Below are 46,142 nucleotides of genomic sequence, written 5' to 3' on the forward strand. Positions count from 1 at the left end.
CGTGCTCGTCAGCCCGTTGGAGCCGGAATCGATGACGCAGGCATGGGCGGCGTTGCCGGGCCGGGTGCGCGAGCGGCTGACGCGTGTGGTGGCGCAGTTCGAATCGCAAATTCAGGAATGCAGAAACCTGAATCAGCGCAATGCGGCGCTGTTGATGTCGCAGTTTGAAATCGCGCAGCGCGCACTGTACGGCGAGGTCGATACCTATGTGGGTCGGTGACGCGTCGAATTGGCTGCCGACCGGCGCGATACGGGCCGAAAGCGATGCGCCGTATTCTCGCGCGTCCGGATTGGCCGTCGGCGCGTTTCGCGCGGCGTTCGCACAACTGCGGCGCGAGATCGAGACGATCGTTTCCGAGGGTTTTCCTCGCATCGGGGACGACGCATGGCGCGGGGCGCCGCCGCTGCGGCATCCGGGCAGCGAGGCGGCTCGACCGGCGGCGGACGTGGCGCCGGCCCGTCCGGCCACCAGCCCGCGTGCGTTTCTCGACGACATCTTGCCGTTCGCTCGCGAGGCGGCGGCCGCGCTGGGTGTGTCGGTGGATCTGGTCGCCGGGCACGCGGCGCTCGAATCGGGCTGGGGGCGGCATCCGGTGACGATGCGCGACGGGGCGGACAGCCACAACCTGTTCGGCCTGAAGGCGGGTGCGGGATGGGCAGGCAGCGTTGTCGACGTGCCGACGACCGAATTCGTCGACGGCACGCCACTGAAAACGGTGGAGCGGTTTCGCGCATATCCGGATTATCGCGCGGCGTTCGCGGACTATGTCGCGATGCTCAAGGGGAATCCGCGGTTTCGCGACGTCGTCGGCGCGGGACGCGATGCGGCCGTGTTTGCGGCGGCGCTGGCGCGGGGCGGCTATGCGACCGATCCCGCTTATGCGTCGAAGCTGCGCCGGGTGGTCGCCGACGTGGCGGCGTTGCGCGCCGGCCGCGACGGCGGGCTCACCGGGACACGTCGGACGTCGGCAGATCGATCGGCTGCGCGCTTGCCTCGCCGGTAACGCGAGCCTGAATCTCGCGTGCGGCGCTGCCGTTGCCGACGCGCAGGCGCACGATGTCGCCCTGTGCGCCAGGCTGCATCGCCACGCCGGTATTGACGACCTGAGCCGATCCGATGCGCGCGACGATGCGCACGGTCTGGCCACGCCGGATCAGCGCCGGCGCCTGCAGGGCGCGACGCGACAGGGTCTGCCCTTGGCGCAGGGCGCGGCGGTTGAGCTTGCCGATCGCATCGTCGGCGCGCGTCACCGTGTCGGTGAGCGACGACAACGTCCGCACGGCCGAATCGAGATCGTCGTGCGTGAGCGGTTGACCCGCTGCGATGTTCCGCGACGCGACGGGGATCGTCGCGGTGATGGTTGCCCGAGCGATGAATTTCGCGGTTTGGCCGGTGCTCGGGCAGTGCGCGGTGAGCACGATGCGGCTCAGCCGGACCGGCTCGCCGACCGAGATGTCGAACGGCGTGGCGCAGCCGGGCGCAGGGCGGCGCGGCGGCGGTATGACGACCGCGATGGCTGCGTCGTCCAGCCCCGCACGTTGCGCGCGCGCGGTCAGTTCCGCGAGCGCCGCGTCGTGCGCCCGGGCTTGCAGCGCGGGCGAAGGCGGGGCGGCGTGCGTGCAGGACATCGGCAGCAGGAGAAGGGCAATCGGGAAACGAATCGTGCGCATGATGTGAAATGGAATACGTTCTAGCTGCGACATAAAGACGAGACGGGCCCGGTTCGGAATCGATGAGCGAAGTGTAAATGAAGGAGAACGAAATGGCATTTGATCTGGCGAACGGGCTCGGGCCGCATCCGGTCGCGTTGAGATTGCGGGCGGCGCGCACGGAGATCATCGCGTCGAATCTGGCGAACCTCGATACGCCGGGCTATCAGTCGCGAGACCTGGATTTTCGGCGAAGCATCGCCGATGCGGCCGGCAACGCGTATCCGGGCGTGCCGCTCGCAGGCGCCGCGACGCTCGGCTATCGCGTGCCGTTCCAGGCGTCGCAGGACGGCAACACGGTCGAGCTCGGCGTCGAGCAGGCGGCATTCGCACAGAACGACGTGGATTTTCAGACGAGCATCGCGTTTCTCAACCTGCGGATTCGCGGTCTGCATGTCGCGATCACGGGCAACACGTAATGAAACGCGGTGTTTTGCATCTTTCCGAGGAGGTGTCATGAGTTTCAGGGAAATCGCGCAGATCGCCGGCTCCGCCATGTCGGCGCAGACCGTGCGTCTCAACACGATTGCCAGCAATCTGGCCAACGCCAATGCGGCGTCCGCCACCGAGGCCGATGCGTATCGCGCGCGCAGGCCCGTCTTCGCATCGGTGTTTCGCATCGATGAGGATGGCGAATCGATGGGCGCGCGCGTGCAGGTGCTCGATGTCGTGACGAGCACGGAGCCGCTGCGCAAGGTTCATCAGCCGGGTCATCCGCTCGCCGATGCGCAAGGCAACGTGCTGTATCCGAACGTCAACGCGGTGGAGGAAATGACCGACATGCTGTCCGCGTCGCGCGCGTATTCGACCAACGTCGAGGTGCTCGCGCGCGTGAACGGCATGCAGCGCGAGCTGCTCAGGCTCGGCCAGTAACGAACCCTTATCGCTATGAGGACAACATGTCGAACCCAATCCAGCTTTCACCGGCAAGCATGCCGTTCAACGCCGATACGACGCGCGCGCCATCGGGGACGGTGAGCGGCGGGACGTCGACGGACATCTTCGCGAAGATGCTGAGCGCGCAGATCCAGAACCAGGACCCGCTCGACCCGATGGATTCCGCGCAGTTCGTGTCGCAGATCATGCAGGCGCAACAGACGGCATCGCTCAATACGGTCGTGAATCTGGTGGAGAACAGCATGGGATTGGTCGGGAAATTGATCACCGTGGCGCTTGGAACGCACGTCGGCTCGCAGGTGATGGCGCAAGCCGATTCGGTCGATGTGAGCGACCGCGTGGTCAACGGGCGCATCGCGCTCGATCGCGACGCATCGGATGTGACCGTCGTGCTCACCGGCGCATCCGGCAGCGTCAAGCACATCGCGCTCGGTGCGCGCCCGAAGGGCGACGCGCCGTTCCGCATCGACCCGACCCAGCTCGGCCTGGCCGCCGGCCGTTATCGGATTCGCGTCGAGACCGGCGACGGCACGCCGCCGCCGGCCAATATCGAAGGCACGCTCGAGAACGTGCGTCTCGGTGCCGACGGCAAGGTGATCCTGCGCGTGGCCGGCGTCGGCGACGTCGACACCGCGGCGATCGTCAGTTTTCAGGGCCGCTGACCCACTCACCCATCACGCAAGGAATACACATGAGTTTCAACATCGCTTTATCGGGCATCAATGCCATCAACAATCAGCTGACGACGATCAGCCATAACATCGCCAACACCGGCACCTACGGTTTCAAGTCCGGCCGCGCGAACTTCGCGACGATGATCTCGGGCACGCAGGCGAACGGCGCGTACATCGGCTCCGTCACCCAGAGCATCGGCGTGGGCGGCGGCGTGTTCGCGACCGGGCGCGGGCTCGACGCCGCGATCGACGGTAACGGCTTCTTCGTCACGAAGGACCCAGACGGATCGACGCTCTTTACGCGCGTCGGCATCTTCCAGCGTGATGCGGACGGCTATCTCGTCGACGCGTTCGGCCGCCGTGCGCAAGGTTATGCGGCAGGCGGCACGTATGGCGACCTGCAGATTCCGGTCGGCGTGGCGCCCGCGAAGGCAAGCGATCGCCTCGACTACGCCGGTAACCTGTCGGCGGACTGGGAGGCGCCTGTGCAAGCGGTGTTCGACAAGGATGACGACACATCCTTCAATCACACGGTGTCGTCGGCCGTCTACGACTCGCTCGGACGGCAGCATATCGTTACGCAGTACTTCGTGAAGGCGCCATCGCCGTCGACGGACGTCACAGTGCATTACGCGATGAACGGCGAACGCATCGACGGTTCGGCGACGCTGAGCTTCGATACGCACGGCCGGCTGACGTCGCCGACCACGCCGACACCGCTGAACCTCGGCACGCCGGAGGGCGCGGCGCCACTGACCCTTGCCATCCATTACGCGGGCGCGACGCAGGTCGCGGGTGAAGCGTCGACGATGGTCAATCGCGACAACGGCCACGCGGCCGGCGTGCCGGGCGAGCCGACGCTCGACTCGCGCGGCAACGTCGTCGTCCAGTACAGCAACGGCCAGAAGCGCACGCTGGGCACGATTGCGCTTGCAACCTTCCCGAGCCCGGACGGACTGGAGGCGGCAGGCGACACCGCGTGGCGAGCGTCCTCCGCGTCGGGCAACGCGTTGCTCGGCACCGCCGGCGCCGGTGCGCTCGGCAAGCTGGTGACCAGTTCGCTCGAACTGTCGAACGCGGACGTGACGAAGGAGCTGGTCGACATGATGACCGCGCAGCGCAACTATCAGGCGAATTCGAAAGTGCTGTCGACGGAGAATCAGATGATGCAGGCGTTGATGCAGGCGCTTTGATCATGGACGCATTGATCTATACGGCAATGAGCGGTGCCGACCGCGCGTGGCATGGGCTCGAGGTGCATGCCAACAACCTGGCGAACGCGCAGACCGACGGGTTCCGCGCGGAACTGGAGATGGCGCAATCGCGCGCGGTGCGCGGCTACGGCTACGACTCCCGCCATCTGGCGAAGCCCGAGTCCGGCGCCGTGAGCGGTCGCGTGGGCGTGCTGGCGGAAACCGGCCGGGAGCTGGACGCGGCGATTCAGGGGGACGGCTACTTCACCGTCGCCGACGCGAACGGCGTGCGCTACACCCGTGCCGGCAATTTCGAAATCGATGCGGACGGGGCGCTGACCGTCAACGGCCGCGCGGTGATCGGCGAGGGCGGCCCGATCGTGCTGCCGGAGTTCACGAGCCTGCGGATCGGGGAAGACGGCACGATTTCCGTGACCGCACCCGGCGACGCCGATGTGCAGGCCGTCGATCGCCTTGCGCTCGTCGATGCACCGGCAGCCGACCTGGTCAAGGACCCGGCGGGGCTGCTCGTCGCGCGCGACGGTCAGCCGCTGCCGCCGGCCGAGGACGTGCGCGTGATGGGCGGGCATCTGGAGCGGAGCAACGTGTCGCCGGTCGCCGAGATGATCGCGACGATGTCGTTGAACCGCGCGTTCGAGGTGCAGATGCGGATGTTCGGCGCCGCGGGCGAGATGGCGGACGCCGGCAACCGGTTGATCCGGGGTTGATCGCGACGTCGACGCATAACCGATTGGAGAGAACGATGAATCAGGCAATGTGGATCAGCAAGACCGGGCTGCAGGCGCAGGATGCGAAGCTGCAGGCGATCGCCAACAATCTCGCGAACGTGAACACGGTGGGGTTCAAGCGCGACCGCGTGATGTTCGAGGATCTGTTTTACCGGATCGAGCGCCAGCCCGGCGCGCAGCTCGACCAGGACAACGCGTCGCCGTCGGGCATCCAGATGGGCAGCGGCACGCGGCTCGTCGGCACGCAGAAGATCTTCACCGACGGCAGCGTGCAGACGACCGGGCAGTCGCTGGACGTCGCGGTGACGGGAAAGGGTTTCATCCAGGTGCTGCAGGCCAACGGCGAGACGGGCTATACGCGCGCGGGACAACTGAGCGTGAACGCGGAAGGGCAGCTGGTTAACGCGCAGGGCCTGCCGCTGCAGCCGGAGATCAGCATTCCCGACAATGCGATGAACATCGTGATCGGCGAGAACGGCGTGGTCGCCGTGACGGTGCCGGGTTCGGCAACGCCGAATGAAGCGGGGCAGATCATGCTCGCGAACTTCGTCAACCCGGCCGGCCTGCTCGCGCTCGGCGACAACCTGTACATGGAGACCGTCGCGAGCGGCCCGCCGAACGAGGGCGAGCCCGGCACCGACGTGTTCGGCAAGATCAAGCAGGGGGCACTCGAAGGAGCGAACGTGCAGGTCGTCGAGGAAATGGTCGACATGATCGCCGCGCAGCGGACGTACGAGATGAACACGAAAGTGTTGAGCGCGGCCGACAACATGTTACAGCAACTGTCGCAGGCCGCGCGATGAAGCAACGCCTGCTCCTTTTGCCACCGGTCGCGCTGCTCGGCGCGTGCGCGCTGCTCGACCCTCCGCGCCCGGACTTTGCCGAGGACGATCTGCCGTCGGCCACATGGGCGCTTACCGCCCCGCGCGCCGGAGGCGTGTTCAATGCGGCGACCGCCTGGTCGCTGGCCGCCGACGGCCGGGCTTACCGGCCCGGCGATACGCTCACGGTCACGCTCGACGAGACCACGCAGGCCAGCAAGCGCGCCGATACGCGCTTCGGCAAGAGCAACGACGTATCAGTGGAGCCGGGCAGGCTGTTCGGCAGTCCGATCGATCTCGATACATCGATCGGCGCGAACCGCAAGTTCGACGGCAGCGGCAGCAGCTCGCAGCAAAACTCGCTGCGCGGCGAAATTACCGTGATCGTCACCGACGTGCTCGCGGGCGGCCTGCTTCAGGTGCGCGGCGAAAAGGTGCTGTCGCTGAATCAGGGCGAGGAGGTGATGCGCCTGACCGGCTATGTCCGGCAGGCCGACATCGACACGAACAACCGCGTGTCGTCGCGTCGAATCGCGAATGCGCGCATCCAGTATGTCGGCAAGGGCGCGCTGTCCGAATCGAATTCGGCCGGCTGGTTGACGCGGTTCCTCAACAGTCCATGGATGCCGTTCTGATGGGAAGCCCTATGCGAACACTTCGTTCGACCATCCTGGCCGGCCCGAGCGTGCTCGCGGCGACGGTGGCGGCGACGGTTGCGCTGCTCGGCGCGCCGTCCTCGTGCGGCGCGGCGACGATCGGTGCGCTGGTCAACATCGAGGGCGTTCGCGACAACCAGCTCGTCGGCTACGGCCTCGTCGTCGGCCTGAACGGCACTGGTGACGGCCAGCAGATCCGTTACACCGGCCAGTCCGTCGCGAACGTCCTCAAGCAATTCGGCGTGACGTTGCCGGAAGGCATCCGCCTGCGCTCGCGCAATGTCGCGGCCGTCATGGTCAGCGCCAGTTTTCCGCCGGGCTACAGGCCGGGCCAGAAGATTGACGTGACCGTGTCGTCGATGGGCGACGCGAAGAGCCTGCGGGGCGGGACGCTGCTGCTGACGCCGTTGCGCGCGGCAGACGGCGCGGTCTATGCGCTCGCGCAAGGCAATCTTGTCGTGCCGGGTGTGAGCGCGGAGGGCCGCGGCGGGTCGAGCGTGACGATCAACACCACCGCGGCGGCCCGCATCCCGCGCGGCGCGACCATCGAGCAGGAAATCCGGACCGGCCTCGACACGAAGCCGGTGGTCACGCTCAGCCTGAAACGCCCCAATTTCCAGACCGCCGCCAACATCGTCGCCGCGATCAATCGCGTTGTCGGCCATGACGTCGCGACGAGCCGCGACGGCACGAGTGTCGACGTCGGCGCGCCGGTCGATCCGACCGCGCGCGTCGAGTTCGTCGCGAAACTGAGCGCGATCAGCGTCACGCCGCAGAAGGCGCCGCCTCGCGTCGTCTTCAATTCGCGCACCGGCACGGTGGTGATCAGCCAGGGCATGACGGTGTCGCCCGCGGCGGTGTCGCACGGTGCGCTGAAGGTGACGATCTCCGAAGGCGCGCTCGTCAGCCAGCCGAATCCGTTCGGCGGCGGCGAGACCGCCGTCGTGCCGCTGTCGCAAGTCGATGTGCAGCGAGGCGGCAACCGAATGTTTCGCTGGCCAGCGGGCACGAGCCTGCAGGCGATCGTGGACACGATCAATGCAACGGGCGCGGGGCCGGACGACCTGATGGCGATCCTGCAGGCGCTCGATGAGGCCGGGGCGTTGAACGGCGAAATGGTCGTCATCTGAGGAGGGCGCGCGAATGTCGAATCCATCCATGGCCATGTCGTTCCGCGTGGTGCCGCCGGGCTGGCCGGTCGGCACGCCGGCAATGCCGCCCCCGCGTGCCACCGGCGGCCACGATGCCAGGACGCTTGACGCGGCCGAGCAGTTCGAGGCGCTCTTCGTCGCGCAGATCCTGCGGGCGATGCGCAACGCCATTCGCGAGATCAACCCGGCGGGCAGTATCTTCCGCGACCGCGCCGGCAGCGACATGACGGACCTGGCGGACGGACAGGTCGCCCGGTTGCTCGCGTCGCGTCATGCGTTCGGCATCGCGGATTTCATCTTGCGGCAACTGCCCCCGGACGCCGGTACGGCCGCCTCGGCGCAGGCGTGATGCCGGTTGGCCGCGCGGATTTAAGTCGATGCGCGTGTCGGTCGCCGGATACGGCAGGGGGCCGCTTGCGCGGCTGTTTCCGCTCGCCGCCCGTCGTGGGCCGGGCGAGCATCGATCGATGAGGGAGGTAGACGATGAATATGATCGACATCGGCATGTCGGGCATCCTGGCCGCGAACCGGTCGCTCCATGCGACCAGCAGTAATGTCGCGAACATTGCGACACCCGGCTATTCACGGCGCGGCGTGCTTCTGTCGGGCAACGCGCACGGTGGCGTCGACGCGTCGGCCGCGATGCGCATCAACGAGGGCTACCGGACACAGCAGATGTGGCAGGCGGCGAATGCGTCCGGGCGTGCACAGGCCGCCCAATCGCATCTTGACCAACTTGAAGGAATGGTGGGCGGCAACCCGGCAATCGGCGATATCCAGCACCGCGATCTCGGGCTCGGCGCGTTCTTCGGGGCACTACGCGGTGCGACCGGCGAACCGGGCGATCCGGTGCTGCGCAACGCCGTGCTCGACACCGCAAGCGGAATGACGCGGCAGTTCAACGGCATGCGCGCGGCGTTCGAGGACCAGTTGCGCAGCATCGAACGACAGCGCGACGTGACGGTCGACCAGGTCAACGGGCTTGCCACGCAGATCGCCGACTTGAACGGGAGAATCGCGGTTGGCCTCGCGAGCGGCGGCGACGTCGCGGCGCTGATGGACCGACGCGACGTTGCGGTCGACCAGATGGCGGGGCTCGCCGGCGTGCGCGTCGTGCAGCAGCGGGACGGCACGGTCGACGTGTCGATGGCGTTCGGCCAACCGCTCGTGGTCGGCAAGCAGGCGGGTCGAATCGACATCCGGCGAGACGGACACGGTAGACAGGCACTGGTGATTTCATTCGGACAACAGAAGATGCCGCTGCGGTCGACACACGTCGGCGGGGCGCTGCGCGGACTCGCCGAGGTCGAGACTGACGTGCTGCGTCCGCAGCTCGATGCGCTCCGGACGCTCGCGGTCGAGACCGCGAAGCGAGTCAATGCGCAGTTGGCGCAGGGTTACGACATGCACGGCAATCCCGGCAAACCGTTGCTGTCCTTCGACGAAGCGAGCGGTCGACTCGGCGTCGTGCCCGACACGCAACCCGAGGCGTTGGCCTTTTCGGCCGACCCGGATCATCCCGGCGACAATCGCAACCTGCTCGCGCTGAGCGGCTTGGGTTCCACGCGGATCGAGATGCCGGGCCACGGCACGGTGTCGATCGAGAATGCGTTTGCATCGATCGTGGGCAAGGTTGGCTCGGCCAGCCAGCAAAACAAGCTGGTGGCCGAAACCGCGCAGGCGGTGCGTACGCAGGCGGAGAACGACTGGCTGTCGCTGAGCGGTGTCGACAACGACGAGGAAGCGATGAATCTCGTCCGTTTCAAGGATATGTACAACGCGAACTTGAAGGTGATCGCAGTCGCCAATGCGCTGTTCGAAACCACGCTGAATGCCATCTGACCCACGGAGCGCCGACATGCGAGTGACCAGCCAATTCCACCACGACGTCATGAAGCAGGTGACGCAGCGCACCAACGCGCAGCTTTCCGATACATTGATTCGGATGACGACAGAACAGCGCATCCTGCGAGCCTCCGACGATCCGATCGGTGCCGTGCGCCTTGCGTTGCTGGCCGAATCCGGCGATCGCCTCGCCCGGTATCGCGCCAATATCACGACGTTCGAGTTCCGCCTCAAGCGCGGCGAGCAGGCGCTCTCCGAGATCGTCGCGCAGTTTGGCGAAGCGCAGCGGAAGTTGCTGATGGCGCTGGACGGCGCGCGTGCGCCGGGCGATCTCGCGGCAATCGCGGGTGTGCTCGAATCGGTGCGGGACATGCTGGTGCATTCATCCAATACGCGCGACGGCGCCGGCCACTATCTGTTTTCGGGGACGGCGATCACGACGGCGCCGATCGCTTTCGATCCGGTCGCGCCGGCCGGCAGCCGCTATGCATATGGCGGCAATGCCGGGAAGCAGGCGGCGATCGTCGGCGACGGCGTCACCGAGGTGCTGAACGACGATCTCGCGGAGATGGCCGACGCACTCAACGCGCTCGATCGCGCGATCGAGCGGATGCGTGCGCCGGGCGCCAATGCGAACGATTCGACGCTGCGCGACGCACTTGTGCAGGCGATCGACGTGATCGACAGGACGTCGGTGTCGGTCGAATCGAAGATCGGCCGGCTCGGTAACGCGCAGAACATGCTCACGCTGCTTGACGATCTGCATGCGTCGTCCCAGGTCGTCACCACGGAGGCGGCCCAGGATGCAGGCAAGATCGACCGCATCGAGGTCTACGACGCGTACATGAGCTATCGCACCGCGCTGGAGGCGACGCAGAAGGTTTATGCGCAGGTATCGCAGTTGTCGCTCTTCAACGTGCTCTGACGGCGAAGCGGCTCAATGGAAATCAATATTCGCTCCTCGGCGGACAGCGCACTCACCGGAACCGGCGCCGTGCGGCACGACACACCGCGCGCGGCGGTTTCCGGCAGAATCCGGTCGCGCGACGCGACGTCACATGACATGACGAGTGACGCGCGCGTCACGATACGCGTCGCGGCCGAGCGGCGCGACCGGATCACGACGCATCGGCAGATCAACGAGCAGGCTTCCGGGATGCAACAGGTGCTCGATTACCTGGCCGGCTTCAGCAGTCATTTGAATGCGCTGAAGCAGGCAATCGGGTCCAGCCTCGTCGGCGGCGGTAGTGAGGACGCCGCCCGCACGCAGTTGGCGCGCACGGTGAGCGCCTGGCATCGGCGGGCCGGCGCGACCGGCGGCCGATTGAGCGATGCGCTGGACATCGGAGGCGAGGGGAAGGCGAGGCGCGCATTCACGGTGGAAGGACTGAACGCGCAAGATGCGCGTCGGGCTGCCGGAGAAGTCATCACGTTTCACCTTGCCGGCACTGGTGCGAGTCCTGCGACGGCTTATCTCGCGCCGGATCTTTCGACGCGTCAAATGGTGTACCAGCTCAAGGTTGCTCTTGTGACGCTGCGTGTCGCCTGTGACGAGGATCCGCATGGCCGGATCCGCTTTTCGGTCGAGGAGTCGCGCTGGCCGAGCGTCATGAGTGGACTTCGTGTGAAAGGCGGTGGCGTCCGGTTTCCGGACGGCGAACCGCTGCGCCCGACGCTGACCGATGTGCCTGAACGGATCGACCCGGCCGGCTGGCGAGTGGATGATCCGCTGACGCTGCGTGCGACGTTGCGCGCGGTGGTGCAGACACAGGAACGGGTCGAGCAGGCAACGACGCGCGCGGAGCAGATGCTGCGTGCTGCGCGACGGACGCTGGAGTTGATTCCCGCGGTGGCCGATGCAGATTGGGCGCGGGCAGTATCCGGGCAGATGGCGACACGGATAGGTTCTGTGCGCGACTACGAGGATGCGATGGCGCTCGCGCCGGCGACTGCGGGCGTCGAACGTACGCGTGTGCACACATTGCTGGCATTGCGTTGACGGCGACGCATCCGTCGATGCGCGTGTGTCAGATGGAGGGGGAGAAGTCGGTCGGAAGCGAACGAACCAGGCGCAGGATGTGAATCATGGCGCGAAGCCGGACGGATGATGGAGGGGGCCGCGAGCGCAACGTGGGGCCGAGAGGTGAGCGGACTTGCGCGCGCGTTTGAGGAGTGTTGCGGGCGCTACGATCATCGCGTCGGCATGCCACTGTGTGATGCGCGCGATTCACGGCAGATCCTGCGCGAGATATGTCTTGCAGCGTCCCTGGACCGTGTGGATCGTGCCGGGACAGACGGTGAGCCACTTGTTGCCGCCGCGCGTGATCTGATAAAGGCGCTCGCCGGGCTGCAACTTGACGCCGATCGAAGACAGGAGCGCGAGACTTGCGGCCTTTGCGGGCGCCGGGTGCTGCGCTTCCTGCTTCAATGCGCTGAGCAACCCCGAGAAATGCTTGTTGAGAAGGGTTATCTTCCAGGTGTTGCAGCCGATCCAGACAACGGCACCAATGAGGAGCGCGCGCTCGATTAGCCGGGCGGCACGTTGGCGTTTGGGTACATGTCGAGGCGGGACGGTGTGGTGAGCGGGGTCGTCGAACGACGAGGTAACATCGGCGCACTTCTCGTCGTTGTCATGGGGCTTGGCGGTCTGCGGTGGCTCGGTCGCCGGCACCGCATCGTCGAGTGGCTGCGCGGTGCCGATGAACCGCAGACCGTGACGTGGCAGCGTTTTGATCAGCGTGCCGCTGATGCCATGTTCCTCGAGCCGGGCGCGCACCGCGCGGACGAGTTGATGGTAACTGCTGTCCGTCACGACCAACCCCTTGTCGCCCCACAATTGCTGCATTACCGCTGCCTTGGTGGCGAGCCCCTTGAGTACCATCACCAGTAAGTCGGCTTCATTCGCAGTCAACTCGGTCGTGCGGTCAGCGAGCGTCAGAGTCATGTGATGGCAATTGAAGATAACGCGGTCTTCTATCAGATATTTATCCATCGATGTTCCGGCTACATGTGGTCGCGACAACGTTAGCGTCTGAATTCACAGCGACGGGCGATGAGTCGACCCGTCGTCCGACCGGAACGAAGACCTTTGTGAGATGCTTCCGGTGGCCGAGCTTGCTGCTCGTTGCGTGTGGACCGGGACGGTGTGATGTCAGGCGCGGTGTGCGGGTTCGATGCGAACAATATTGCGATAGATCGCCGCCAATGACTATGAGAAATGTCTGAAAAAATAACGACAAATTGCTTAGTCGATGGATGAGGTGACCGTGACTCGCAAAATCTCTCGGCGTGGCGTCCTATAGCGCTGTAAATCGTGGACGGCCGCTGCTCCCGTTGCGCTGTCGGTCAAGAACATCCACAAGTCGTTCGGCGATCATCACGTGCTGAAAGGCATTTCGCTCGATGCGCACGAGGGTGACGTCATCTCGATCCTCGGCGCGAGCGGGTCGGGCAAGAGCACGTTCCTGCGCTGCCTGAACCTGCTCGAGACACCTGACGACGGCTCCGTCGCGCTCGCCGGGGAAACGCTCGCGATGAAGCGCGCGCGCGACGGCAAGCTGCATCCGAGCGACTATCGCTGATGCGCGAGATGCGAGCGATCGCGTTCGTCACCGACCTGATCCAGCAGGGCACGATCGACCGCGGCGAGATGAAGGAAATGCCGATCCATTCGATTCGCGCCGACGACGCAATGTGCGCGTTGTGCGTATCGAGCAAGTACAACGCGGATTGGGCGTTTCTCAGCGAACTGCACGACCACGGGCGCCTCGAAGCCGATGCATGGCTCGCGCATCACTACGGAAACATCGGGCAGCGGTCGAGCACCGACATCCGCAGGGAATTTCTGTGACCGCATCGCGGTAATGTTGGCATGGGGCGATCATGTGCAGACGCCCTGGGTCAACGAGCGAACGTGAGCCAGATGCAGGAGCGGTTCGCTGCGTTGTGGCCGTGCAGCGGCGGGACAGATGGCGAAGGTGTCTTTTTCAAGAAGCATTTCGTTGCCGGATCAAATAAAACCGATAATGAGGCGAGTCGAGAAATTTCCCCGCTTGAATTTTCTGAATTAACGGAAATGGGGAATCGGTGTGTCTGACCGGCAACTCCTTGCATTCAATCCAGATGGTCCTCATTGCAAAGCAGTCTGACAAGTCGACGAAGTTCCGGGCGCTCGGCTTTCATTCTTGGCACAAATGCGCAATATGGATGGCCGAGTTGAATCGAATGCGTCGAGAGCGCGATGAGCCGCCCGGTTTCCAGATCAGCCTGAGCCAGCAGCTTCTGAGCCAGGGCAATTCCGAGCCCCGACCGCGCCATCGTGATGGCGAGGCTTGAGAGGCCAACCCGTCTGCCATTCGACGGATCGAGATGGCGCTCATTGTCGATTCGCGCGAACCAGTCGTTCCAGGTCGGGTGTGATGCGTAATTTGGCCCCCAGTTCGTATGGATGAACAGGCTTTCGTGGATGTCGTTCAGGCTGAAGTTGCCATTTCCATGTCGATGCCAGAACTCGGGTGCGCAGACCGGGATGACTTCATCATGAACCAGCGGAATCGTCTGGATCGACGGGTAGTGATAATCGCCGTAACTTACCCGTATATCAACGTTCTGGCGTAACAGATCGACGGGGTCTTCCTCCACTCGAATATCAATTGCAATTTGCGGATAAATTTCGAACAGTTGCGTCAATTTCGGTACGAGCCAGGTTTCTGTCAGTGAAGACGGCACGCTAACGACCAGATGCGCCTGCAACTCGCCTTCCAGAATGCGCTCGGTCATTGTCGCGATGTCCCTGAGCGCCCGAGACGTTTGTGGGAAGATCGCCCGCCCCGCATCAGTGAGCGAAATGCGATTGCCATTCCGCACAAACAGTTGCTTGCCGAGGTATGCCTCGAGATTGCGAACCTGCTGGCTGACGGCGGCTGATGAGACGCCTAGATCGGCGGCGGCCAGCGCAAAGCTGCCGGTTCTGGCGGCAACTTCAAAGGCCTTGACGGCATTAAGTGGCGGCAACTCACGCATCGCACATTCTCCAAAAGTTTTTCTTTTGAAAGACCAACATTTTCTACTGTTGAAGTCAATTTTTTGTTTCGATAGCTTACGCCTTGTTGAGAAAATTTGCGCAATCTCAACACTTGGTGCCCGCACAGCCGAACCTGCATGGGTGGCGCAATGACGGGCAGATCGAATGATCCGATGAATCGGACAGCAGGAGACAAGCGATGCAAGCACGGAAGCGGCCGGCGAAATTCCTGGCATTGGTGTCGGCGATGGCCTTCAGCCTTGTTCCACACCTTTCTCACGCGAAGGACTGGAAGGAGGTCACGATTGCGCTCGAGGGTGCGTATGAACCGTGGAATGTCACCCGTCCGGACGGGACGCTCGACGGATTCGAGCCCGAACTCGCCGCCAACCTGTGCGCGCGGGCCCAGATCAAGTGCAAGCTGATCGCCCAGGACTGGGACGGCATGATGGCGGCACTCAAGGTGGGCAAATTCGATGTGATCATGGACGGGCTCGCCATCACCGAAGAGCGAAAAAAGGAAATCGCATTCTCCGTACCTTATGCCAATACGCCGGCAACCTTTGCCGTAGCGAAGAACGGCCCCCTTCGCAATCTGCCCGGCACCGGAACGGAGATCGAACTTCCGGGTAGCTCGGCTTCGGACAAGCAGCTTCTCGAGCCGTTGCGCCGCGCACTGAAAGGCAAGGTGATCGGCATTCAAACCGGTACGTCCTTCACCCCCTTCATTTACGGCAATTTCGGCGATGTCGCCACGATTCGTGAATACAAGACTGCGGCCGAGCACGATCTGGATTTGAATAGCGGCCGGATCGACGTGGCATTCGACGATGCCACGTACTTCTCGTCTGCTTTCTCCAAGTCCGAGAACAAGAATCTCCAGTTCGCCGGGCCGCGAATGAAGGGGCGAGCGTTCGGGCCTGGTGAGGCACTCGGGTTTCGACTGTCGGACGGCGATCTGAAGAACAAATTCGATGGCGCAATCAAGGCGGCACTCGCAGACGGAACGGTCAAGCGGCTAAGCGAGAAATGGTTCAAGATGAATGTCGCGCCATGACCGGCTCCCCTGCATCATCGGCATGACTAAATGGTACCGGGAAAGGCGGATCGGTTCGACTCGCCTCGCCCCGGAGACCGTCCGAAACCCGCATTGACCGGGAGGAGACGTTGATGTTGTCGGTATTCGAGTTATTGGGCTGGGGATCCGGCGGATGGGGCGGGACGCTTCTCCGGGCGACGGCGACCACCGTCGAAGTGACTTTCGCCGCACTTGCCGTCGGCGCGGTGGTGGGGGCGGCCGTGGCATGGTCGAGGCTTTCTCGCTACCCGTTGGCACGCGCCTTCGGAGACGCGTACACGACGGTGTTCCGCGGCGTCCCCGAGTTGCTCATCATCTACCTGATCTATTTCGGCGGCTCGTCGATCGCGACTCAAATCGGGAAGTACCTGGGCGCGGACGGTTTTTTCGGACTACCGCCTTTTCTGTCCGGGGCGCTGGCAGTCGGTGTCATTTCCGGTTCGTATCAGGCCGAAGTCTATCGCGGCGCGTATCTGGCCGTTTCACGCGGAGAGATCGAGGCCGCGATGTCGATGGGCATGTCACGCAGCAAGCTGCTGTTCCGGATCGTCGCCCCCCAGGTATTCCGCTTTTCATTGCCGGGATTGGGCAACGTATGGCAGATGACGTTGAAGGACTCGGCGCTGATCTCGATCACGGGTCTCGTCGAATTGATGCGTGCCAGCCAGATCGGCGCCGGATCGACGCACCAGTACTTCATGTTCTTCATCGCCGGGGGAGCCCTGTACCTTGTCCTGACGGCGCTTTCCGGAAAAATATTCAATCGTCTCGAAGACCGCATGGGAAGAAGTTCCCGGCGAATCGCATAAGGGCCCTGCCATGGATTTCGATTTCTTGCTGGACACCCTGTCGCGGTTGCTCGCCGCGCTGCCCGTCACGCTCGCGCTGTTTCTGCTGGCGATCGCCTTCGGCGGAGTGATTGCATTGGGTTTGACGTGGATGCGATTCTCCGGCGTCAAGTATCTGGAGAAATTCTCGAGCGGGTATGTCTTGGTGTTTCGGGGCACGCCGTTGCTGATCCAACTGTTCCTGCTTTACTACGGAATGGGCCAGTTCGACTTCGTTCGCGACAGCGTCTTCTGGCCGATCATCCGCGAGCCGTTCGGATGCGCCGTGCTGTCGCTGGGATTGTGTACGGCCGGTTACACGACCGAAATCTTCCGTGGCGGGGTGTTGGCGGTGCCGGCGAATCAGCTCGAAGCCGCGCGTGCGATGGGCATGTCGGGCTGGCTGTTGTTTCGCAGGGTGATCGCACCTGTAGCCTTGCGCCACGCGCTGCCGGCCTATTCGACGGAGATCGTTCTGATGGTGAAGGGGACTGCGCTTGCGAGCCTCGTGACGGTCATGGAGATGACCGGTGTCGCTCAACGCATCATTGCGCATACGTACCGCACGACTGAAGTCTTTCTGTGCGCGGCCGCCATCTACCTGCTGCTCAATTTCCTGATCGTTCGCGCGATCGCGCTACTCGAATACTCGTTGACGCCATATCGTCGACCCATGTCGTCGCCCATTGCCAACTGAAAGGCCGATGCTATGAAACTCAATGATCTCGCCGAAGAACTGAAGGTCGTTCCCGCTGTTGCAGTCTCCAATCTTCATAAGCGATATGGAGACAACCATGTATTGAGAGGCGTATCGCTCGCGGCTCGCGAGGGCGACGTCATTTCGATTCTGGGGTCAAGCGGATCCGGCAAGAGTACGCTGCTGCGTTGCATCAACCTGCTCGAGACGCCGGATGACGGCGATGTGCTCGTCGCCGGAGAGAAACTCGATTTGCGCGTGAACGGCCGCGGCCGTCGTGAGCCGGCGAATCGCCGTCAGGTGGATCGCATCCGCTCGCAATTGGGGATGGTATTCCAGAGTTTCAACCTGTTCTCTCACATGACGATCCTGGAGAACCTCATCGAGGGGCCCGTGCATGTTCAGAAGCGCAAGCGTGCCGACTGCATCGACGAGGCGATGGTGCTGCTTGAAAAGGTCGGAATTGCAGACAAGTTCAGGCACTATCCCGCCCACCTGTCGGGCGGGCAGCAACAGCGTGCTGCGATCGCGCGGGCACTGGCAATGAAGCCCCGAGTCATGCTGTTCGACGAACCGACCTCGGCTCTGGATCCGGAGCGGGTCGGCGAGGTGCTCAAGGTGATGCGGCAGCTGGCTGAGGAAGGATGCACGATGCTGATCGTGACACATGAAATGAATTTCGCCCGGAGCGTGTCGAGCCGGGTCGTGTTCATGCATCAGGGTGTCGTGGAAAGCGAAGGCGCGCCGGACGAATTGTTCCGTCATAAAAAATCAGAGCGCTTCTGCCGATTCATTTCAAGCCACGAATCGGTGTAGCGACGCCGAAGCGAAGCAGGTCGACATTCATCCCGTGCTTATCAAATTTAATATGCATAACATAATAATTGACGATGCGCCGATGACCTGGAGGGCGGTTGCCGAGATCGCCAATGGCGCACGGCTGGCGCTCGGGCGGGAAACGTGGGACAGAATACGCGGCGCGCGCGAGATCGTTGACCGGATCGTCGAGCGTCAGGAGCGCGCCTACGGCATCACGACGGGCCTGGGTGCCTTGTGCGACACGGTGCTGTCGCCGGGAAAGCTCACCGAATTGTCGACGAATGCGCTGAAAAGCCACGCATGCGGTGTCGGCGCACCGCTGTCCGCCGATGGCGTGCGCGCGATTCTTGCGGCGCAGATCCAGAACTTCGCTCACGGCCGCTCCGGCGTTTCACCTGACGTCGTTGAACGATTGCTGGACTTTCTCAATCTCGACATCACGCCCGTTGTGCCATCTGAAGGATCGGTCGGCTACCTCACCCATATGGCCCATGCCGCGCTGCCGATGATCGGCCTGGGAGAAGCCTGGGTGGACAATCAAAGATTGTCCGGCATCGGTGCACTGAAGTGCCGGGTCTTGCGGCCGCTATCGCTTGCCGCGAAAGACGGTCTTTCGTTGATCAACGGGACGCCGTGCTCCACTGGCATGCTGTCCGTGGCGTTGCAGAGGACCGAGCGCCTGATGAAATGGGCCGATATCGTCGCGGCGATGAGCTTCGAGGCGTTGCGCGGGCAACTGGACGCCTTTTCCCCGGAAGCGCTCGCGGCGAAGCCGCATCCTGGTGCGCAGAGAGTCGGAAGGAATTTGCGTCGTTTGCTGGAGAACAGCACCAACTTGCTGGCGAGTCGAGGAATACGAACGCAGGATGCGCTCAGCATCCGGTCGATTCCGCAAATACACGGCGCCAGCCGCGACCAGTTTTCGCACGTCGAGAAACAGGTCGATCTCGAGCTCGCATCGGCGACGGACAATCCGCAAGTCTTCGGCAACAGCGACGAATATCGCGTCATTTCGCAGGCCAACCCGCATGGTCAGAACATGGCCATGGCGGCCGATATCCTGGCGATTGCACTGGCTGAACTGGCGGGCGTGTCCGAGCGGCGCGTCGACCGGCTCGTCAACCCGATGACGAGCGGCCTGCCGCCGTTCCTGCTGCGGGAGAGTGGCGTGAATTCCGGTCTGATGATCGTCCAGTACGTTGCTGCGTCACTGGTTGCCGAGAACAAGACCCTCGCCAGTCCGAGAGTGGTCGACAACTATGTGACGTCGGGCTTGCAGGAGGATCACCTGAGCTTGTCCACGCCAGCTGCTCTGAGGGTGTCGAAGGTGCTCGACAACGCCGAAACCGTTCTTGCGATCGAATACCTCGTTGCCGCCCAGGCGCTGTCTTTCATCAAGTTCGCCGACATCGGCTCGGGTTGTCGCAGCGCGCTTGAGATCCTGCGCGAGGAAATACCGCCCTATACCGAGGATCGGGTCGTGGCGCCCGATATCGCGAAAGCGCTTGCGCTGCTGCGCGAACCGGCAACGCTTGCCCGTATCGAGCGGGAGATCGCCTATTGCTTATAGCGCGCGCGTCGATTCATTGCCCGTACCGTGATGGTCCTCCATAGGCAAGCGGACTGGGTTGATGCGAACGGAGAGATCCGGCCGACAAGCGGATGCAACGGGTTCAGGAGACGGCTCTGCCGTTCGATGCATTGCCGCAGAAAACGACGACAGGGCGTCGGTGTCGAAGAGATGACCTGCGGGACGCCCGACAAGTTTTTCTGAATGAGGAAGAAGAAATTATCCCGTTGATGGGTTGTTTTTTTGTAAATACCATCTCTTCAATGCGATTCGTTGTGCGAAGTATATGCGCGAATTCAAATGCGGATCGGATGACATGTGTGGTACGTCTCTTGTGCGGTTCCCGACCGTCCGCAGAAGCGACAGATTTTTCGTTGGGCGCCATATATCTATTGAAAACATCCCATTGGTAAATCATGAAAGACATTCTTGATCTGGATCGGTATCCGCTGGACCGTGAGGGTAGCAGCGAATGGAATGCGCTTGTCGAGAAGGCAGCCGCAGACCTTGGGCGCGACGGCATGTTCAATCTGGAGGATTTCGTCCGGCCCGAGGTTGTGTCCCGGGCGGTCGCCGAGATCTCGCCGGTCATGGACGAGCACTCGCATACGCACAAGCGGGTGCACAACATCTATTTCCTGCCCGAGATCCCGGAACTGGCGCCCGGCCATCCGGCGCTGCGCAAGGTCGAGACGGTCAATCACACGGTATGTGCCGACCAGATTCCGGACAGCGTCATTGCGAGCATTTACGCGTACGAGCCGTTGGTGAGATTTCTTGCCGCGACGATGCGAAAAGAAAAGCTGTACCTGATGGACGATCCGCTCGCGAAAATCAACGTGATGGCATACCGCGAAGGCGAAGCCCTGAACTGGCATTTCGATCGATCGGAATTCACGACGACGCTCCTGCTGCAAGAACCGCTGCAAGGGGGCGAATTCGAGTATCGGACAGATCTGCGATCCGACTCCGATCCGAACTATGACGGGGTGGCGGCGTTGCTGGAAGGACGGGATCCGCGCGTGCAGAGCATGCGACTGAAAGCGGGGACGTTGAATGTGTTCCGAGGCAAGAACACCGCGCATCGCGTCACACCCGTTCAGGGCGAGCGGGACCGAATGGTGACGGTGTTTTCATATTACGAGAAACCGGGGGTCACGTTCCATGGGGAAGAGCGCATGGGGTTTTACGGCCGTGCGCATTGAGATCGTGCGGGGTGAAGCCTGAATGCCGGGCGGCAGCGTCGCGAGGCACTGCCGTCGGCGGTCATGGATTCCCGCATAAGCACATGTCTGAAGGCAGTGCCGCGACGGCGGTTCGCGCGTGGCGGAGATCGCGTTTGCAAAGGTGAAGAAGTCGACAACACTCAATCGGTACGGAGAAGGGAGACCCTGATGAAGAAAATGCGTGTCGTGGCTGGCGGGCTGGTTCTTGTCTCGTCACTGGTGCATGCCGAGAATTCCGTGACTTTGTACGGGATTATCGATGAAGGTATCAACTACACGACCAACACCGGAGGCAAGCACAGCTACGAAATGCAGAGCGGATACGCGTCAGGTAGCCGGTGGGGGCTCAAGGGGCAGGAGGATTTGGGTGGGGGACTCGCAGCAATTTTCACGCTCGAGAATGGGTTTGACGTCAATTCTGGCCAACTGATGCAAGGCGGCCGGATGTTCGGCCGTCAAGCCTTTGTCGGCGTGCAAAGCGACAAGCTGGGAACCCTGACGTTCGGTCGGCAGTATGACTCGGTGGTCGATTATCTCGCGCCGTTGACCGCGAACGGCTGGTACTCGGGATACCTTTTCTCGCATCCGTACGACAACGACAACACGGACAATTCTTTCCGCGTGAACAATGCGATCAAGTATTCGAGCCCTGGCCTCGGCGGCGTCACGTTCGGCGGGATGTACGGGTTCAGCAACAGCGCGGGCGCATTCTCCGATAACCGCCTGTACAGCTTCGGGGCGGCATACAGCCACGGCCCGTTCTCGATCGGTGCGGCCTATATGGACATCAATCATGTCGGCGGCAATGCTTTGGGTGCCGTTGCCGCGAACGACGCCAGTTTCTATGCGGGGCATCAGCGCATCTATGGTGCAGGTCTCTCGTATGCGATTGGTTCGGCTACGCTCGGATTCGTCTATAGCGATACCTTGCTCGAGAATCCGACCGGTAACGCATACGTTGGTGGAACCTTCGGCGGGACAGGGGCCAGCTCACTTCGATTCGATAATTTCGAATTCAATGCGAAATACGATTTTACGCCGGCGTTTTTCGTGCAGGCGATGTATACGTACGCGCTTGGAAAATACTCGGCGAGCAGCGGCACGGTTCGCCCGAAGTGGCATCAGGCCGGCCTGATGTTCGACTACGCCCTGTCGAAGCGTACCGATGTCTATTTGCAGGGGCAGTTCCAGCAAGTGGCGGGGGGCGAGACGGGAACGTTCCTCGACAACGCGTTCATCACGGGTGCAAGCGGTGCATCGTCGAACAATCGGCAATTCATTGCTCGCGCAGCTCTCCGTCATACGTTCTAGGCGCGGAGATCGTGACCTGAGGTTCGTGAGTCACACGGAGTCCGGATTGCGATGTTAAAAATAAGGAATGCGTATCTAAATCGACTGAACGAAATCGAGCGCTTCGATGGCGAGGAAGGCCGGCGCGCGGGTGTCGGTGGTCGGAGCGGGCCAGGATTCGGTGCTCGCGCCGTCCGCAACCAGGTTGTTTGTGAGGGAGCACTGACGCAATGCACGCACCGGCCTATCAGGTGATCAAGGATTTCGTCCTCGCGTGCATTCACTCGGGCGAATGGGCGGAGGGCGATCAGGTGCCGACCGAATACGAGCTGGCGGGCGCGTTCAAGGTCGGTCGCCTGACGGTCAACCGGGCGCTGCGCGAGTTGAAGGCCGAGCGGGTGATCACGCGTGTGCGAGGCGCGGGCTCCTTCGTCGCGCGGCCGAAGTACGATTCGACCGTGGTGGCGATCCGCGGCATTTCCGAGGAAATCTCGGCCCGTGGGCAGGCCTATCGCGCCAAGGTGCTTGGCGTCGAGCTCGTGACGGCAGACGAGGCGCTTGCAGAGGAGATGCAGGTCGCGGCGCGGGCAAGGCTGTGGCGTTCGCAGTTGCTGCACTTCGAGAACGATCAGCCGGTGCAGTTCGAAGAACGTTGGGTGAATCCCGCGGTTGCGCCGGAATACGCCGAGCAGAGTTTCGCGACCACGACGCCGAACCAGTACCTGATGCGCGTTGCTCCGTTGCAGCGGGTGGAGTACCGGATCGAAGCGGCGTTACCCGCGCCCGAGCACCGCCAGCGACTTCGGATGGACGACGTCGAGCCGTGCCTTGTGCTGCATCGGCGCACCTGGTCACGGGGCGTGGTCGCCTCGGTGGTGAATCTGTGGCACCCGGGCAGCCGCTATCGCTTTACCGGGGCCTTCTGAATCCTCGAAAATGCGCGGCTGACGCTATCGCTCGGAGCGTCTATCTCGCGTTCGGGCCGGTCGACATGAATTCTGTTTTAAGGGCCGGATCTGAAAGCATGCGGGCGTCGGCTCATTGGACCAAGCGCGATCCAGACTTAAACGATTTGTGACCCCTTCCCACCGCAAAATTTTGCACAATGGCGGCAAGCGGCGGCATTGCTGCCGCGTTTCGCCCCCGGCCGCAGGTGTTCCGGCCCGGGGCAGACCAGAACCGCCAACCGATTTCCGGGACCGCCACCGTGCCGCCGCCGACCGCCATGGACCACCCCAAACGCATCCTGATCGTCGAGGACGATGCCGACATCGCCGACGTGCTGAGCCTCCACCTGCGCGACGAGCGCTACGAAGTGGTCCACAGCGCGGACGGCACGGAAGGGCTGCGCCTGCTCGAACAGGGCAACTGGGATGCGCTGATCCTCGACCTGATGCTGCCCGGCGTCGACGGCCTGGAAATCTGCCGGCGCGCGCGCGCGATGGCGCGCTACACGCCGATCATCATCACGAGCGCCCGCTCGAGCGAGGTGCACCGGATTCTCGGCCTCGAGCTCGGCGCCGACGACTACCTCGCGAAGCCGTTCTCGGTGCTCGAACTCGTCGCGCGGGTCAAGGCGTTGCTGCGGCGCGTCGACGCGCTCGCGCGCGATTCGCGGATCGATGCGGGCACGCTCGACGTGGCCGGGCTGTCGATCGACCCGATCGCGCGCGAAGCAGCCGTCGACGGCGCGCGCATCGATCTCACGCCGCGCGAGTTCGACCTGCTGTATTTCTTCGCGCGGCATCCGGGCAAGGTGTTCTCGCGGATGGACCTGCTCAATGCCGTGTGGGGCTACCAGCATGAAGGCTACGAACACACCGTGAACACCCACATCAACCGGTTGCGCGCGAAGATCGAGGCCGATCCGGCCGAACCCGTGCGCATCCTCACCGTGTGGGGACGCGGCTACAAGCTCGCCTCGCCGGATCAGCGGGACGCGTGATGAAGCTGACCCTCACCCAGCGGCTGTCGCTCGTGTTCTCTATCCTGCTGCTCGCCTGCTCGGGGGCGTCGGCATGGCTGCAGATCCGCGCGAACGACATGCGCGAGAAGGAAGTCGTGCAGGGCTTGTCGCGCGATCTCGCCGCGCATATCGCGGGCAGCACGCCGCTGATGGACGCGAACGGGCTGCGTCCGGACGCCGTGCGCACGTTGTTCGGCCAACTGATGGGCGTGAATCCGAGCGTCGAGGTGTACCTGCTCGACAACGCGGGGCGCATCCAGGGCGACGACGCGCCGCCGGGCCACGTGAAGCGCGACCGCGTCGATCTCGCGCCGGTGCAGCGCTTCATCGCGGGCGAGCCGCTGCCGATCCTCGGCGACGATCCGCGCAGCCCCGACGCGCGCAAGGTGTTCAGCGCCGCGCCGCTGCAGCGTGCGGGACAGCCGCCGTCCGGCTACATCTACGTGGTGCTGCTCGGCGAAGCGCACGACCGGCTGGCCGCGCGCGTCGACGCCGGCAACGTGCTGCGCACGACGCTGTGGTCGATGGCGGTCGTCGCGCTGCTCGGCCTGCTCGCCGGCCTGACGGCGTTCAGTTTCATCACGCGCCCGCTGCGCCGGCTGACCGATGCGATGCGCCGCTTCGACGCGAACGCCGCACCCGACACGCAGCCGCCGGTGCCGCGTTCGCCGCCCGGGCGACGCGGCGACGACATCGCGGTGCTCGAATCCGCATTCGCGCAGATGGCCGACCGGATCGGCGACCAGTGGCGCGCGCTGACGCGTCAGGACCAGCAGCGGCGCGAACTGATCACGAACATTTCGCACGACCTGCGCACGCCGCTGACGTCGCTGCACGGCTATTTGGAAACGCTGTCGCTGAAGTCCGACGCGCTCGCGGAGTCCGAGCGCCGCCGCTACCTGTCGATCGCGCTCGCGCAGAGCACGAAGGTCGGCCGGCTCGCGCAGGCGCTGTTCGAACTCGCGCGGCTCGAATCGGGCGGCGTGCAGGCCGAGCGCGAGTCGTTCTCGCTCGTCGATCTCGTGCAGGACGTGTTCGAGAAATTCGAACTTGCCGCGCAGTCGCGCGGCGTCACGCTGCATGCGCGCATCCCGCCGCGCGTGCCGGTCGTGTCGGCCGATCTCGGGATGATCGAGCGCGTGCTGACCAACCTGCTCGACAACGCATTGCGGCACACGCCGCAGCATGGCGAAGTCGAAGTGGCGCTGACGCCGCAGGACGACCGCGTGGTGGTGACCGTGTCGGATACCGGCGAAGGGATTCCGCCGGCGCGGCGCGAAGGGCTGTTCCAGCGGCCGCAGCGGCCGATGAGCGGCGGTGCGGCGACGCGCGGCGGGCTCGGGCTGCTGATCGTGCACCGGATGCTGGCGCTCAACGGCAGCGGGATCCGGCTCGTCGACCGGGACGGGCGCGGCGCGGTGTTCGAGTTCGCGCTGGCGGTGGCGTCGACCGCCGATGGCTCATCGTCGAACAACGCGCGCTGATGCGGCGGCGGAGGCGCTGTGAAGGACTTGAAGATGTGAATTGGCTTTTGCCGCACGCAATTCTCGCGGAGAGTGCGAGGCATCGATTACCTGAAAGAGGCTCGCTGAAATGTTGTATTCATTCGGGTTAATTTGTCCGGGGCGCCAGGACGCCGAACGCTGGACGTACGAGTGCCTTGATCTCGAATCCATGTTGTGAATCGAAAATGATACGGTGACGGGGTCAACTCGACTGATTATAAAAATTTATCAAGATCGAGGTCGGCGGACAACAGCGTGGCATGACGGTCAAGCAGTTTCGTGCGGTATTTTTGTACATCAGCATTGGGAGCGAGGTCAGTAAATCCACTGCTGAAAACTTGAAATCCACAAGAGTGAAACAGGAATGCTTCGAGGGCTCTCAATGAAAACGGCATCGCCGAAGATGGATGTGAATTCTGCGTGAAATTCCAGTCTATCCGACCGGTTTGTGGGGGGCGGATGTAGCAGTGCTGTTGTCGAGGAAGTTGAAAGTGATCTTTATTTATTCCATAAGGATTTCCGGTGAGGAGAGGGCCGGACGAGAAATCCAAATTTCGATGGTGTGTGTCGGAATGATCATGGATCGGTGCTTGGGCGGGGGCGTAACGGCAATACAGTTGCCTTGCCCCCTCCACTGATAACGTTGGTTATGCCCAGCTGGCAGGTGTAGGTGGTTTACCATCGAGGCTCTGGCTGGCCCATTCGGTGGCCTTGATCACCAGCATGCCATCATTGGGTTTAACGAAGCGCTTGAAGTGCTCACGCAATTCCGCCGCCGTTGTGTGGTTTCTTTCGAAGGACCATACCGACTCAAGGACGTTAACCGCCTTGAATTTTTCCAGTTCGCTGTAAAGCTCTTCATAGTTATTCGCTTTGCGAACGTCGTAACTCAAAAAGTAAAGTGCCAAGATGTATTCTCATGATGCTGGTCAAGAAATGGCCACATTACTTGAAAATAATTTCGCATGACTGTGGCCTCCGGATCGGAGAGGTTCACAGGGATTCTCCGAAATTCGATTCAATAGCTTGGAAGGATGGGGCTCCCAAGGTTGTTGTGATTCTATCGACTGACCTGGAAAATCGTCGATGCCCACTGTCGTTCTTGAGGGAATAAGATCGTGGTTTTATCGATTGTATCGCGAGCCATTTATTGTTTATCTCATTAATGGCGGTGGGTGATGTTTGCGCGAAATTGGTTCTATTGTCGGTATGGGGAGTCGGTGCGGGCATGGATGGATAGCCGGACGAAAGGAGTTCGGTGGCGATGGAAGCCTGACCGACCCGGTGTGTTGTGATGTCGCGTTGCCTCAGTTGGAGATGGCCTCGGGATAGTTTTTCTCCCCGTCCGGAAGCGGTATTACAGCGTTATTCTGCCGAAGAGATATTGGCTGGACTACTGAGTCAGCAGCGAGAGACGCGCGCGAATGAGGTTGTTATTTAGGAATGGGAATGAGATTGTTTGATTGGAATTTGTCTTTGCGTATCCGATCGCTTTCTCGATAAGCTGTCGCACCGACGGTGCTCATCGTTACCCGCCGCGCTTGCGCCGCACCTCGCTCGGCGTCGTGCCGGTCCAGCGCTTGAACGCGTGGCGGAATCCCACCGCGTCGCTGAAGCCGAGCGTCAGCGCGATGTCTTCGGTGCTGAGCGTGGTGGTGCTCAGGTAGTCGATCGCGAGCGCCTTGCGCACGCTCGTCAGCAACTCGCTGTACGACGTGCCTTCGGCGTCGAGCTTGCGGCGCAGCGTGCGCGACGTCATGCAGAGGATGTCGGCGATCGCGTCGATGTCCGGGAATTGTCCGGGCGTGCGCGTGAGTTCCTGGTAAACGCGCCGCGTGACACCGGCCTGGCTGCGCAATTCGTCGAGCAGGCGCGCGCAGTGCGACGACACCTGCGCGGCGGTGATCGGGTTCGCGAGCTGCGGCGCGCGCGTGAGCCACGCGGCCGGGTAGCTCAACACATGGTGCGGCTGATCGAACGCGATCGGGCATTCGAGCGCATCGGACAGCAGCGCCGCATGCGGCGGTCGCGGTTGCGCGAACTGCGCGCGGGCCGGCACGCACCACGCGCCCATCACGTCCTTGATGATCGTCACGTGCAGCGCGAATTGCATGTCGATCAGGAAGCGGTAGAGGGGCAGGTCCGGCTCGGGCAGCGCGGCTTCGTGCGGATCCGGGAACAGCCACGACGCGGTGTCGCCCTGTTCGACCCAGCGGATCGCGAGCATCCCGTTCGCGAGCTGGTGATATTTGACTGCCGAATCGAACACATGTGCGAGCGATTCCGAACACAGCATCGCGTAGCCGTACATTCCATAGCTCGACGCATGCAGCCGGTGGCCGACGCGCACGCCGAGATCGGTGCCGTCATGGCGGCCGATCGCGTTGCGCGCGGCGGTCAGGAACTGCAGCTGCGACGTGAGCGTGAACGGGTCGGTGACGGCGTCCGGCGACAGGCCAGTGCCGTCGAGCACGGCGGCCGGGTCGAGGCCGAGTTCCTGGGCGACGCCGACGAGCACGGCCAGCTTGGCCGGCGAGAAGCGCTTCTCGCGCAACGCGTGAGCGAGCGGGGCGTCCGGCAGCGGGGCGGCGCCGGCGGCCGTCGGGGTCAAGAGCGCACTGCGCGGCATGACTGGTTCTGCGTCCGATTCGATATCGTTCCGGGTTCGCGATTTTGCGCCGGAACGCGCGGGCGCGCCATAGGGTTCACCCTGATGCGCACGGGCTGGCACGGCCCGGCAACGACAAACCGACGCGCGAGCGCAATCCGCGGCTGACGGCGCGCCGCGCGCTCGCGTGTCCGTTTCGATCATCTTTTCGACCGCCCGGATCATTTTCAAAGCCCCTTTGGCGGGCGATAGTCGCCGGTCAGGCGACGGCCCATGCGCATCCGGTGCGCGGGCCGCCGTGCGAACGGCGCTGCCTGGCGCCGTCCCCCGAGGAGCAGGACATGACGAAGAGACACTGGATCGGGTCGTACGGCTCGATCCCCGCCGAGATCGATGCCGATCGCCATCCTTCCGTAACCGCGCTGCTGGACGAAGCGATGCGCCGCTTCGCCGATCGCCCCGCATTCCGCGCGTTCGGCCGCACGCTGACCTACGCCGACGTCGACCGTCTGTCGGCGGCGCTCGCCGCCTACCTGCAGCAGGTCGTGGGCGTGCGCAAGGGCGACCGCGTGGCCGTGATGCTGCCCAACGTGCTCGCGTTTCCGGTGGTGACGGTCGCGGTTGCGCGGCTCGGCGCGATCCAGGTCAACGTGAACCCGTTCTATACCGCGCACGAGCTCGAGCATCAGCTCAACGACGCCGGCGTCGAAGTAGCCGTGGTGTGCGGCGGATCGATGGGCACGTTCGCCGACGTGGTCGGCCAGACGCGCATGCGAACCGTGCTGAGCGTGGGGCGCGGGGATCTCGGCGTCGTCGATGCGCCGGCCGGCGCATGCGACGCGCTGCCGCCCGGCTCGATCCCGCTCGCGGACGCGATCGCCGCCGGCGAATCGCTCGCCTTCGAGCCGGTCGCGCTGGGCGGTGCCGATCTGCTGCTGCTGCAATACACGGGCGGCACGACCGGGCTGTCGAAGGGCGCCGCGCTGTCGCACCGCAACCTGGTCGCGAACATCGAGCAGTTCGCGGCGATCGTGCCGGCCGCGCGCGAGCCGGGCGAGGAGGTCGTCGTCACGGCGATCCCGCTGTATCACATCTTCGCGCTGACGGTGAACTTCCTGTCCTACTTCGCGATCGGCGCGGAAAACTGGCTCGTCGCGAACCCGCGCGACATGGATGGCTTCATCGACGTGCTGAAGGCCGCGCGGCCGTCCGTGTTCGTCGGCGTCAACACGCTGTATGCGGGGCTCGCGGGCCATCCGCGGCTGAAGGAAGTCGACTGGTCGCGGCTGAAGCTGTCGGCCGGCGGCGGCGCGGCGGTGATCGACGTGATCTCCGCGCGCTGGAAGGCGGTGACGGGCAACTTCATCCGCGAAGGGTACGGGCTGTCGGAAACGTCGCCGGTGGTCACGTTCAATCCGCAGTCGATCGACGCGTTCACCGGCACGACAGGCCTGCCGCTGCCGTCGACCGACGTGAAGCTGCTGGACGACCAGGATCGCGAGGTCGGGATCGGCGAGGCGGGCGAGATCTGCGTGCAGGGGCCGCAGGTGATGGGCGGCTACTGGCGCAAGCCGGACGCGAATGCGGCCGCGTTCACCGCGGACGGCTACTTCCGCACCGGCGACATCGGCGTGTTCGATGCGGCCGGCTTCCTGAAGATCGTCGATCGCAAGAAGGACATGATCATCGTGTCGGGCTTCAACGTGTATCCGAACGAGGTGGAAGCCGCGGCCACTTCGCTGCCGGGCGTGGCCGAATGCGCGTGCATCGGCGTGCCGGACGAGCGCACGGGCGAGGCCGTCAAGCTGTTCGTGGTGCTCGCGCCCGACGCGGCCGTGACGGAAGCGGAGATCGTCGCGCACTGCCGCATGAACCTCGCGGCCTACAAGGTGCCGAAGCTGATCCGCCTGGTCGACCGGCTGCCGAAGTCGACGGTCGGCAAGATCCTGCGCCGGGAACTCAGCCGCGCCGACTGATGGCGCCGAAGCGCCGCGCGCCCGACGGCGCGCGGGCCGGCACGCCGCAAGCCCCGAAGGCGCCAAAGGCCCGTTCCGGGCCGCTCAAGTACAATGCGAGCGGTTCGACCGACGGGGACGCGATGACCGGTTCAGACTCACCTTCCGCCCAACCCGGGCGTGCGCTGCCGTCGCCGAGCGCGACGGTGCCGATCTCGCTCGTCAATGGTTTCCTGGCAAGTGCGGGCGCGCAGCGCGACGTGGTCGAACGCTACCTGCGCGGTGCCGGCATTCCGCTCGAGCTGCTCGGCGAGCCGCATGCGCGCGTGACGGAAGAGCAGTTCTCGACGCTGTACCGCACGCTCGCGATCGACCTCGATGACGAGATGCCCGGCATCTTCTCGCGCCCGCTGCGCGGCGGCACGCTGAAGTACCTGTGCCTGAGCCTGCTCGATGCGCGCAACCTCGAAACGGCGCTGCATCGTTTCGGCCAGTTCTTCCATATCCTGCTCGACGACTTCTTCGTCGAATCGAAGCGCGACGGTCTGGTCGCGCAGGTGCTGCTGCGGCCGAACCCGGTCGTCGGCCCGATCGGCGCGCTCGGCCAGGAATTGATGCTCAAGCTCGTGCACGGCGTGTGTTCCTGGCTGATCGGGCAGAAGATCCCGTTGCTGAAGATCGAGTTCGCGTGCCCGCGTCCGCGCCATGCGGTCGAGCATCTGTACTTCTTCACCGGCTCCGTGCAGTTCGACTGCGAACGCACGTTGATGCGCTTCAGCGCCGACTACCTCGACGCACCGATCCGGCAAAGCAAGCGCAACCTGCGCAAGTTCCTCGCGCGCGCGCCCGGCGACTGGATCTTCGAATCGTTCAGCGAGCAGCTCGTCTGCCATCGCGTGCGGCAGTATCTGTCGGCGGCGCTGCCCGACCTGCCGGTGATCGACCAGGCGGCCGAGCATCTGCATTGTTCGGTGCGCACGCTGAGCCGCCATCTGGCCTCGGAAGGCACGACGTTCCAGGCGCTCAAGGATGAACTGCGGCGCGACATCGCGATCCAGCGGCTCACCGACACGCTCGACACGATCGCGGCGATCGGCGCCGATATCGGCTTCGACGATCCGAGCGCGTTCCATCGCGCGTTCCGCCACTGGACGGGCAGCACGCCGGGCACTTACCGTCGGCGCGCGTAGCGCGTCGCGCGGTGCATTCGGACCCGCTCCCATAACCGGCATCCTTCGTGCGCTCCCATGGACGGCTCCCGTCATCGCGCGACGTTTGCCGTCACGAATTCGACGGGCAGGGCGAGCGCGTCGGCCTCGCGCTTCACACGCCAGCACCGCGGCCCGGTCAGTTGCTTGAACTCGCCGATGCGCCGGATTGCCTGACGGCCGACGTCGTGTGGAGGATTTTCGGCAGCCAGAAAAACGCGATCGTCACCAGCGTCACGCCGACGACGAGCATCGGCACCACCATTGGCCACGCGCCCAGTTGATAGCGCGGATCGGTGAAAACCGCTGCCGTCTGTCCCACGCTGAAAGCGAAGAACATCATGATGAAGCCGGACCAGGATACCGCGCGGCCCGCAAGATGAGGCAGGCTGCTGACAGCCCCCGCCTGCCCGCATGGCTGATGGATGCCGTGGCCGAGGCAATACACACCATGCCCCACGAGCAGCGGCCAGATGCTGCCGGGAAGCAGCGCACAGCCCAACGCCTGAATCACCGCGCCGGAAAGGCTCAACGTTGCACCTTGTCGCACCGTTCGCAGCATGCTTTGACGTCGCAGCAGCAGGCGGCACCCATACGTGCTCAGCACATAGACGAGCGTACCGCTCGCGGGTATCCAGCCATACCGCTGGGGCGACAGGCCGAGATGCCGAATGTAGATTGCGGGAGACAGCAATAGGAAGCAGAACATGCCGGTGTACGTCGACGCGGCCAGCAGCGCCCATACCCTGAACGTGGCATTGCCGAATATTTCGCGCACGTCCCGGGTCGACCCACGGCTCGACGCGATTCGGGAGAAACTTTCCTCGAAGCCGTACCAGCACATGACGAGCAGCCCGAACGCATACAGGCTCATCCCCCCGAGCACCCATCGCCATCCGGCCTGCTGCGTGACATACGCACCGAGAATCGGCGCGAAGAACGCCATCATCCCCATGCCCATGAAACCGCGCGCCATCACGTACGGACCGTCGGCTGCCGAATACCGGTCGCGAACCGTCGCGCGCGCGCATACCAGGATCGCGGCCATGGCAAAGCCTTGCATCGCGCGAGCGGCGACCAGCATCGCTGCGCTCGACGCGAGCGCCGCCGCGAGCGCGGCCAGCGCATAGAGCGCAAGGCCGCTCAGCAATACGGGGCGTCGGCCGTATCGGTCGGAAAGACTGCCCATCGGCAATTGCCCGATACCGAATATCAATGCGAAAACCGTGAGGCTGACGCTGGCGGACCCCAGCGTCGCGGCGATTTCAGGCAGCGCCGGCAGGTAACTGTCGGTCGCCACCGGCTGGGCCGCCAGCAGAAGCGGCAACATGAGCGCGAAGTTCAGGCGAGCAGGGCGCGTGGTGTCCGGCATGACGGTTTTCGGTACGGTATCGGGCATCGGGTGAAGACAGCGGCAACGCAAGTTCGCTCTGCAGGTGAAGGTGTGGCAGCAAGCCGGCAATGCCCGGCGGAAGGGGCGCCGAACACGACGCCCCGTCGAGCGCCGGCTAGCTGCCCAGCGATCCCGGCACGTGCCCGGGCACGATGCGATGGCGCGCCATCGCAGCGACGCGCAGCCGGTCGTATTCTGCCTTGTCGACCGGTCGAGCGTTCGCTTGCCCCAGGTCGTTCATATGGACACGATGGGTCTCGCGTGCGCTCGCGGCTGCGAGCGACGCAATCACGGTGATGCCGAACGCGATCCCACCGACGATCAGCCAGACGTGGTGTGCGCCGGGCGGCGCGACCGCCGTGAACAGCGCGGGCAGCATCGCCGTGGCCGCGGTGCCGAGGTTCTGCGCGATCGCCATCGCCGAGACGCGCGTGCGGGTCGGGAAGAGTTCCGGGTAAAAGGAGGGAAATACCGCGTTGTAGCCTTGGTACACCACCCCCCACATGAGCATCGACATCGCGAATGCGAGCGGCACGTTGCGGATGCTGATCGCATACAGGTAGGCGAACGCGAGCAGGCCGGCCGCCAGCGCGCCGACGATGATCGGCGGCCGGCGTCCGACCTTGTCGGACAGGTTGCCGACGAACGGAATCACGATCATCGCAACGATATTGCCCATCACCGTGATCCAGAGATAGATGTCTTTCTGGAAGCCGATGCCATACGCCGGCTGGACCGCATAGGCTGCGCCGAAGATCGTGGCGACGACCGGAATCACGTTCATCATCGACATGCAGGCAACGCGCACCATGTCGGGAAAGTGGTGCCGGAAAGCGTCGGCGACGGGCGAGCCGGCTTGCGACCGGTTGCGTACTGCTTCATCGAAGGCCGGCGACTCGTCGACCTGGCGGCGAATGATCAAACCCGCAACGATGACCAGCGCACTCAGCAGGAACGGAATGCGCCAGCCCCAGCTGTCGAATTGCGCGGACGGCATGTAGTAGGCGAGCGGCAGGAACACGGCGGCGGCCAGCACCTGCCCGGCCTGCACACCCTGCAGCGTGAAGCTGACGAAGTATCCGCGCCGGCCGAACGGCGCATGCTCCAGGATCATCGAGCTCGCGCCGGTGATCTCGCCGGCCACGGCGAAACCCTGCAGCAGGCGAAGCGTCACCAGCAATGCCGGCGCGATCAGCCCGGCTTGCTGATAGGTCGGCAGCAGGCCGACGCCGACGGTCGAGATGCCCATCAGGAACATGCAGAACAGCAGGACGGTTTTCCGTCCGCGCGTATCGCCGAGATGGCCCAGCACGAACGCGCCGATCGGGCGCGACACGTAGCCGACACCGTAAGTGGCCAGCGACGCGATGATGGCTGTCGTGGGGCTGCCGTGCGGAAAGAATATCTGCGGGAAGATCAGCGCCGACGCCGTGGCGTAGATGAAGAAATCGTAGTATTCGAGCACCGAGCCGATCCAGCCGCTGACGGCGGCTTTTCTCGATTGGTGCCTGCCGCGAGGCTCGTCTCGCAAGGTCGTGGTCATCGTCGTCTCCAGATATTGATATGTGTGCCGGGCAACGCGGGTGATGCGGGGAGTCGTCACTGCCCGATGTATCGACTCCGTTGTGTGACCTGACCGACGCCCATCGATACGACGCACGGCGAACAACCGCGGTGCGCAATGCCGTGCACGCGGGCACGGTTGCGCATGTGCGTCGGTCCCGCATCGGCAGCCGATGCGGGCATCGGCTTATGCCTCTCCGAGCGCCGCGACCGCGGCCCGCAGCGCCAGCAGATAGCTTTGGACACCGAAACCGCAAATCTGCCCGCTGACGATCTCGGCGAAGACGGAGTGATGCCGGAACGGCTCGCGTGCATGAATGTTGGACATGTGCAGTTCGACGATCGGGCACGTGAGGATGGCTAGGGCATCGCGAATGCCGTAGCTGTAGTGCGTCCATGCGCCCGCGTTGATCAGCACCGCATCCTGGCCTTCCTCGAAGGCGCGATGAATGCGCTCGCACATCGCGCCTTCGCTGTTCGTCTGGAACGTGTCCACCTGTACGCCGAGTTCCTCCGCCAGCGCCTGCAGCCGTGCATCGATCTGCGCGAGCGTGATCGTCCCGTACTGCGCCGGGTCGCGCTTGCCGAACATGTTGTGATTGATGCCGTGCAGCATCAGGATCTTCTTCATGCGAATCTCCATTGCGTGTTCAATCAAAGGGCACGGCCAGCCGATCGATCACGGAACTGGTCTCGGGGCGCACGCCGCGCCACCACGCGAACGCTTCGGCCGCCTGCTCGACCAGCATGCCGACGCCGTCCGCAATTCCGTGTACGCCTGCGTTTTTCGCGAGCCGGAGAAATGGCGTCAGACGCTTGCCGTAGGCAAGTTCGTAGGCCGTGCCGGTCGGACTGAACACACTCGGCGGGACCGGCGGCAGGTCGCCGGTCAGGCTGGCCGACGTCGCATTGACGACCACGTCGAAACGCCCCATCCGTGCGAGGTCTGCGTAGCCGCCGGCAACGAGCGGACCGCGTCCGGCAACCTGCGCGACCAATGCGCGCGCCTTGTCGACGTCGCGATTTGCGATGACCAGTTCGGCCGGTCCGGCTTCGAGGAACGGCAACAGCGCGCCGCGCGCCGCGCCGCCTGCACCGAGCACCAGGACACGCTTGCCGGCCATCGGCAGATTGAGGTTCGTTTCGATATCGCGAACCAGGCCGATGCCGTCGAAGTTGTCGGCCAGGATGCGGCCGCCGTCGAACTTGAGCGCGTTGGCCGCGCCCGCAAGCTGCGCCCGCTCGCTGCGTTCGTCCGACATTGCGAACGCGTCGAGCTTGAACGGCGCCGTGACGTTGATGCCCTTGCCGCCGCCCTCGAAAAACGCACGAACCGCGGCAGCGAAAGCACCTGCCGGCTCGACGGGCCCCTCGATGGCCGTATAGCTGATGTCCTGCCGCGTCTCCTGCGCGAAGAGGCCGTGAATCAGCGGGGATTTCGTGTGTCCGATCGGATTGCCGATCACCGCGTATTGGTCGGTCATCATTGGCTCGCTTTTGAATAAAGGACGCCGTCGGCCTGCATCGCGTCGATTTCGGCCGGATCGAATCCGAGGGCGCGCGCGACTTCCGCGTTGTGCTGCCCGAGATCGGGCGCGACGTCGCGAATCGTCGTATCGCAATCGGAAAACCGGAACGGCAGGTTGGGCAGGCGCAGCGTGCCGTAGCGCGGATGCTGTTGCTCGACGACCATGCCTCTTGCCTGGATTTGCGGATCGTTCAATACCTCGTCGATGCGCTGCACCTTCGCGCACGGAACGTCGATGCCGTCCAGCAGTTCGAGCACCGACGCGACGGAACGCGCGGCCACCCACGGCTCGACCACCGACAGGATCTCCGCGCGATGCGTGTTGCGTCCGGTGCTGTCGTGAAACCGCGTGTCGGCGCCGAAATCCGCCGGGCCGCCGTGCGTCGCGATAAGTTCTGCGAAGCGTTTCCACGCGTCGTCGACTTGCGCGGCGATCACGAGATCGCCGTCCGCGGCACGGAATACGCCGTACAGCGTCGAGGTCGGCATGTCGTGCCCGGTCTGCTCGGGCAGCACGCCCTGCAGCGTGTAGCACTGCACCGCATATTCGTGCATCGATACCAGCGTGTCGTACAGCGCCATGTCGACGTGTTGCCCGCGGCCGCTCTTCACGCGCCCCAGCAGCGCGGCGTTGATGGCCGCGACCGCATGAATGCCGGTGTACATGTCGCCGAGCGAGATGCGCAGCAGCGGCGGCCGCTCGCCCGGCGTGCCCACCATCTGCATGATTCCGCTCTTGGCTTCCGCGATCAGCCCGAAGCCCGCGCGATGTGCATCGGGACCGGTATGTCCGTACGCCGAAATCGAACAGTAGACGAGGCCCGGATTGCGCGCCGACAGTTCGGCATAGCCGAGCCCGAGCTTGTCCAGCGCGCCCGGCCGATAGTTCTCGATGAACACGTCGGCGGAGTCGCACAGGCGCTGCATGAATGCCTTGCCGCGCGCGTCCTTCATGTTGACGCTCACGCCGCGCTTGCCCATGTTGAGCTGCAGGAAGTAGCCGCTTTGCTGATCGTCGAGCACGGTCGCATGCTGGCGTCCGGCGTCGCCCGATCCGGGACGCTCGACCTTGATGACTTCGGCGCCGAGCGCCGCGAGACAGCGCCCGACATACGGCCCGGCGAGGAAGTGGCTGTAGTCGACGACGCGAATGCCTTCGAGTGGGCGAGCCTGCATCACAGTGCCTCCGGGCGGCGCGGCACCATCAGACGATGTTCGCCGTGTTGAACGACCTGACCGTCCTGATTGATCAGCTCCGACGGCAGCACGACGATGCCCCATCCCGGACGACTCTTGCTGGCCCGCATCGAGCCGACGCGGAACTTCACGTGCAGCACGTCGCCGACCTTGATCGGCAGCAGAAAATCCCACGTCCAGCCGAGCGACATGCCCGGCAGAAAACGATAGTCGCTCTGCGTCTTCAGGCCGTCGGCGATGGACAAGCCGAACAGCCCGTGCGCGACGAGGCAGCCGAAATGGCTCGCGTTCGCGTATTCCTCGTCCACGTGGACGGGCGTATGGTCGCCGGTGAGGTCGGCGTACGCGAGAATGCGCTCCTTTGTCACGGTGTAGCTCGGGCTCGTGCACGTGTCGCCCTCGCGGGCGTCGTCCCAGTATTTCTCGACGATCGTCATGGTCATGCCTCCGCGCGCGGGTTGATGGCCAGCGCCTGCGCGACGCACGAAGCCGGCCTCGCCTGGATCAGTTCGACGGCAAGCCCGTCGGGCAGGCGAAGCCAGTTGCGCCCTTGCGGCATCTCCGTCACACCGAACCGTTGCGCCGCGGCCAGCGCGGCTTCCAGGTCTTCGCACATCACGCCGAGATGGGCGAGCCGCCCTTCCGGACCATCGTGTTCCGGCGCGTGGATGAACTGCAGGCCGCCGAGCGTCCAGTACTGCCGCGGCGCGTCGAGCGTGCCGTCCACTTCGCGCAGGGTCATGCCGAGCACGTCCTCGAAGAAGCGGATGTGCCAGCGGATGTCCTTCACCCAGATCGCAACGTGTTCGAGATAGGCTTTCGTGGCATTCATGCGGCCGCCTCCTGCCGTTGGCGGTCGGCCATCGCGCGTTCCAGTCCCTTGATGCACGCGACGAGCGTCGCATTGACCGGGGTCGGTACGCCGTAGCGCTGCCCCCAGCGCACGACCGAACCGTTGATGAAGTCGATCTCGGTGATCGAGCCCTTCTCCAGGCTTTGCAGCATCGACGTCTTGAAGGACGCGGGCAGCCCCTCGGCGGCGAGCGTCCAGGCCTGCTCGGGATCGGTCATCGACAGCTTGACGCCGGCTGCCTGCGCCGCCGCGATCGCCTCGGCCACGGCCGCGAGCGACGTCGCCTTCAGCAGCGGCTCGTCGTACAGCTGCCCGTAGGTGAGGCCGGTCAGCCCCGTCAGCGCGCCCGTCGCGACGTTCACCAGCAGCTTGTCCCACATCGTGCCGACGATGTTGTCGCTGATCGTCGTGGCGAGGCCGGCGGCATCGAACGCCGCGGCGATCGCCTGCACGCGCGGTGTGATGCGGCCGTCGAGTTCGCCGATATAGGTGTACTTGCCGATCACGCCGGATTCGATATGACCCGCGCCGCGCAGCACGCCGCCGACGTAGGTCTTGCCCGCGAGGACGCGCTCGCGGCCGACGACGTCGATCAGGATGTCCTCGTGTCCGAGGCCGTTCTGCAACGACAGCACCGTGGTATCCGGCCCCACCAGCGATTGGGCGCCGCGGATGGCCGCATCGGTATGGAACGACTTGACCAGCACCACCACCAGGTCGGCCACGCCGACATCGGCAGCCTGGGTCGTCGCGTGGACGCGTACGTGGCGGGTGCCGGCCGCGTCGTCGACGCGCAGGCCGTCACGGCGCATTGCATCGACGTGTGCCGGCGAGCGGTCGATCAGCCAGGTCTCGTGGCCGCCTTGGGTAAGGGTGGCGCCGATCGCGCAGCCCAGTGCGCCCGCGCCCAGAATTGCTATTTTCAATGGTGTCTCCTTGACGTATGGCATCACGATAGGAGTCGCCGCTCATGCCGACAATGCAATGGATACAATGGTGTCATTGCCATGGACAATAACGCCGCGATGCCCGCCGACCTGCCCGACCTGAAGCTGCTTCAGCTTTTCGATCTCCTGTACGACGTGCGCAGCGTCACGCGCGTCGCCGAGCAACTGGGCCAGAGCCAGCCGACGGTCAGCATCTGGCTCGGGCACTTGCGGGAACACCTGCACGATCCGCTCTTCATCCGGACGCCCGGCGGCATGGCGCCGACACCGCAAGCCGACGCGCTGATCGGGCCCTGCCGGGAAATTCTCGAATCCCTGCGGCGCTTCACGGCTTGGGAGATCGCGTTCGATCCCGCGACGGCCCAGCGACGGTTTCGCATCTGCATGACCGACGCGAGCCACATCACGCTGCTTCCGCGGCTGCTGGCCCATGTCAGGGCGCAGGCGCCCGGCGTCCGGCTGGAAGCCGCACGGATCGACGGCAATACGGAGCGCGCGCTCGAATCCGGCGAAGCCGATCTCGCGATCGGATATGTGCCGTGGCTAGGCGGCGGCATTTATCAGCAGAAGCTGTACGACCAGGACTGGGTCTGTCTGGCCAATCGGCATCACCCGAGGATTCGCGGTCGCCTCGGGGCAAGGCAGTATCGTTCGGAAGGACATGTCGCCATTACGGCGGGAACGGGCGCGCAGCTCCTTGAACAGGCGCTGCGGCAGGCGCGCATCGAGCGCGACGTGGTGCTGGAGTTGCCGGGTTTTCTGGGTTTGGGGGCGATCGTCCAGACGACCGACCTGATCACGACGCTACCCCGTCATATCGGCCAGACACTGGCTCAGGCGAACGATCTGGCGGTTCATGCGTGCCCGATCCCGGTCGACGGGTTTGCGGTGCGGCAGCATTGGCATGCGCGATATCACCACGAGGCGGGCAACCGGTGGCTGCGCGGCGTCGTGATTCAACTGTTCGGCGCGTCGCATTGATCTGCGGATTTGGCGTTCGCGCTGGACGGCGTGCAAAACATGACGACCAGTTTCGTGCTCGACTCCGTCGTCCACAAGCGGTGACCAAACCGGCGCAACGGGAAAAGGGCGGGCGGGGGGAGGCTGCGCGTCGTCCGGTTTCGGCGTCCGTGACGGCGTATCGAGGCCACGCGGCGCCGGAGCGGCGTGCTGCCCGCTCCGCGCGCGCGGCCGCACTCAGGCTTTCAGTGCACCGAAGATCTCATTGAGCATGGACTTCGCATCGCCGAACAACATGCGGTTGTTGTCCTTGTAGAACAGCGGATTGTCGACGCCCGCATAGCCCGAAGCCATGCTGCGCTTCATCACGATCGACGTCTTCGCCTTCCACACTTCCAGCACCGGCATGCCGGCGATCGGGCTCGACGGGTCGTCCTGCGCCGCCGGGTTCACGATGTCGTTCGCGCCGATCACCATCGACACGTCGGCCTCGGGGAAGTCGCCGTTGATCTCGTCCATTTCCAGCACGATGTCGTACGGCACCTTCGCTTCGGCCAGCAGCACGTTCATGTGCCCCGGCATGCGGCCCGCGACCGGGTGGATCGCGAAACGCACGTCGACGCCCTTTTCGCGCAGCAGCTTCGTCAGTTCGAACACCGTGTGCTGGGCCTGTGCGACGGCCATCCCATAGCCGGGTACGATGATCACGCGCTTGGCCTCGCGCAGCAGCTCGGCCGTCTCCGCCGCGCTCACCGCGACCGCCTCGCCGGCCGGCTGTGCCGCGCCGCCGCCGGCTGCCGCCGGTGCGCCCGCGCCGCTGCCGAAGCCGCCCGCGATCACGCTGATGAAGTTGCGGTTCATCGCGCGGCACATGATGTACGACAGGATCGCACCGGACGAGCCCACCAGCGCGCCGATCACGATCAGCAGGTCGTTGCCGAGCATGAAGCCGGTGGCCGCCGCCGCCCACCCCGAGTAGCTGTTGAGCATCGACACCACGACCGGCATGTCCGCGCCGCCGATCGCCATCACCATGTGCACGCCGAACAGCAGCGAGATCACCGTCATCACGACGAGCGGCAGCATGCCGTCCTGGATCGTTTCCGCATGCAGGAACGCGCGGCCGTAGTAGATCACGATCAGCAGCGCGGCCAGGTTCAGCCAGTGCCGTGCGGGCAGCAGCAGCGGCTTGCCGCCGATCTTGCCCGACAGCTTGCCGAACGCGATGATCGAGCCCGCGAAGGTCACCGCACCGATCAGGATGCCGACATAAATCTCGACCTCGTGAATGGCCTTCTCCGCGCCGGTGAACTGCAGCGACGTGTCGATGTAGCTCGCGAAACCGACCAGGCAGGCCGCGAGGCCGACCAGGCTGTGCATCAGCGCGACCAGTTCCGGCATCTGCGTCATCTGCACCTTCTTCGCGGCGTACAGGCCGACGGCGCCGCCGACGACGAGCGCGGCGATCACGTACGGAATGCCCGCGGCCGACACGCGCGGACCGGCGACGGTGGCCAGCACGGCGATCAGCATGCCGATCATGCCGAGCAGGTTGCCGCGGCGCGCGGTCTCGGGATTGGCCAGCCCGCCGAGGCTGAGGATGAACAGGATCGCGGCGCCGATATAGGAGACGGTAGTCAGGTTGGAAGTCATTGTTGTCGTCCCCTTATTTGCGGAACATCGCCAGCATGCGGCGCGTGACCGCGAAGCCGCCGAACATGTTGACGGCCGTGAGCGTGAGCGCGCCCACCGCCAGGCCCAGGATCAGCCCGGACGGGCGGCCGCCGGCATTGGCCAGTTCGCCCAGCGGCGGCGCGACCTGCACGAGCGCGCCGATCGCGATGATCGACGAGATCGCGTTGGTCACGCTCATCAGCGGCGTGTGCAGCGACGGCGTGACGTTCCAGATCACCATGTAGCCGACGAAGCACGCGAGCACGAACACCGTGAAGTGCGACAGGAAGCTGGACGGCGCGAACTGGCCGACCAGCAGGAACGCCAGCGCGCCGATCGCGAACACGATCGCGAGCGCCTTGGCCGACATCGGCTCGCCGCTGTGGCCGTGGCCTTTCGACTTCGCCGGCGCGGCCGCCGCGGGTGCCGCTGCCGGGGGCTTGGGCGCGACGGCCGCCTGCTTGATCGGCGGCGGCGGCCAGGTGACGTTGCCTTCCTTGATCACGGTGAGGCCGCGGATCGCATCGTCGTCGAAGTCGACGTTGATCGTGCCGTCCTTGGCCTTGCACAGCTCCTCGATGACGCGCAGCAGGTTCGTTGCATACAGCGTGGACGACTGCCGCGACAGGCGCGATGCGAGATCGGTATAACCGACGATCGTCACGCCGTGACGCACGACCGCCTCGCCGGGCACCGTGAGCTCGCAGTTGCCGCCCTGCTCGGCGGCCATGTCGACGATCACGCTGCCGGGCTTCATCGACTGCACCATCTCGGCGGTGATGAGTTTCGGCGCCGGCTTGCCGGGGATCAGCGCGGTGGTGATGATGATGTCGGCGTCCTTGGCCTGCTGCGCGTACATCGCGCGTTGCGCCTGCTGGAAGCCTTCGCTCATCACCTTCGCGTAGCCGCCGCCGCCCGAGCCTTCCTCTTCGTAGTCGACCTTGACGAACTCGCCGCCCAGCGACTTGACCTGGTCGGCCACCTCGGCGCGCGTGTCGTTCGCGCGCACGATCGCGCCGAGACTCGCGGCCGTGCCGATCGCGGCCAGACCGGCCACGCCGGCGCCGGCGATGAACACCTTGGCCGGCGGGATCTTGCCGGCTGCCGTGACCTGGCCGTTCAGGAAGCGGCCGAACGCATGCGCCGCCTCGATCACCGCGCGATAGCCGCTGATGCCGGCCATCGACGTGAGCGCGTCCATCTTCTGCGCGCGCGACAGCGTGCGCGGCAGCGAATCGATCGCCAGCACCGTGGCGCGCTTCGCGGCCAGTTGCTGCATCAGCTCGGGGTTCTGCGCGGGCCACACGAAGCCGATCAGCGTGCCGCCCTCGCGCATCAGCGCGACTTCGTCGGCGCTCGGCGGGCGGACCTTGAACACGATGTCGCTGCCGGACCAGAGCTCGGCGGCGCTGGCGGCGATGCTCGCACCGGCCGCACGGTAAGCGTCGTCGTCAAAGTTCGCGCCGGCCCCGGCGCCGCTTTGGACGGCCACCGTAAAACCCAGCTTGATCAGTTTCTCGACCACTTCGGGGACGGTCGCAACGCGCCGTTCCTGAGTGGCTGTCTCCAGAGGAATCCCAATCTGTAATGTCATAGTGTTGAAAGATGGGTGATGGATCGGTGAGGGCCATCGCGAAGCGCGCGGGCCGGTGCGTCAAGGTACCAGAATCATGTGCGTGTTTAGTGGCGCGTGCGAGGGTTCGCGTCAAGAATAGAACGACCGTTCGCTGAATGCGGATAAAGTATGCCGCATAACGACGGGGCTATCGAGGGCACAAATGCGTCGAACGCGCCTTCCGATGTTCTGTTGCGTTTTATCCACGTGTGGGCAATATCGCGTCGGCCGAATGGATGTTGACGATGCGATCGGGCTACCGCTGCCACGGTGCGGCGCTGCCGCGCGGCGGAGCTGCATGGGCTTCCCATAACCGGCTTCCTGCGCGGTTTCCCATGGCCGGCTCCCCGTTGGCGATTCCGACCGACCGGTAGGGCAGTGGCGCGCTGTGTGTCGCAGGCGCATCCGTCGGATCAATTCAGCAGACACCACATCGCGAGGAACGGCGCGTTGCATGACCGCATCGCATGCAATGCGCCAGGCGCGTTGTGGATGCCGCCGCCGATCCCGGGATCGAACCACGCGCCGTTTTGCTGCCGGACGAAATCCGCGATGTCTTTCGGGCGTTCACTCATCCTGGTCTCTGCTCCCGCGCTCGCATGGCTTGATGACACGAAAGTCTACGCAGAAACGTGCCGGCCCGGACAGCGAAAAAGGACGGCCGATTTGGCGCCGGCCGCCATGTGCTCGCCGTTGTTGTGTCCGCCGCGAGGCAGCTTCGGCGACTTTCCATCATCAGCCCACGGTCTGCGGCTTCGCTGGCCAACCCGTCCGGCCGGCACGCCGATTGCGCATCGCTTGTGCCGAAATCGGCATCCGAACCCGCCGCCCGGACGCCCGTTTCCGCCATCGCCTCGCGCATTGCGTGGCCGGTTTTGTCACCATGTGGGCCGGATATGACAATGGAAAACCGCCGGCGCGGCATTACGATGGCTCACGACGTCGCCTGGCGCTGGCCGGTTTTGCCGCAGCCGCCCGGGCCGCGCGCCTCATTCACCGCCTGATTTGGAACATCGACCATGAGCTATAACGCCCCTGTCAAGGACATGCTGTTCGTGCTGAAGGAACTCGCGGGCATCGACACCGTCGCGCAGTTGCCCGGCTTCGAGGAAGCCGGCTACGACACCGCGCAGGCCGTGCTCGACGAATCCGCGAAATTCTGCGGTGAGGTGCTGGCGCCGCTGAACGTCGAGGGCGACCGCAACCCGAGCAGCTGGAAGGACGGCGTCGTGACGGCAACGCCCGGCTTCGGCGCCGCCTTCCGCCAGTTCGTCGAAGGCGGCTGGCAAGGTTTGCAGCATCCGGCCGAATACGACGGCCAGGGGCTGCCGAAGCTGATCGCGACGCCGTGCATCGAGATGCTGAACGCGTCGAACCTGTCGTTCGCGCTGTGCCCGCTGCTCACCGACGGCGCGATCGAGGCGCTGCTGACGGCCGGCACGGACGAACAGAAGCAGCGCTACGTGCCGAAGCTGATCTCGGGCGAATGGACCGGCACGATGAACCTGACCGAACCGCAGGCCGGATCCGACCTGGCGCTGGTGCGCTCGCGCGCCGAGCCGCAGGGCGACGGCACGTACAAGGTATTCGGCACGAAGATCTTCATCACGTGGGGCGAGCACGACATGGCGGACAACATCGTCCACCTGGTGTTGGCGCGCACGCCGAACGCGCCGGAAGGCGTGAAGGGCATTTCGCTGTTCATCGTGCCGAAGTTCCTGGTCAACGAAGACGGCTCGCTCGGCGCACGCAACGACGTGCACTGCGTGTCGATCGAGCACAAGCTCGGGATCAAGGCGAGCCCGACCGCGGTGTTGCAATACGGCGACCACGGCGGCGCGATCGGCTATCTGGTCGGCGAGGAGAATCGCGGCCTCGAATACATGTTCATCATGATGAATGCCGCGCGCTTCGGCGTCGGGATGCAGGGGATCGGCGTGGCCGACCGCGCATACCAGAAGGCCGCGGCATTCGCGAAGGAGCGTGTGCAGAGCCGCCCGGTCGACGGGTCGGCAAAGCAGTCGGTGACGATCATTCATCACCCGGACGTGCGCCGCATGCTCGGCACGATGCGTGCGCTGACCGAGGGCGCACGGGCGCTCGCGTATGTCGCAGCGGCGCACAGCGACATTGCCCACCGCCATTCGGACGAGGCGACGCGCACGCGTCATCAGGCAATCTACGAATATCTGGTGCCGGTCGTGAAGGGCTGGAGCACGGAGATGGTGAACGACGTGGCGAGCCTCGGCGTGCAGGTGCACGGCGGGATGGGCTTCATCGAGGAAACCGGTGCCGCGCAGTACTACCGCGATGCGCGGATTCTCGCGATCTACGAAGGCACGACCGCGATCCAGGCGAACGACCTGGTCGGCCGCAAGACGATGCGTGACGGCGGTGCGGTGGCGAAGGCGCTGATCGCGGAGATCGGCGACACCGTCGCGGCGCTCGGCAAGGTCGACGGCGCGGCGGCCGCGTCGATGAAGGCGCAGCTCGAGAAGGGCGCGCGCTCGCTGTCGACGGTGGTCGACTACGTGGTCGCGAACGTGAAGCAGGACCCGAATGCGGTGTTCGCGGGCAGCGTGCCGTACCTGAAGCTGGCGGGCGTGGTGCTGTGCGGATGGCAGATGGCGCGCGCGCTGCTGGCGGCGCACGCGAATCGCGCGAGCGACACGGCGTTCTTCGATGCGAAGATCGCGATCGCGCAATGCTATGCGGAACACGTCCTCGTGCAGGCAGGCGGGCTTGAGGCGTCGATCGTCGGCGCGAAGGGCAACGAGAGCGTGCTCGCGTTGACGGAAGACCAGTTCTGACCGTAACGGTCGGGGCGCAGGAGGAGACGGGATTTTGACCACACAGGACTTGCTCGCGCAATACGGCCCGCGCGAATCGATGGAATACGACGTCGTGATCGTCGGCGGCGGCCCCGCCGGGCTGTCGGCGGCGA

Annotated in this window: 45 protein-coding genes and 3 pseudogenes (1 of these 48 only partly in view); 32 read left to right on the plus strand and 16 right to left on the minus strand. The window is 64.5% G+C overall.

All coding sequences use genetic code 11. The annotated features are described in order from the left end of the window. Both flgN and WS45_RS18940 read left to right on the plus strand, forming a co-directional pair. Window positions 1–220 carry the 3' portion of a flagellar export chaperone FlgN gene (flgN, locus tag WS45_RS18935; RefSeq protein WP_059692442.1) on the plus strand. It extends 206 nt beyond the left edge of the window, so 220 of the gene's 426 nt are visible here — the last part of the coding sequence; the start codon falls outside the window, past its left edge; its stop codon occupies window positions 218–220. Then, window positions 207–1,004, plus strand: a complete 798-nt coding sequence (locus WS45_RS18940; protein WP_059692443.1) for a glycoside hydrolase family 73 protein — start codon at window positions 207–209, stop codon at window positions 1,002–1,004. The genes flgN and WS45_RS18940 overlap by 14 nt, the downstream gene beginning before the upstream one ends. Here the strand turns inward: WS45_RS18940 and flgA are convergent. After that, window positions 946–1,671: a flagellar basal body P-ring formation chaperone FlgA gene (gene flgA / locus WS45_RS18945; protein WP_257140537.1), complete on the minus strand. Its 726-nt coding sequence runs from the start codon at window positions 1,669–1,671 to the stop codon at window positions 946–948. The two genes, WS45_RS18940 and flgA, sit on opposite strands and share 59 nt — an antisense overlap. Window positions 1,672–1,763: 92 nt before the next feature. Here flgA and flgB point away from each other — a divergent pair, with 92 nt between their 5' ends. The 12 genes from flgB (at window position 1,764) to WS45_RS19005 (ending at window position 11,695) form a co-directional block, all read left to right on the plus strand. After that, entirely contained in the window at window positions 1,764–2,129 is a 366-nt protein-coding gene (gene flgB, locus WS45_RS18950) for a flagellar basal body rod protein FlgB (RefSeq protein WP_059701107.1), read from the plus strand. A 37-nt stretch (window positions 2,130–2,166) separates the two neighbouring features. Beyond that, window positions 2,167–2,583, plus strand: a complete 417-nt coding sequence (gene flgC, locus WS45_RS18955; RefSeq protein ID WP_059701079.1) for a flagellar basal body rod protein FlgC — start codon at window positions 2,167–2,169, stop codon at window positions 2,581–2,583. A 26-nt stretch (window positions 2,584–2,609) separates the two neighbouring features. After that, complete coding sequence (locus WS45_RS18960) at window positions 2,610–3,269, plus strand: flagellar hook capping FlgD N-terminal domain-containing protein (protein WP_059701080.1); 660 nt, start codon at window positions 2,610–2,612, stop codon at window positions 3,267–3,269. Window positions 3,270–3,298: 29 nt separating this feature from the next. After that, entirely contained in the window at window positions 3,299–4,474 is a 1,176-nt protein-coding gene (locus WS45_RS18965) for a flagellar hook protein FlgE (RefSeq protein WP_059701081.1), read from the plus strand. A gap of 2 nt (window positions 4,475–4,476) precedes the next feature. Continuing rightward, a complete protein-coding gene (locus tag WS45_RS18970) occupies window positions 4,477–5,202 on the plus strand; it encodes a flagellar basal body rod protein FlgF (RefSeq protein WP_059701082.1) in 726 nt (241 codons plus the stop codon). Between the two features lie 35 nt (window positions 5,203–5,237). Then, the gene (gene flgG / locus WS45_RS18975; protein WP_179949248.1) at window positions 5,238–6,026 is read left to right on the plus strand and encodes a flagellar basal-body rod protein FlgG; all 789 of its coding nucleotides are present in this window, start codon (window positions 5,238–5,240) and stop codon (window positions 6,024–6,026) included. Beyond that, window positions 6,023–6,679: a flagellar basal body L-ring protein FlgH gene (gene flgH / locus WS45_RS18980; RefSeq protein ID WP_059701083.1), complete on the plus strand. Its 657-nt coding sequence runs from the start codon at window positions 6,023–6,025 to the stop codon at window positions 6,677–6,679. Before flgG ends, flgH begins: the two co-directional genes overlap by 4 nt. Window positions 6,680–6,690: 11 nt before the next feature. Next, window positions 6,691–7,830 (plus strand): flagellar basal body P-ring protein FlgI, encoded by a 1,140-nt coding sequence (locus WS45_RS18985; protein WP_156437228.1) that lies wholly within the window; start codon window positions 6,691–6,693, stop codon window positions 7,828–7,830. A 13-nt stretch (window positions 7,831–7,843) separates the two neighbouring features. After that, window positions 7,844–8,200 (plus strand): rod-binding protein, encoded by a 357-nt coding sequence (locus tag WS45_RS18990; protein ID WP_257140538.1) that lies wholly within the window; start codon window positions 7,844–7,846, stop codon window positions 8,198–8,200. Between the two features lie 134 nt (window positions 8,201–8,334). Beyond that, the gene (flgK, locus tag WS45_RS18995; RefSeq protein ID WP_059701086.1) at window positions 8,335–9,693 is read left to right on the plus strand and encodes a flagellar hook-associated protein FlgK; all 1,359 of its coding nucleotides are present in this window, start codon (window positions 8,335–8,337) and stop codon (window positions 9,691–9,693) included. Between the two features lie 16 nt (window positions 9,694–9,709). After that, window positions 9,710–10,621 (plus strand): flagellin N-terminal helical domain-containing protein, encoded by a 912-nt coding sequence (locus WS45_RS19000; protein WP_059701087.1) that lies wholly within the window; start codon window positions 9,710–9,712, stop codon window positions 10,619–10,621. Between the two features lie 15 nt (window positions 10,622–10,636). Further along, window positions 10,637–11,695 (plus strand): hypothetical protein, encoded by a 1,059-nt coding sequence (locus WS45_RS19005; RefSeq protein WP_059701088.1) that lies wholly within the window; start codon window positions 10,637–10,639, stop codon window positions 11,693–11,695. 228 nt (window positions 11,696–11,923) lie between these two features. On the opposite strand, the gene WS45_RS19010 is transcribed toward WS45_RS19005, so the two are convergent. Beyond that, a complete protein-coding gene (locus tag WS45_RS19010) occupies window positions 11,924–12,688 on the minus strand; it encodes a winged helix-turn-helix domain-containing protein (protein WP_059692454.1) in 765 nt (254 codons plus the stop codon). A gap of 346 nt (window positions 12,689–13,034) precedes the next feature. Between WS45_RS19010 and WS45_RS19015 the strand changes: the two are divergent. The 3 genes and pseudogenes from WS45_RS19015 to WS45_RS35135 form a co-directional block, all read left to right on the plus strand. Further along, window positions 13,035–13,274, plus strand: a pseudogene (locus tag WS45_RS19015) (ATP-binding cassette domain-containing protein); the annotation flags it as partial. After that, window positions 13,271–13,546, plus strand: a pseudogene (locus tag WS45_RS19020) (patatin-like phospholipase family protein); the annotation flags it as partial. The pseudogenes WS45_RS19015 and WS45_RS19020, both read left to right, overlap by 4 nt. A 63-nt stretch (window positions 13,547–13,609) precedes the next feature. Continuing rightward, on the plus strand, window positions 13,610–13,792 hold the full coding sequence (locus WS45_RS35135; protein ID WP_179950380.1) for a hypothetical protein: 183 nt from the start codon (window positions 13,610–13,612) through the stop codon (window positions 13,790–13,792). Between the two features lie 17 nt (window positions 13,793–13,809). Here the strand turns inward: WS45_RS35135 and WS45_RS19025 are convergent, their stop codons facing one another. Next, window positions 13,810–14,718, minus strand: a complete 909-nt coding sequence (locus WS45_RS19025; RefSeq protein WP_059692457.1) for a LysR substrate-binding domain-containing protein — start codon at window positions 14,716–14,718, stop codon at window positions 13,810–13,812. 200 nt (window positions 14,719–14,918) lie between these two features. On the opposite strand from WS45_RS19025, the gene WS45_RS19030 reads away from it, so the two are divergent. The 10 genes from WS45_RS19030 to WS45_RS19075 all read left to right on the plus strand — a co-directional run bounded on the left by WS45_RS19030 (window position 14,919) and on the right by WS45_RS19075 (window position 25,676). Next, window positions 14,919–15,776, plus strand: coding sequence for a transporter substrate-binding domain-containing protein (locus tag WS45_RS19030; RefSeq protein ID WP_082721981.1), 858 nt, complete (start codon window positions 14,919–14,921; stop codon window positions 15,774–15,776). A gap of 113 nt (window positions 15,777–15,889) precedes the next feature. Then, window positions 15,890–16,606 carry an ABC transporter permease gene (locus WS45_RS19035; RefSeq protein WP_373559430.1) on the plus strand — a complete coding sequence of 239 codons (717 nt, stop codon included), beginning with the start codon at window positions 15,890–15,892 and terminating at the stop codon, window positions 16,604–16,606. A gap of 10 nt (window positions 16,607–16,616) precedes the next feature. After that, window positions 16,617–17,321 (plus strand): ABC transporter permease, encoded by a 705-nt coding sequence (locus WS45_RS19040; RefSeq protein ID WP_059692458.1) that lies wholly within the window; start codon window positions 16,617–16,619, stop codon window positions 17,319–17,321. Window positions 17,322–17,333: 12 nt separating this feature from the next. Next, a complete protein-coding gene (locus WS45_RS19045) occupies window positions 17,334–18,137 on the plus strand; it encodes an ABC transporter ATP-binding protein (protein ID WP_059692459.1) in 804 nt (267 codons plus the stop codon). Between the two features lie 82 nt (window positions 18,138–18,219). Further along, the gene (locus WS45_RS19050; protein WP_257140540.1) at window positions 18,220–19,710 is read left to right on the plus strand and encodes an HAL/PAL/TAL family ammonia-lyase; all 1,491 of its coding nucleotides are present in this window, start codon (window positions 18,220–18,222) and stop codon (window positions 19,708–19,710) included. A gap of 416 nt (window positions 19,711–20,126) precedes the next feature. Continuing rightward, window positions 20,127–20,915: a HalD/BesD family halogenase gene (locus tag WS45_RS19055; RefSeq protein ID WP_059692461.1), complete on the plus strand. Its 789-nt coding sequence runs from the start codon at window positions 20,127–20,129 to the stop codon at window positions 20,913–20,915. Window positions 20,916–21,104: 189 nt separating this feature from the next. Further along, on the plus strand, window positions 21,105–22,247 hold the full coding sequence (locus WS45_RS19060) for a porin (RefSeq protein ID WP_059692462.1): 1,143 nt from the start codon (window positions 21,105–21,107) through the stop codon (window positions 22,245–22,247). A gap of 209 nt (window positions 22,248–22,456) precedes the next feature. Beyond that, a complete protein-coding gene (gene hutC / locus WS45_RS19065; RefSeq protein ID WP_059692463.1) occupies window positions 22,457–23,152 on the plus strand; it encodes a histidine utilization repressor in 696 nt (231 codons plus the stop codon). A gap of 299 nt (window positions 23,153–23,451) precedes the next feature. Continuing rightward, window positions 23,452–24,171 (plus strand): response regulator transcription factor, encoded by a 720-nt coding sequence (locus WS45_RS19070; protein ID WP_059701092.1) that lies wholly within the window; start codon window positions 23,452–23,454, stop codon window positions 24,169–24,171. Further along, complete coding sequence (locus tag WS45_RS19075; protein ID WP_059701093.1) at window positions 24,171–25,676, plus strand: sensor histidine kinase; 1,506 nt, start codon at window positions 24,171–24,173, stop codon at window positions 25,674–25,676. Before WS45_RS19070 ends, WS45_RS19075 begins: the two co-directional genes overlap by 1 nt. Before the next feature lie 668 nt (window positions 25,677–26,344). On the opposite strand, the gene WS45_RS33760 is transcribed toward WS45_RS19075, so the two are convergent. Both WS45_RS33760 and WS45_RS19085 read right to left on the minus strand, forming a co-directional pair. Continuing rightward, window positions 26,345–26,605 carry a CRISPR-associated endonuclease Cas2 gene (locus WS45_RS33760; RefSeq protein WP_179949194.1) on the minus strand — a complete coding sequence of 87 codons (261 nt, stop codon included), beginning with the start codon at window positions 26,603–26,605 and terminating at the stop codon, window positions 26,345–26,347. 620 nt (window positions 26,606–27,225) lie between these two features. Then, window positions 27,226–28,326 carry an AraC family transcriptional regulator gene (locus WS45_RS19085; RefSeq protein ID WP_059701095.1) on the minus strand — a complete coding sequence of 367 codons (1,101 nt, stop codon included), beginning with the start codon at window positions 28,324–28,326 and terminating at the stop codon, window positions 27,226–27,228. Between the two features lie 320 nt (window positions 28,327–28,646). Between WS45_RS19085 and WS45_RS19090 the strand changes: the two genes are divergently transcribed. Next, window positions 28,647–30,281, plus strand: coding sequence for an AMP-binding protein (locus WS45_RS19090; protein WP_059701096.1), 1,635 nt, complete (start codon window positions 28,647–28,649; stop codon window positions 30,279–30,281). Beyond that, complete coding sequence (locus WS45_RS19095; RefSeq protein WP_059701097.1) at window positions 30,281–31,450, plus strand: AraC family transcriptional regulator; 1,170 nt, start codon at window positions 30,281–30,283, stop codon at window positions 31,448–31,450. The genes WS45_RS19090 and WS45_RS19095 overlap by 1 nt, the downstream gene beginning before the upstream one ends. Window positions 31,451–31,607: 157 nt before the next feature. Here WS45_RS19095 and WS45_RS19100 read toward each other — a convergent pair whose 3' ends face one another. The 8 genes from WS45_RS19100 to WS45_RS19135 form a co-directional block, all read right to left on the minus strand. Further along, entirely contained in the window at window positions 31,608–32,840 is a 1,233-nt protein-coding gene (locus WS45_RS19100) for an MFS transporter (protein ID WP_059701110.1), read from the minus strand. 136 nt (window positions 32,841–32,976) lie between these two features. Continuing rightward, window positions 32,977–34,404, minus strand: a complete 1,428-nt coding sequence (locus WS45_RS19105; RefSeq protein ID WP_059701098.1) for an MFS transporter — start codon at window positions 34,402–34,404, stop codon at window positions 32,977–32,979. A 207-nt stretch (window positions 34,405–34,611) separates the two neighbouring features. Further along, window positions 34,612–35,055 carry a type II 3-dehydroquinate dehydratase gene (gene aroQ, locus WS45_RS19110; RefSeq protein ID WP_059701111.1) on the minus strand — a complete coding sequence of 148 codons (444 nt, stop codon included), beginning with the start codon at window positions 35,053–35,055 and terminating at the stop codon, window positions 34,612–34,614. A gap of 19 nt (window positions 35,056–35,074) precedes the next feature. After that, a complete protein-coding gene (aroE, locus tag WS45_RS19115; protein WP_059525931.1) occupies window positions 35,075–35,908 on the minus strand; it encodes a shikimate dehydrogenase in 834 nt (277 codons plus the stop codon). Further along, entirely contained in the window at window positions 35,908–37,128 is a 1,221-nt protein-coding gene (locus WS45_RS19120; RefSeq protein WP_059701099.1) for a CaiB/BaiF CoA transferase family protein, read from the minus strand. The genes aroE and WS45_RS19120 overlap by 1 nt, the downstream gene beginning before the upstream one ends. Beyond that, the gene (locus WS45_RS19125; RefSeq protein ID WP_059692469.1) at window positions 37,128–37,586 is read right to left on the minus strand and encodes a MaoC family dehydratase; all 459 of its coding nucleotides are present in this window, start codon (window positions 37,584–37,586) and stop codon (window positions 37,128–37,130) included. The genes WS45_RS19120 and WS45_RS19125 overlap by 1 nt, the downstream gene beginning before the upstream one ends. A gap of 2 nt (window positions 37,587–37,588) precedes the next feature. Then, a complete protein-coding gene (locus WS45_RS19130; RefSeq protein ID WP_044848449.1) occupies window positions 37,589–37,981 on the minus strand; it encodes a VOC family protein in 393 nt (130 codons plus the stop codon). Then, window positions 37,978–38,928 carry a ketopantoate reductase family protein gene (locus WS45_RS19135; protein ID WP_059701100.1) on the minus strand — a complete coding sequence of 317 codons (951 nt, stop codon included), beginning with the start codon at window positions 38,926–38,928 and terminating at the stop codon, window positions 37,978–37,980. The genes WS45_RS19130 and WS45_RS19135 overlap by 4 nt, the downstream gene beginning before the upstream one ends. An 81-nt stretch (window positions 38,929–39,009) precedes the next feature. On the opposite strand from WS45_RS19135, the gene WS45_RS19140 reads away from it, so the two are divergent. After that, the gene (locus tag WS45_RS19140; protein WP_059701101.1) at window positions 39,010–39,930 is read left to right on the plus strand and encodes a LysR family transcriptional regulator; all 921 of its coding nucleotides are present in this window, start codon (window positions 39,010–39,012) and stop codon (window positions 39,928–39,930) included. 216 nt (window positions 39,931–40,146) lie between these two features. Here the strand turns inward: WS45_RS19140 and pntB are convergent, their stop codons facing one another. The 3 genes and pseudogenes from pntB to WS45_RS33765 form a co-directional block, all read right to left on the minus strand. Then, complete coding sequence (pntB, locus tag WS45_RS19145) at window positions 40,147–41,562, minus strand: Re/Si-specific NAD(P)(+) transhydrogenase subunit beta (protein ID WP_059525900.1); 1,416 nt, start codon at window positions 41,560–41,562, stop codon at window positions 40,147–40,149. A 13-nt stretch (window positions 41,563–41,575) separates the two neighbouring features. Beyond that, on the minus strand, window positions 41,576–43,177 hold the full coding sequence (locus WS45_RS19150; RefSeq protein ID WP_059701102.1) for a Re/Si-specific NAD(P)(+) transhydrogenase subunit alpha: 1,602 nt from the start codon (window positions 43,175–43,177) through the stop codon (window positions 41,576–41,578). A gap of 434 nt (window positions 43,178–43,611) precedes the next feature. Then, window positions 43,612–43,737, minus strand: a pseudogene (locus WS45_RS33765) (dimethylsulfonioproprionate lyase family protein); the annotation flags it as partial. A gap of 248 nt (window positions 43,738–43,985) precedes the next feature. Between WS45_RS33765 and WS45_RS35140 the strand changes: the two are divergent. Both WS45_RS35140 and WS45_RS19155 read left to right on the plus strand, forming a co-directional pair. Then, window positions 43,986–44,228: a hypothetical protein gene (locus WS45_RS35140; protein ID WP_156437231.1), complete on the plus strand. Its 243-nt coding sequence runs from the start codon at window positions 43,986–43,988 to the stop codon at window positions 44,226–44,228. Further along, window positions 44,218–46,008, plus strand: a complete 1,791-nt coding sequence (locus tag WS45_RS19155) for an acyl-CoA dehydrogenase (protein ID WP_059701103.1) — start codon at window positions 44,218–44,220, stop codon at window positions 46,006–46,008. Before WS45_RS35140 ends, WS45_RS19155 begins: the two co-directional genes overlap by 11 nt. Window positions 46,009–46,142 lie beyond the last annotated feature (134 nt).

Source organism: Burkholderia sp. RF2-non_BP3, assembly GCF_001522185.1.
Lineage (GTDB): Bacteria > Pseudomonadota > Gammaproteobacteria > Burkholderiales > Burkholderiaceae > Burkholderia > Burkholderia diffusa.

Coding starts and splice junctions, on each gene's coding strand:
- WS45_RS18940 (WP_059692443.1), top strand. CDS start 207: ATGTGGGTCGGTGACGCGTCGAATTGGCTGCCGACCGGCGCGATACGG.
- flgA (WP_257140537.1), bottom strand. CDS start 1,671: ATGCGCACGATTCGTTTCCCGATTGCCCTTCTCCTGCTGCCGATGTCC.
- flgB (WP_059701107.1), top strand. CDS start 1,764: ATGGCATTTGATCTGGCGAACGGGCTCGGGCCGCATCCGGTCGCGTTG.
- flgC (WP_059701079.1), top strand. CDS start 2,167: ATGAGTTTCAGGGAAATCGCGCAGATCGCCGGCTCCGCCATGTCGGCG.
- WS45_RS18960 (WP_059701080.1), top strand. CDS start 2,610: ATGTCGAACCCAATCCAGCTTTCACCGGCAAGCATGCCGTTCAACGCC.
- WS45_RS18965 (WP_059701081.1), top strand. CDS start 3,299: ATGAGTTTCAACATCGCTTTATCGGGCATCAATGCCATCAACAATCAG.
- WS45_RS18970 (WP_059701082.1), top strand. CDS start 4,477: ATGGACGCATTGATCTATACGGCAATGAGCGGTGCCGACCGCGCGTGG.
- flgG (WP_179949248.1), top strand. CDS start 5,238: ATGAATCAGGCAATGTGGATCAGCAAGACCGGGCTGCAGGCGCAGGAT.
- flgH (WP_059701083.1), top strand. CDS start 6,023: ATGAAGCAACGCCTGCTCCTTTTGCCACCGGTCGCGCTGCTCGGCGCG.
- WS45_RS18985 (WP_156437228.1), top strand. CDS start 6,691: ATGCGAACACTTCGTTCGACCATCCTGGCCGGCCCGAGCGTGCTCGCG.
- WS45_RS18990 (WP_257140538.1), top strand. CDS start 7,844: ATGTCGAATCCATCCATGGCCATGTCGTTCCGCGTGGTGCCGCCGGGC.
- flgK (WP_059701086.1), top strand. CDS start 8,335: ATGAATATGATCGACATCGGCATGTCGGGCATCCTGGCCGCGAACCGG.
- WS45_RS19000 (WP_059701087.1), top strand. CDS start 9,710: ATGCGAGTGACCAGCCAATTCCACCACGACGTCATGAAGCAGGTGACG.
- WS45_RS19005 (WP_059701088.1), top strand. CDS start 10,637: ATGGAAATCAATATTCGCTCCTCGGCGGACAGCGCACTCACCGGAACC.
- WS45_RS19010 (WP_059692454.1), bottom strand. CDS start 12,688: ATGGATAAATATCTGATAGAAGACCGCGTTATCTTCAATTGCCATCAC.
- WS45_RS19025 (WP_059692457.1), bottom strand. CDS start 14,718: ATGCGTGAGTTGCCGCCACTTAATGCCGTCAAGGCCTTTGAAGTTGCC.
- WS45_RS19030 (WP_082721981.1), top strand. CDS start 14,919: ATGCAAGCACGGAAGCGGCCGGCGAAATTCCTGGCATTGGTGTCGGCG.
- WS45_RS19035 (WP_373559430.1), top strand. CDS start 15,890: ATGTTGTCGGTATTCGAGTTATTGGGCTGGGGATCCGGCGGATGGGGC.
- WS45_RS19040 (WP_059692458.1), top strand. CDS start 16,617: ATGGATTTCGATTTCTTGCTGGACACCCTGTCGCGGTTGCTCGCCGCG.
- WS45_RS19045 (WP_059692459.1), top strand. CDS start 17,334: ATGAAACTCAATGATCTCGCCGAAGAACTGAAGGTCGTTCCCGCTGTT.
- WS45_RS19050 (WP_257140540.1), top strand. CDS start 18,220: ATGACCTGGAGGGCGGTTGCCGAGATCGCCAATGGCGCACGGCTGGCG.
- WS45_RS19055 (WP_059692461.1), top strand. CDS start 20,127: ATGAAAGACATTCTTGATCTGGATCGGTATCCGCTGGACCGTGAGGGT.
- WS45_RS19060 (WP_059692462.1), top strand. CDS start 21,105: ATGAAGAAAATGCGTGTCGTGGCTGGCGGGCTGGTTCTTGTCTCGTCA.
- hutC (WP_059692463.1), top strand. CDS start 22,457: ATGCACGCACCGGCCTATCAGGTGATCAAGGATTTCGTCCTCGCGTGC.
- WS45_RS19070 (WP_059701092.1), top strand. CDS start 23,452: ATGGACCACCCCAAACGCATCCTGATCGTCGAGGACGATGCCGACATC.
- WS45_RS19075 (WP_059701093.1), top strand. CDS start 24,171: ATGAAGCTGACCCTCACCCAGCGGCTGTCGCTCGTGTTCTCTATCCTG.
- WS45_RS19085 (WP_059701095.1), bottom strand. CDS start 28,326: ATGCCGCGCAGTGCGCTCTTGACCCCGACGGCCGCCGGCGCCGCCCCG.
- WS45_RS19090 (WP_059701096.1), top strand. CDS start 28,647: ATGACGAAGAGACACTGGATCGGGTCGTACGGCTCGATCCCCGCCGAG.
- WS45_RS19095 (WP_059701097.1), top strand. CDS start 30,281: ATGGCGCCGAAGCGCCGCGCGCCCGACGGCGCGCGGGCCGGCACGCCG.
- WS45_RS19100 (WP_059701110.1), bottom strand. CDS start 32,840: ATGCCGGACACCACGCGCCCTGCTCGCCTGAACTTCGCGCTCATGTTG.
- WS45_RS19105 (WP_059701098.1), bottom strand. CDS start 34,404: ATGACCACGACCTTGCGAGACGAGCCTCGCGGCAGGCACCAATCGAGA.
- aroQ (WP_059701111.1), bottom strand. CDS start 35,055: ATGAAGAAGATCCTGATGCTGCACGGCATCAATCACAACATGTTCGGC.
- aroE (WP_059525931.1), bottom strand. CDS start 35,908: ATGACCGACCAATACGCGGTGATCGGCAATCCGATCGGACACACGAAA.
- WS45_RS19120 (WP_059701099.1), bottom strand. CDS start 37,128: ATGCAGGCTCGCCCACTCGAAGGCATTCGCGTCGTCGACTACAGCCAC.
- WS45_RS19125 (WP_059692469.1), bottom strand. CDS start 37,586: ATGACGATCGTCGAGAAATACTGGGACGACGCCCGCGAGGGCGACACG.
- WS45_RS19130 (WP_044848449.1), bottom strand. CDS start 37,981: ATGAATGCCACGAAAGCCTATCTCGAACACGTTGCGATCTGGGTGAAG.
- WS45_RS19140 (WP_059701101.1), top strand. CDS start 39,010: ATGGACAATAACGCCGCGATGCCCGCCGACCTGCCCGACCTGAAGCTG.
- pntB (WP_059525900.1), bottom strand. CDS start 41,562: ATGACTTCCAACCTGACTACCGTCTCCTATATCGGCGCCGCGATCCTG.
- WS45_RS19150 (WP_059701102.1), bottom strand. CDS start 43,177: ATGACATTACAGATTGGGATTCCTCTGGAGACAGCCACTCAGGAACGG.
- WS45_RS19155 (WP_059701103.1), top strand. CDS start 44,218: ATGAGCTATAACGCCCCTGTCAAGGACATGCTGTTCGTGCTGAAGGAA.